Origin of the sequence: Burkholderia sp. HI2500, from assembly GCF_002223055.1 — a bacterium.
In the GTDB taxonomy this organism is placed as follows: domain Bacteria; phylum Pseudomonadota; class Gammaproteobacteria; order Burkholderiales; family Burkholderiaceae; genus Burkholderia.
The window spans coordinates 683,672-739,987 of record NZ_NKFL01000004.1 but is presented as its reverse complement, the minus strand read 5'-3'; the positions used below and the strand labels follow the sequence as shown (position 1 = coordinate 739,987).

50 protein-coding genes and 4 tRNA genes (1 of these 54 running past the window's edge) are annotated in these 56,316 nt (G+C 67.4%); 19 read left to right on the top strand and 35 right to left on the bottom strand.

Annotated features, from left to right (window positions below; all coding sequences use genetic code 11):
- The first annotated feature begins 213 nt into the window (after nucleotides 1-213).
- The gene (locus tag CFB45_RS06095; protein WP_089424895.1) at nucleotides 214-597 is read left to right on the top strand and encodes a VOC family protein; all 384 of its coding nucleotides are present in this window, start codon (nucleotides 214-216) and stop codon (nucleotides 595-597) included.
- Between the two features lie 79 nt (nucleotides 598-676).
- On the opposite strand, the gene CFB45_RS06090 is transcribed toward CFB45_RS06095, so the two are convergent.
- The gene (locus tag CFB45_RS06090; protein WP_089424894.1) at nucleotides 677-2,185 is read right to left on the bottom strand and encodes an NYN domain-containing protein; all 1,509 of its coding nucleotides are present in this window, start codon (nucleotides 2,183-2,185) and stop codon (nucleotides 677-679) included.
- A gap of 268 nt (nucleotides 2,186-2,453) precedes the next feature.
- Between CFB45_RS06090 and CFB45_RS06085 the strand changes: the two genes are divergently transcribed.
- Nucleotides 2,454-3,083, top strand: coding sequence for an NAD(P)H-binding protein (locus tag CFB45_RS06085; RefSeq protein ID WP_089424893.1), 630 nt, complete (start codon nucleotides 2,454-2,456; stop codon nucleotides 3,081-3,083).
- 86 nt (nucleotides 3,084-3,169) lie between these two features.
- On the opposite strand, the gene CFB45_RS06080 is transcribed toward CFB45_RS06085, so the two are convergent.
- Nucleotides 3,170-3,721, bottom strand: coding sequence for a peroxiredoxin (locus CFB45_RS06080; RefSeq protein ID WP_089424892.1), 552 nt, complete (start codon nucleotides 3,719-3,721; stop codon nucleotides 3,170-3,172).
- 279 nt (nucleotides 3,722-4,000) lie between these two features.
- On the opposite strand from CFB45_RS06080, the gene cdpA reads away from it, so the two are divergent.
- Nucleotides 4,001-5,743 carry a putative bifunctional diguanylate cyclase/phosphodiesterase gene (cdpA, locus tag CFB45_RS06075; RefSeq protein WP_206150870.1) on the top strand — a complete coding sequence of 581 codons (1,743 nt, stop codon included), beginning with the start codon at nucleotides 4,001-4,003 and terminating at the stop codon, nucleotides 5,741-5,743.
- A 27-nt stretch (nucleotides 5,744-5,770) separates the two neighbouring features.
- Entirely contained in the window at nucleotides 5,771-7,270 is a 1,500-nt protein-coding gene (locus CFB45_RS06070; protein WP_089424890.1) for an HDOD domain-containing protein, read from the top strand.
- Nucleotides 7,271-7,409: 139 nt separating this feature from the next.
- On the opposite strand, the gene CFB45_RS06065 is transcribed toward CFB45_RS06070, so the two are convergent.
- From CFB45_RS06065 to hpnI, 16 genes are all read right to left on the bottom strand, one after another.
- A complete protein-coding gene (locus tag CFB45_RS06065; RefSeq protein WP_043182082.1) occupies nucleotides 7,410-8,204 on the bottom strand; it encodes an ABC transporter substrate-binding protein in 795 nt (264 codons plus the stop codon).
- A gap of 355 nt (nucleotides 8,205-8,559) precedes the next feature.
- Entirely contained in the window at nucleotides 8,560-9,615 is a 1,056-nt protein-coding gene (gene astE / locus CFB45_RS06055; protein WP_089424889.1) for a succinylglutamate desuccinylase, read from the bottom strand.
- A complete protein-coding gene (gene astB / locus CFB45_RS06050) occupies nucleotides 9,599-10,939 on the bottom strand; it encodes an N-succinylarginine dihydrolase (protein ID WP_089424888.1) in 1,341 nt (446 codons plus the stop codon). The genes astE and astB overlap by 17 nt, the downstream gene beginning before the upstream one ends.
- Before the next feature lie 14 nt (nucleotides 10,940-10,953).
- Nucleotides 10,954-12,417, bottom strand: coding sequence for a succinylglutamate-semialdehyde dehydrogenase (astD, locus tag CFB45_RS06045; RefSeq protein WP_089424887.1), 1,464 nt, complete (start codon nucleotides 12,415-12,417; stop codon nucleotides 10,954-10,956).
- 7 nt (nucleotides 12,418-12,424) lie between these two features.
- On the bottom strand, nucleotides 12,425-13,456 hold the full coding sequence (gene astA, locus CFB45_RS06040) for an arginine N-succinyltransferase (RefSeq protein ID WP_089424886.1): 1,032 nt from the start codon (nucleotides 13,454-13,456) through the stop codon (nucleotides 12,425-12,427).
- The gene (aruF, locus tag CFB45_RS06035; RefSeq protein WP_089424885.1) at nucleotides 13,453-14,505 is read right to left on the bottom strand and encodes an arginine/ornithine succinyltransferase subunit alpha; all 1,053 of its coding nucleotides are present in this window, start codon (nucleotides 14,503-14,505) and stop codon (nucleotides 13,453-13,455) included. The genes astA and aruF overlap by 4 nt, the downstream gene beginning before the upstream one ends.
- Nucleotides 14,506-14,535: 30 nt before the next feature.
- On the bottom strand, nucleotides 14,536-15,768 hold the full coding sequence (locus CFB45_RS06030; protein ID WP_089424884.1) for an aspartate aminotransferase family protein: 1,233 nt from the start codon (nucleotides 15,766-15,768) through the stop codon (nucleotides 14,536-14,538).
- Nucleotides 15,769-16,799: 1,031 nt separating this feature from the next.
- Entirely contained in the window at nucleotides 16,800-17,843 is a 1,044-nt protein-coding gene (locus tag CFB45_RS06015; RefSeq protein WP_089424883.1) for a GlxA family transcriptional regulator, read from the bottom strand.
- Nucleotides 17,844-17,865: 22 nt separating this feature from the next.
- The gene (locus tag CFB45_RS06010) at nucleotides 17,866-18,666 is read right to left on the bottom strand and encodes an ABC transporter ATP-binding protein (RefSeq protein WP_039348269.1); all 801 of its coding nucleotides are present in this window, start codon (nucleotides 18,664-18,666) and stop codon (nucleotides 17,866-17,868) included.
- A gap of 20 nt (nucleotides 18,667-18,686) precedes the next feature.
- A complete protein-coding gene (locus CFB45_RS06005; RefSeq protein WP_011351456.1) occupies nucleotides 18,687-19,400 on the bottom strand; it encodes an ABC transporter permease in 714 nt (237 codons plus the stop codon).
- Entirely contained in the window at nucleotides 19,397-20,086 is a 690-nt protein-coding gene (locus CFB45_RS06000; RefSeq protein ID WP_011351455.1) for an ABC transporter permease, read from the bottom strand. The genes CFB45_RS06005 and CFB45_RS06000 overlap by 4 nt, the downstream gene beginning before the upstream one ends.
- Nucleotides 20,087-20,362: 276 nt before the next feature.
- Nucleotides 20,363-20,920, bottom strand: a complete 558-nt coding sequence (locus CFB45_RS05995; RefSeq protein WP_089424882.1) for a hypothetical protein — start codon at nucleotides 20,918-20,920, stop codon at nucleotides 20,363-20,365.
- An 87-nt stretch (nucleotides 20,921-21,007) separates the two neighbouring features.
- Entirely contained in the window at nucleotides 21,008-22,057 is a 1,050-nt protein-coding gene (locus CFB45_RS05990) for a lysylphosphatidylglycerol synthase domain-containing protein (RefSeq protein ID WP_089424881.1), read from the bottom strand.
- A complete protein-coding gene (hpnK, locus tag CFB45_RS05985) occupies nucleotides 22,054-22,938 on the bottom strand; it encodes a hopanoid biosynthesis-associated protein HpnK (RefSeq protein ID WP_089424880.1) in 885 nt (294 codons plus the stop codon). Before hpnK ends, CFB45_RS05990 begins: the two co-directional genes overlap by 4 nt.
- A 3-nt stretch (nucleotides 22,939-22,941) precedes the next feature.
- Nucleotides 22,942-24,384, bottom strand: a complete 1,443-nt coding sequence (hpnJ, locus tag CFB45_RS05980) for a hopanoid biosynthesis associated radical SAM protein HpnJ (protein WP_306426918.1) — start codon at nucleotides 24,382-24,384, stop codon at nucleotides 22,942-22,944.
- Nucleotides 24,385-24,520: 136 nt separating this feature from the next.
- Nucleotides 24,521-25,696, bottom strand: a complete 1,176-nt coding sequence (hpnI, locus tag CFB45_RS05975; protein WP_089424878.1) for a bacteriohopanetetrol glucosamine biosynthesis glycosyltransferase HpnI — start codon at nucleotides 25,694-25,696, stop codon at nucleotides 24,521-24,523.
- Nucleotides 25,697-26,336: 640 nt separating this feature from the next.
- On the opposite strand from hpnI, the gene CFB45_RS05970 reads away from it, so the two are divergent.
- Nucleotides 26,337-27,335, top strand: coding sequence for an LLM class flavin-dependent oxidoreductase (locus tag CFB45_RS05970; RefSeq protein WP_089425872.1), 999 nt, complete (start codon nucleotides 26,337-26,339; stop codon nucleotides 27,333-27,335).
- A 36-nt stretch (nucleotides 27,336-27,371) separates the two neighbouring features.
- On the opposite strand, the gene CFB45_RS05965 is transcribed toward CFB45_RS05970, so the two are convergent.
- Complete coding sequence (locus CFB45_RS05965) at nucleotides 27,372-28,433, bottom strand: alpha/beta fold hydrolase (RefSeq protein WP_089424877.1); 1,062 nt, start codon at nucleotides 28,431-28,433, stop codon at nucleotides 27,372-27,374.
- 173 nt (nucleotides 28,434-28,606) lie between these two features.
- Between CFB45_RS05965 and pdxY the strand changes: the two genes are divergently transcribed.
- The 3 genes from pdxY to CFB45_RS05950 all read left to right on the top strand — a co-directional run bounded on the left by pdxY (nucleotide 28,607) and on the right by CFB45_RS05950 (nucleotide 33,404).
- Nucleotides 28,607-29,467 (top strand): pyridoxal kinase PdxY, encoded by an 861-nt coding sequence (gene pdxY, locus CFB45_RS05960; protein ID WP_069249245.1) that lies wholly within the window; start codon nucleotides 28,607-28,609, stop codon nucleotides 29,465-29,467.
- 279 nt (nucleotides 29,468-29,746) lie between these two features.
- Nucleotides 29,747-31,891, top strand: a complete 2,145-nt coding sequence (locus CFB45_RS05955) for a phosphocholine-specific phospholipase C (protein ID WP_089424876.1) — start codon at nucleotides 29,747-29,749, stop codon at nucleotides 31,889-31,891.
- Between the two features lie 364 nt (nucleotides 31,892-32,255).
- Nucleotides 32,256-33,404, top strand: a complete 1,149-nt coding sequence (locus CFB45_RS05950) for a branched-chain amino acid ABC transporter substrate-binding protein (RefSeq protein ID WP_089424875.1) — start codon at nucleotides 32,256-32,258, stop codon at nucleotides 33,402-33,404.
- Nucleotides 33,405-33,540: 136 nt separating this feature from the next.
- Here CFB45_RS05950 and CFB45_RS05945 read toward each other — a convergent pair whose 3' ends face one another.
- Nucleotides 33,541-34,290 carry a FadR/GntR family transcriptional regulator gene (locus CFB45_RS05945; RefSeq protein WP_069247513.1) on the bottom strand — a complete coding sequence of 250 codons (750 nt, stop codon included), beginning with the start codon at nucleotides 34,288-34,290 and terminating at the stop codon, nucleotides 33,541-33,543.
- 358 nt (nucleotides 34,291-34,648) lie between these two features.
- On the opposite strand from CFB45_RS05945, the gene gudD reads away from it, so the two are divergent.
- Entirely contained in the window at nucleotides 34,649-36,001 is a 1,353-nt protein-coding gene (gene gudD, locus CFB45_RS05935; RefSeq protein ID WP_039348297.1) for a glucarate dehydratase, read from the top strand.
- Between the two features lie 78 nt (nucleotides 36,002-36,079).
- Here the strand turns inward: gudD and CFB45_RS05930 are convergent, their stop codons facing one another.
- From CFB45_RS05930 to CFB45_RS05920, 3 genes are all read right to left on the bottom strand, one after another.
- Nucleotides 36,080-36,544, bottom strand: coding sequence for a DUF2214 family protein (locus CFB45_RS05930; protein ID WP_089424873.1), 465 nt, complete (start codon nucleotides 36,542-36,544; stop codon nucleotides 36,080-36,082).
- Nucleotides 36,545-36,583: 39 nt separating this feature from the next.
- Entirely contained in the window at nucleotides 36,584-37,390 is an 807-nt protein-coding gene (locus tag CFB45_RS05925) for a hypothetical protein (RefSeq protein ID WP_089424872.1), read from the bottom strand.
- A 237-nt stretch (nucleotides 37,391-37,627) separates the two neighbouring features.
- Nucleotides 37,628-38,692: a glycosyltransferase family 4 protein gene (locus CFB45_RS05920; RefSeq protein WP_006476459.1), complete on the bottom strand. Its 1,065-nt coding sequence runs from the start codon at nucleotides 38,690-38,692 to the stop codon at nucleotides 37,628-37,630.
- A 563-nt stretch (nucleotides 38,693-39,255) separates the two neighbouring features.
- On the opposite strand from CFB45_RS05920, the gene CFB45_RS05915 reads away from it, so the two are divergent.
- On the top strand, nucleotides 39,256-41,088 hold the full coding sequence (locus CFB45_RS05915; protein ID WP_089424871.1) for an ABC transporter ATP-binding protein: 1,833 nt from the start codon (nucleotides 39,256-39,258) through the stop codon (nucleotides 41,086-41,088).
- Nucleotides 41,089-41,165: 77 nt separating this feature from the next.
- On the opposite strand, the gene otsA is transcribed toward CFB45_RS05915, so the two are convergent.
- Together otsA and otsB are read right to left on the bottom strand one after the other, a co-directional pair.
- Nucleotides 41,166-42,545, bottom strand: a complete 1,380-nt coding sequence (gene otsA / locus CFB45_RS05910) for an alpha,alpha-trehalose-phosphate synthase (UDP-forming) (protein WP_089424870.1) — start codon at nucleotides 42,543-42,545, stop codon at nucleotides 41,166-41,168.
- Nucleotides 42,542-43,294: a trehalose-phosphatase gene (gene otsB, locus CFB45_RS05905; protein ID WP_089424869.1), complete on the bottom strand. Its 753-nt coding sequence runs from the start codon at nucleotides 43,292-43,294 to the stop codon at nucleotides 42,542-42,544. Before otsB ends, otsA begins: the two co-directional genes overlap by 4 nt.
- Nucleotides 43,295-43,576: 282 nt before the next feature.
- Here otsB and CFB45_RS05900 point away from each other — a divergent pair, with 282 nt between their 5' ends.
- Genes CFB45_RS05900 through CFB45_RS05890 form a run of 3 tightly spaced genes read left to right on the top strand, consistent with a single transcriptional unit; the run spans nucleotide 43,577 to nucleotide 45,551 of the window.
- On the top strand, nucleotides 43,577-44,212 hold the full coding sequence (locus CFB45_RS05900; protein WP_089424868.1) for an SCO family protein: 636 nt from the start codon (nucleotides 43,577-43,579) through the stop codon (nucleotides 44,210-44,212).
- Between the two features lie 12 nt (nucleotides 44,213-44,224).
- Nucleotides 44,225-44,671: a copper chaperone PCu(A)C gene (locus CFB45_RS05895; protein WP_089425871.1), complete on the top strand. Its 447-nt coding sequence runs from the start codon at nucleotides 44,225-44,227 to the stop codon at nucleotides 44,669-44,671.
- Nucleotides 44,672-44,681: 10 nt separating this feature from the next.
- On the top strand, nucleotides 44,682-45,551 hold the full coding sequence (locus tag CFB45_RS05890; protein ID WP_089424867.1) for a cytochrome c oxidase assembly protein: 870 nt from the start codon (nucleotides 44,682-44,684) through the stop codon (nucleotides 45,549-45,551).
- Nucleotides 45,552-45,583: 32 nt separating this feature from the next.
- Here the strand turns inward: CFB45_RS05890 and CFB45_RS05885 are convergent, their stop codons facing one another.
- Nucleotides 45,584-46,069 carry a GNAT family N-acetyltransferase gene (locus tag CFB45_RS05885; RefSeq protein WP_089424866.1) on the bottom strand — a complete coding sequence of 162 codons (486 nt, stop codon included), beginning with the start codon at nucleotides 46,067-46,069 and terminating at the stop codon, nucleotides 45,584-45,586.
- Between the two features lie 126 nt (nucleotides 46,070-46,195).
- On the bottom strand, nucleotides 46,196-47,068 hold the full coding sequence (locus CFB45_RS05880) for a pirin family protein (protein ID WP_089425870.1): 873 nt from the start codon (nucleotides 47,066-47,068) through the stop codon (nucleotides 46,196-46,198).
- Nucleotides 47,069-47,177: 109 nt separating this feature from the next.
- Here CFB45_RS05880 and CFB45_RS05875 point away from each other — a divergent pair, with 109 nt between their 5' ends.
- Both CFB45_RS05875 and CFB45_RS05870 read left to right on the top strand, forming a co-directional pair.
- A complete protein-coding gene (locus CFB45_RS05875) occupies nucleotides 47,178-48,095 on the top strand; it encodes a LysR family transcriptional regulator (protein WP_089424865.1) in 918 nt (305 codons plus the stop codon).
- A gap of 102 nt (nucleotides 48,096-48,197) precedes the next feature.
- Nucleotides 48,198-48,701, top strand: a complete 504-nt coding sequence (locus tag CFB45_RS05870) for a GAF domain-containing protein (RefSeq protein WP_089424864.1) — start codon at nucleotides 48,198-48,200, stop codon at nucleotides 48,699-48,701.
- A gap of 158 nt (nucleotides 48,702-48,859) precedes the next feature.
- On the opposite strand, the gene map is transcribed toward CFB45_RS05870, so the two are convergent.
- Together map and CFB45_RS05860 are read right to left on the bottom strand one after the other, a co-directional pair.
- A complete protein-coding gene (gene map / locus CFB45_RS05865) occupies nucleotides 48,860-49,666 on the bottom strand; it encodes a type I methionyl aminopeptidase (RefSeq protein ID WP_089424863.1) in 807 nt (268 codons plus the stop codon).
- Nucleotides 49,666-49,902: a ParD-like family protein gene (locus CFB45_RS05860; protein ID WP_069247499.1), complete on the bottom strand. Its 237-nt coding sequence runs from the start codon at nucleotides 49,900-49,902 to the stop codon at nucleotides 49,666-49,668. Before CFB45_RS05860 ends, map begins: the two co-directional genes overlap by 1 nt.
- Nucleotides 49,903-50,043: 141 nt before the next feature.
- Here CFB45_RS05860 and CFB45_RS05855 point away from each other — a divergent pair, with 141 nt between their 5' ends.
- Both CFB45_RS05855 and CFB45_RS05850 read left to right on the top strand, forming a co-directional pair.
- Complete coding sequence (locus CFB45_RS05855) at nucleotides 50,044-50,667, top strand: helix-turn-helix domain-containing protein (protein WP_089424862.1); 624 nt, start codon at nucleotides 50,044-50,046, stop codon at nucleotides 50,665-50,667.
- A gap of 58 nt (nucleotides 50,668-50,725) precedes the next feature.
- Nucleotides 50,726-51,274 (top strand): GNAT family N-acetyltransferase, encoded by a 549-nt coding sequence (locus CFB45_RS05850; RefSeq protein ID WP_089424861.1) that lies wholly within the window; start codon nucleotides 50,726-50,728, stop codon nucleotides 51,272-51,274.
- A 96-nt stretch (nucleotides 51,275-51,370) separates the two neighbouring features.
- Here the strand turns inward: CFB45_RS05850 and CFB45_RS05845 are convergent.
- The 6 genes from CFB45_RS05845 to uvrC form a co-directional block, all read right to left on the bottom strand.
- Nucleotides 51,371-51,444 (bottom strand) — tRNA-Cys (locus tag CFB45_RS05845).
- A gap of 99 nt (nucleotides 51,445-51,543) precedes the next feature.
- Nucleotides 51,544-51,619 (bottom strand) — tRNA-Gly (locus CFB45_RS05840).
- A 51-nt stretch (nucleotides 51,620-51,670) separates the two neighbouring features.
- A tRNA-Gly gene (locus tag CFB45_RS05835) sits at nucleotides 51,671-51,746 on the bottom strand.
- 53 nt (nucleotides 51,747-51,799) lie between these two features.
- Nucleotides 51,800-51,875 (bottom strand) — tRNA-Gly (locus CFB45_RS05830).
- 135 nt (nucleotides 51,876-52,010) lie between these two features.
- Entirely contained in the window at nucleotides 52,011-52,598 is a 588-nt protein-coding gene (gene pgsA, locus CFB45_RS05825) for a CDP-diacylglycerol--glycerol-3-phosphate 3-phosphatidyltransferase (protein ID WP_011351424.1), read from the bottom strand.
- 90 nt (nucleotides 52,599-52,688) lie between these two features.
- Nucleotides 52,689-54,722 carry an excinuclease ABC subunit UvrC gene (gene uvrC, locus CFB45_RS05820; RefSeq protein ID WP_089424860.1) on the bottom strand — a complete coding sequence of 678 codons (2,034 nt, stop codon included), beginning with the start codon at nucleotides 54,720-54,722 and terminating at the stop codon, nucleotides 52,689-52,691.
- A 76-nt stretch (nucleotides 54,723-54,798) separates the two neighbouring features.
- Here uvrC and earP point away from each other — a divergent pair, with 76 nt between their 5' ends.
- Nucleotides 54,799-55,992, top strand: coding sequence for an elongation factor P maturation arginine rhamnosyltransferase EarP (gene earP / locus CFB45_RS05815; protein ID WP_089424859.1), 1,194 nt, complete (start codon nucleotides 54,799-54,801; stop codon nucleotides 55,990-55,992).
- 127 nt (nucleotides 55,993-56,119) lie between these two features.
- Nucleotides 56,120-56,316, top strand: partial view of an elongation factor P gene (gene efp, locus CFB45_RS05810; protein WP_011351421.1) — the 5' end (the start) only. The gene runs 361 nt beyond the window's last position; only the first 197 of its 558 coding nucleotides appear in the window; the start codon lies at nucleotides 56,120-56,122; its stop codon lies off the right edge, out of view.

The window sequence follows — 56,316 nt, the reverse complement described above, 5'->3', positions numbered from 1 at the left end:
GGCGGATGACGGCGATGGCCTGACAGGAATTCTTGGCGGCGCAAAAAGCGGCGCCAATGACCTTTGCTCCCGAAAAAGTAGCCGTTCGTCCAGATCGTTTCAGTCGACGAATGGCGCGTGCCGCCCGGCTCGCCGCAGCCCCGGCTTGCGGACGGGCCGCAATCGGCTATCGTGTGTCCATGCCCACCGCCGTCCCCTTCCCGGGAACCCGCCATGAACGTCCTGCTCAACCACACGATCGTCTGGTGCCGCGACAAGCGCGCGTCGAGCCGCTTCCTCACCGAGCTGCTGGAATTGCCGCCGCCGACGCCGTTCGGCGCGATGCTGGTCGTCCCGCTCGGCAACGGCGTGTCGCTCGATTTTTATGAACAGTCGGGAGAGATCGCGTCGCAGCATTACGCGTTCCTGCTCGACGAAGCAGGCTTCGATCGCGTGCTCGCGCGCATTCGCGAGCGCGGGCTGCCGCACTGGGCCGACCCGGCGAAGCGGCAACCCGATGACATCTACCGCCACAACGGCGGCCGAGGCGTGTACTTCGACGATCCGGACGGCCACTTCCTCGAAGTGATGACGCAGCCTTATGTGCTGAACGGCTAGTTCGACGGGCCGGCGTTGCACCGGCCGAACCCGTGGCGCGGCTGCCGCCCCGCTCGGGACGGCATCCGGCCGATCGGTGTTACTCGGCAGCGTCCGCCGCCGTCTTGCGCGGACGACGCGCGCGCGGTGCGGCCTTGCGGGCCGGCTTCTTCGGCTTGGCAGCGGCCGGCGCTTGCGCAACCGCGTCGGCATGGGCTTCAGCCGGCGCCGCGTCGTGCGATGGCTGCGCAGCGGCACGCTCGCCGCCGGCATCGCCTGCCGCCGGCCCGGCGTGCGTCATCGTGACATGCCGCTCGTCGCCCTGCGCCGCGTCGCGATGCGCGTCGTCGGCATGCTTGCCGTGCGCGTGCTGGTCGCCGCCGTGCATCGGCGCGCCATGCCCGGCAGCGTCCGGCTTCCCGGCTGCCTGACGGCCTGCGCTCTTCGCGGCGGCGCCCTTCTTCGCGCCGGCCTTCTTCGCCGCGGTCTTGCGCGCGCGCTTGCGGCCATCCTTCGCACCGCCATGCGCATCGGCCACTTCGGCCACTCCGGCCGTTTCCGCCGGCGACATCAGCGGTGCCGCCTCGGCCGCCTCGGCGACCTCGGCCACTTCCGTCTCGTCCGCGTCGACCTGCACGCTTTCGTGCATGACCGCTTCCGCCCGCTGCCCGCGACGTTGCGCATTGCGCCCGGCCCGCGCCGGCTCGGCCGCACGCGTGCCGTGGTGCGCGCCGCCGTGCCCGCCGCCTTCACCGCCCGCTGTGACATGCTCCACAGCCGCCGACTGGCGTGCCCGCGACACGAACGCGCCCGACTTGTCGTCACGCCCCACTTCGAGCAGGCCGCGCGCCTGCGCCTCGTCGAGCAGGTTGCCGAACGCGCGGAATCCGTAGTACGACTCGTTGAAATCCGGCTTGCGACGCTTGATCGCGCTCTTGAGCACCGACGCCCAGATCTTGCCGACGTCGTCCCGCTCCGACGCGAGCGCGTCGAACGTCTCGACCGCCAGCGCGATCGCCTCGGCCTTGCGCGCGTCCATGTCGTGCTTGCGCGACGACGGCTCGTCGGGCCGCTTCGCGCCGCCGTTGCCCGCACGCTGCTGCTGTTCGCGCTTCGCGAGCGCGCGCTGCTGCTCGCGCACCAGGTCGTCGTAGAAGATGAATTCGTCGCAGTTCGCGACCAGCAGGTCCGACGTCGATTTCTTCACGCCGACGCCGATCACCTTCTTCGCGTTCTCGCGCAGCTTCGACACCAGCGGCGAAAAATCCGAGTCGCCGCTGATGATCACGAACGTATCGACGTGCGACTTCGTGTAGCAGAGGTCGAGCGCGTCGACGACGAGCCGGATGTCGGCCGAGTTCTTGCCCGACTGGCGCACGTGCGGAATCTCGATCAGCTCGAAGCTCGCCTCGTGCATCGACGCCTTGAAGCCCTTGTAGCGATCCCAGTCGCAATAGGCCTTCTTCACGACGATGCTGCCCTTCAGCAGCAGGCGCTCCAGCACGGGCTTGATGTCGAACTTCTCGTACTTCGCGTCGCGCACGCCGAGCGCGACGTTCTCGAAGTCGCAGAACACGGCCATGCTGACGTTGTCCAGGGGTATTGCCATGTGTACTCCAACCAGTGGGCCGATGCGTTGTATGACGTAACGGCGAAAAATGCATCGCGCACATGATAGCCGGTCGGCGCGTCATTCCCGCATCCGTGTGAATGAATGGCGACCGGAATGTCGGTCTCGGTACGCCCGCAGCCGGTATGCCCGATGCCGGTATGCCCCTTAATACACACCCGCCGCATCGGCAAATCGACATTACACTTGAGTTATCGGTCGTCCGTCCCTATCTGGAAGGATGACGCATCGAGCAAGGAGCGGTTTCATGACGACGAAGGTACTGCTGATTGGCGCGACCGGTCGAACGGGCCAGGCCTGCGCGGATCTGCTGCTCAAGCAGCCGGAGTTCGAGGTCACGGCGCTCGTGCGCCGGCACGGCTATGCGCTGGCGGGCGCACGGGTGGTCGAAGCCGACCTGAAGAACGATTTCTCGCACGCATTCCAGGGCATCTCGCACGTGATCTACGCGGCCGGCTCGGCCGAATCGGAGGGCGCGGCCGAAGAGGAGCAGGTCGACCGCGACGCGGTCGCCCGCGCCGCCGAATACGCGCTGGCTTACAACGCGCAGAAGCTGGTGGTGATCAGCTCGCTGTCCGCGTACCGGCCCGAGCTCGGCCCGGACGCGCTGCGCCACTATTCGCAGATGAAGCGCGAAGGCGACGATCGCGTGATCGCGTCGGGCGTCGACTACGCGATCCTGCGCCCCGGCCCGCTCACGGACGATCCGGGTGTCGGCAAGATCGCGCTCACCGACGCATGGTTCGATGGCGCCCCACCCGTGTCGCGCCAGGATGTCGCCTGGGCCGCGATCGAGGCGATCAAGCTGGGCATCTCGCGCAAGATCGTCGGCTTCGTCGGCGGCAGCGTGCCGATCGAGCAGGCATTGCGCGCCTAGCGGCCTCTCGCGCCGCCGCCCGGGCGGCGCGTTGCTCCGTACCGGCGGCCCGCAGGACGGGCCGCTTTGCCGTGCGGGCCGCCCGATTACTGCTTCGGATGCGCGTCAGCCCACGCCTTCACGGCGGCGAGCGTGTTCTCGACGTGCTTGTCGGGCGACATGCTCGTGTATTCGTAGAGCACCTTCCCTTCCGGCGAAATCACGTAGGACACGCGGTTCGCCTTGTCGATCGCCGGCAGCTTCGCATCATATTCCCGGATGATCTTCGCATCCGGATCGGCCGCGACCGGGAACTTGCTCCGGCACTCGCTCACCGAGAACTTCGTCAGCGTGTCGATCTTGTCGGCCGAAACGCCGATCACCGTCGCGCCGTAAGCCTTGTAACGGTCGACCGCGTCCGCGAACGCGTGCGCCTCGATCGTGCAGCCCTTCGTGAACGCGGCCGGATAGAAATACAGCACGACCGGCCCCTGCTTCAGCGCGTCCGCGAGCGAGTACGTGTAAGTCTTGCCGCCCAGCGACGCCTGCGTCGTGAAATCGGGCGCCGCGGCACCCGGCTTCAATTCCGCCTGCGCCATCAGCGCATGGCCGGCCACCAGCGCCGCCAAGGCGGCGCCCAGCAACAGTTTTCGCTTCATCTGCGTCCTCATTTCTTATAAAGTCAGCCTCGATGTAGGCCCCGCCGGCGTTCGCCTGTCGAACACCCGCGTGGCCGATCCGGTCCAGCGGCAACGCCATCCGCGGCCGGTCCGTTAAAGATTCCGCACAGTCTGCCGTTATTCCTTCCGGACAACCGGTTCCAGCCCTTCACGTCAGCGAGAAACATGGAAGCCAACAGGAAACAGACGTCACGCAAGGGCTCCTGGCGCAGCGCCTTGCTTACGCTGCGCCGCTTCGCCTGGTCGGGCGGCGCGCTGATGCCCGCGCGCGCCGGTGCGCCGCGACGCGACGACTCCGTGCGCAACTGGCTGGAACAGACGGTCGGCACGGTGGATTTCCTCGCCCATGTCGACCGCGAACTGCGCTTTCTGTACGTGTCCGATGCGAGCCTGCGCTTCATCGGCTACCACCGCGACTACCTGCACACGCTGACGTTGCGCGACCTGATCGCCGAACAGGATACCGCGGCGCTCGAAGGCCTGCTTGCACGCGCCGCGCGTTCCGGCCAGGTCGAGAAGGCGACGATGTGCATCGTCAAGTCGCTCACCTACCCGCTGGACGTCGAGATCCGCGCGTTCAAGAGCCGTCACCACGGCGTCGACGGGTTCGCGATCGCGGCGTTCGACGTGTCGTCGTGGCGCGCGCTCGAGGCGCGCCTGACTTACGAGATGCACCACGACCCGATGACGGGGCTCGACAACCTGTCCGCGCTCGTGCCCGCGCTGATGCGCGCGCAGCAGGCCGCCGACGGGGACGGCTCCTGCGCGGCGCTGCTGCTGCTCGACCTCGACGACTACCAGCGGATCAACCGCGCGCTCGGCTACGACGCGGGCGACACGCTGCTGCGCGAGACCGCGCAGCGGCTGAAGGCGCTCGTCACGCCGAACGAGCAGCTCGCGCGCGTCGCGAGCGACAAGTTCGCGGTCGTGCTCGGCGCGCCGAACCGCACGCAGGCGAGCAATGCGGCGGACGCACTCGCACGCCGGCTGCAGGCCGCGGTGCGCGAGCCCTACGTGTACCAGGGGCAGACCGTGCACCTGTCCGCGAGCATCGGCATCGCGCTCTACCCTGACGAGCGCTCGGCGCCGCACCGCGCGCAGCACCACAGCCCGCTGCTGCGCCGCGCCGACCACGCGCTCGCGCAGGCGAAGGCGTCGGGCGGCAATGCGCTCGCGTTCCACGCCCCCGTCGACGATCCGGCCGACGCCGAACGGCTGAAGCTCGAGGCCGACCTGTACGACGGCGTGCGCAACGGCGAGTTTTCGCTCCATTTCCAGCCGATCACGCGCAGCCAGTCGGGCGCAGTGGTCGGGGTCGAGGCGCTGATCCGCTGGCGCCATCCGGTGCACGGCCTCGTGCCGCCGGCGACCTTCATTCCGCTCGCCGAATCGATCGGCCTGATCAACTATCTCGGCAACTGGGTGCTCAAGGCCGCGTGCATGCAGCTCGTCGCCTGGGACCGTCAGGGGCTCGCGCTGCAGTACGTGGCGGTCAACGTGTCGCCGCAGCAGTTCCGCGACCCGCGCTTCACGCAAAGCGTGCGCGAGGCGATCGCGCTGACGGGCATCGACCCGCGCCGCATCGTGCTCGAGATCACCGAAAGCCTGCTGATGCACGATCCCGCGCAGGCCAAGGGGCTGCTCGAGGAGCTGACCGATCTCGGCATCCGCTTCGCGATCGACGATTTCGGCACCGGCTATTCGAGCCTCGCGTACCTGCAGCGCTTCCCGCTCGCGAAGCTGAAGATCGACCGCAGTTTCGTCGAGAACCTGCTGACCTCGCGCAATGACCGCGCGATCGTGTCGGCGGTGGTCGGCCTCGCGCAGACGCTCGATCTCGAACTCGTCGCCGAAGGCGTCGAGACCGAGGCGCAGCGCGAATTGCTGACGGAGATGGGCTGCAACCATATCCAGGGCTGGCTCGTCTGCCAGGCGCTGCCGTCCGAGGAGCTCGCGCGGCGCTTCGAGGCGCAGCAGCTGCACCTGCACGCCGCCGCCTGACGCGCGCGGCGAACCGGACAGATCCGTATGTCAATCACCGAACACCTGCCCCGCACCGCATTGCTCGACAAGCTGTGGGCCCGGATGAACGAACGGGGCGATTTCCCGCTGCTGTCGGAATCGCTGCGCGCGACGATGGCCGCGATGAAGAACGACGACCTCGACTTCACCGCGCTCGTGCGCGTCGTGCTGTCGGACTTCGCGCTCACGCAGAAAGTGCTGCGGCTCGCGAACTCCGCGATGTACATGGCGTTCGGCGGCAACATCACGACCGTGACCCGCGCCCTGATGGTGCTCGGCATGGACGCCGTCGGCCACCTCGTCGTCGGGCTCAAGCTCGTCGACCATTTCCACCACAGTACGCCGCGGCGCATCGACGCGAAGCTCGAGCTGAACCGGGCGCTGCTGTCCGGCTGCGTCGCACGCAAGCTCACCGAGCGCGCCGAGCTGCGCGCGGGCGAGGAAGCCGTCGTCTGCACGCTGATGCGCCAGGTCGGCAAGCTGCTCGTGGTCTGCTATCTCGACAGCGAATGGGACCGGATCCGCCGTCGCGCGGCCGAGCTGAACGGCGACGAAGCGGCCGCCTGCATCGACGTGCTCGGCGTCGGCTTCGACGAGATCGGGCTCGAGGCCGCCGCGCGCTGGCGCTTGCCCGACGTGATCCGCGCGGGGATGGCCGATCGTGACCACGTGGTCCATGCCGACGCGTTCGGCAACGACGATGACGATCACGACGCGGGCCGTGCGACCGATGACGGCCCGGCCGACCGCGTCCGCTGGCTGCGCGCGATCAGCCGCTGCTCGACCGACGTCGCGGGCGCGCTGGTGATGCCCGCGAGCCCGCAGCGCGACGCGCGCATCGCGGCGCTCGCGCAGCACTACGGTGCGGAGCTCGACATGGAATCCGACGCGCTCGTCGAGATCGCCGAGCGGCTCGCGCGCGAGGAAGCGAGCGACACCGTGATGCGCGAGATCGTCGAGCTGCGCGCGAACGCCGATGCGATCGCGCGCGCCCAGGCCGCGCCCGAGGCGTGCCTCGAAGCCGGCCTCGCGGACCTGCGTGCGCTGCCGTCCGAGCACGTGCTGACGCCGGTGCTCGCGCTCGCGTCGGAAAGCCTGCTGGCCGGCCTCGCGTTCACGCGCACCGTGATGTTCGTGCGCCACGACGACGGCATGTTCGCCGCGCGCCTCGGCTTCGGCCCCGGCGTCGACACGACGCTCGACCGGCTGCGCTTCGACGAGCGCTTCGAGCCGGACGTGTTTCATCTCGCGATCTCGAACTCGGTCGGCATCTTCATCGAGCAGGCGCAGGAGCCGAAGATGCTCAAGCGCCTGCCCGCGTGGTATCTCGACGCATTCGACGACACGCGCGCGTTCGTGCTGCTGCCGGTGCGCGTCGGCACGACGACCGTCGCGCTGCTGTACGGCGACTGGGCCGGCGCGCAGCCCGCGCGCAAGATCACGCAGCAGGAGATGGCCGTGCTCAACGAGCTGGCGCGCGAACTGGGCCGGTTCTTTCCGGCCTGACGCCACCGCCGGCCGCTGCCGCGCGGGTTCCCGTCCGCGGTTTCCCGTCGTCCGCGGTTTTTCGTCATTTCCCGCCCCCAAAGACAAACCGGCCGCATCAGCGGCCGGTTTGCTTGCATCGTGCGATCGAGCGCAGCGCTTACTTGAGCGTCACGGGCACGCTGAAGTACTTCTTCGCGAGGTTGTCGATCGTGCCGTCGGCCTTCAGTTCCTTCAGCGCCTGATCGAGCGCGGTCTTCAGCGCCGCGTCGTTCTTGCGCAGGCCGAAGCCGACGCCCGAGCCGAGGATCTCGGCGTCGCTCACGGTACCGCCCGCGAACGCGAAGCCCTGGCCTTGCGGCTTCGTCAGGAAGCCCTTCGAGCCGGCTTCCGCGTCCTGGAACGTCGCGTCGAGACGGCCCGACTTCAGGTCGGCGTAGGCCAGGTCCTGCGTCTGGTACGGCACGACTTCGACGCCGGCCGGCGCCCACTTCTTCTTCGCGTACGCTTCCTGGATCGTGCCCTGCAGCACGCCCACGCGCTTGCCCTTCAGCGATTGCGGGGTCGGCAGCAGGCCGCTGCCCTGCTTCGCGATCAGCTGGTTCGGGATCGTGTAGATCGCATCGGTGAACGCGATCGCGTGCTTGCGCTGGTCGGTGATCGTCATGTCCGAGTTGATCGCGTCGAACTTGCGCGCCTGCAGCGCCGGGATCAGGCCGTCGAAGTCGTTCTCGACCCACACGCACTTCGTCTTCAGCTTCGCGCACACCGCGTTGCCGATATCGATGTCGAAGCCGGTCAGCTTGCCGTCGGGCGTCTTGTATTCGAACGGCGCGTACGAGGCTTCGACGCCGAAACGGATCTCTTTCAGATCCGCTGCCATCGCGCTGCCTGCCGCCACGGCCGATGCCGCCACCACCGCATGCGCGGCCACTTTACGCCAATCCAACTTCATCAGGTGTTCTCCTCGATACTCGAATGTTCCGGAACTACGGGCGCATGCATCATTGCAGGGTCGGATGACCACGGCAATGCTGCCGCCGCGCCGTGATGCGGCGCAACAGCCGCAAGGCCGCGATTGTACCAATCCGCGCGGCCCGATATGGCAAAGCAGCCGCCGGCACTTGATGCTGCGCTGCGGGCGCCGACGTCAGCCGGGCGGCCCGTCGAACTTGCAAGACGATGTCGCAAATACGCAAGCGCGACCCGCGGGCCTTCTGCGCGGCGGATGGGCATTATCTCGAAACAGGAATGGTGGCCGGGCGATGCGCGGGCCGCGGGTCACCGCGGCCACGCGCAGTCGGGCACCGTCAGAGGAGCGCGGCGACCGTCTCGCGGGTCGTATCGACGACGAGCAGGCCCGCGCGCAACCCCGGCTTCACCGACGGATTCGGAAACACGATGCGCTCTTCGTCGTGCGTCACCGTGTAGCGGTAATCGCCGTCCTGCGCGAGCACCGTGCCGCGTGCGAACGCGGTGAAATTCGCGACGTCGGCCGCGACGAACAGCTCGAGCGCGTCGCTCTGCTTCGTGATCTGGTCGATCACCGTGAAGACGCGCGGCAACGGCGCGTCGGCCTCGCAAGCGGCGCCCGACACGAGCTTGCGCACCGCGCGGTCGGCCGGCGCGAAGCGCGCCAGGTCGTTCTGGCCGAACGGGCGCACCTTGCCGAGTTCCAGCGTGCACGCGAGCGCACCGCAATGCTCGGCCGTAAAATGCGAATACGTGTTGCCCTTCGCGGTATGCAGCAGCACGGCCGCGATCCGCGCGTCGCCGAGCCATTCGAACATCGTGCGTGTCGGCGGCATGCCCGTGTGCGGCAGCAGCGCGAACTGCTCGAACACCGACGCGCGGATCGCCGTGTGCATGTCGATGTGCCAGCGCGCGGCGCCGGCCGGCGCGGCCGCGAAGAATGCAGCGGCGGCCGCTTCGAGCTGCGCGGCGCGCGGTGCTTCGCGGCTGTCGGGCACCTGCGCGTGACGGCCGCTGAACAGGCGGTTCAGGTCGTCGTCGAGATAGCGTTCGCCGGCGCGCATCGCCGGCACGTTGCCGAGCACGACGAGCAGCCGGCACGCGAGCGGCAGCGCGCCCGAGGCGAGATCGCGCACGAGCATCGACAGCAGCTCGATCGGCGCCGTCTCGTCACCGTGCACGCCGGCCGACACGAGCACGCTCGCGCGCGCCGCGCCGGCGGCCTCGGCCGCCACCGGTTCGAGCGCGAGCAGCCCGTCGCCGCGCCATTGCCAGCGCACGGCGCCGGCCGCGCAGGTGCCGTCCGTCGCGGACGGTGCGCCGCCGGTCAGCGTGAACGCGAGGAAGTCGTCGAGCAGCGCGCCGGCCATGCGGGAATCAGCGCTGGAAGTCATACAGCGAACCGACGCGCAGGATCTGCGTGAGCTCGTCGAGCGCGGTGCGCGATTCGTCGAGCAGCGCCGGATCGGCGAGGTCTTCCGGTGCGAGGCGGTCGCGATAGTGCCGGTCGATCCACGTGTCGAGCGACGCGAACAGCGTGTCGTTGATCCACACGTTCGACGTGACGGCCGCGCGCTCCGCTTCGTTCAGCACGACGCGCAGGCGCAGGCACGCTGGGCCGCCGCCGTTCTTCATGCTTTCGCGCAGGTCGAACACGAGCACGTCGTGAATCGGGCCGTTGCCGGCCGCGAGTTCGTCGAGATAGGCCGCGACGTTGCCGTTCTCGCGGCATTCCTGCGGCACGACGAGCACCTGCGAGCCGTCCGCGCGCGACAGCAGCTGGCTGTTGAACAGGTACGACGTCACCGCGTCGTTCACGCTCACGGCGGCCTCGGGCACCTCGATCACGTTCAGGCGCGCCCCGCGTGCGTCGAGCGCGGCGGTCAGCGTGTCGTAGATCGCCTGCTTGTTGACGAACGCGCGCTCGTGCGTGAACAGTGTGTCGCGGTTGCCGACCGAGATCACGTCGTTGTGGAACACGCCCGCGTCGATCACGTCCGGATCCTGCTGCGCATAGACCGTCGCTTCTTCGTCGAGGCCGTGGCGATGCGCGACCGCGCGGCTCGCCTCGAAGGTCTGGCGCGCCGGGAAGCGCTTCGGCTCGGGGCCGCGGCGGTACTCCGCGCGGCCGTACACGAAGAACTCGATGCCCGGCTTGCCGTATTCGGCGCAAAAGCGCGTGTGGTTCGCCGCGCCTTCGTCGCCGAGTGCCGGCGTGCCGGTCAGCGCTTCATGCACCGCGAAATGCGCGGGATCGGCGAACAGCGTCGACAGCGTGCGGCGCGTCGCTTCGTGCTCGATCGCGCGATGCAGCTTGCTGCACAGGTTCGCCGGCGTGAAGTGCACGCGGCCGTCGCTCGTATCGGCCGACGGGCTGACGGTGGCTGCGTTCGCGGTCCACATCGCCGATGCCGAGCTCGCCGCGGCGAGCAGTTCGGGCGCCTGCTTCGCGGCCTTCGCGATCACGTCCGCGTCCTTGCCGGAGAAGCCGAGCTCGCGCAGCAGGCGCAGCGACGGCCGCTCCTGCGGCGGCAGCACGCCTTGCGCGAAGCCGAGATCCGCGAGCTGCTTCATCTTGCGCAGCCCTTGCTTCGCAGCGGCTTTCGGATTCGCGGCCGACTTTTCGTTGTTGAGCGACGCCACGTTGCCGAACGACAGCCCGGCGTAGTTGTGGGTCGGGCCGACGAGCCCGTCGAAATTGGCTTCTTGTGCGTTCATCGTCGTTCCCTCGATCAGAAATGCAGGCCCGGCGACAGGCTCGCGGGCAAGGTCAGTTGCGTGCTTTCCACCGACGCCATCGGATACGCGCAATAGTCGGCCGCGTAGTACGCGCTCGGACGATGGTTGCCCGAGCGGCCGGTGCCGCCGAACGGCGCGGCGGACGACGCGCCGTTGGTCGGCCGGTTCCAGTTGACGATCCCGGCGCGAATGGTGCGGCGGAAGTGTTCCCATGCGTTCGCGTCGTCGGCCAGCAGGCCGGCGGACAGACCGAACGCCGTGTCGTTCGCGCGCTCGATCGCTTCGTCGAACGTCGCGTAGCGGACGATCTGCGCGAGCGGGCCGAAGTGCTCTTCGTCCGGCAGGTTCGCGACGCCCGTCACGTCGACGATCGCCGCGTTCACGAAGCCGAGGCGCGGATCGCGCTGCGTCATCGCGATGATCGGCTTCGCGCCCTGCTCGATCAGGCGCGACTGTGCGTCGACGAGCTTCGCCGCCGCGCGTGCCGAGATCACCGCGCCCATGAACGGCTGCGGATCGGCGTCGAACACGTCGGCCGTGATCTTCGACGTCACGTCGGCGAAACGCGCGAGGAAGCGGTCGCCGAACGCGCCCTGCGGCACGAAGATGCGGCGCGCGCACGTGCAGCGCTGGCCGGCCGACAGGAACGCCGACTGGATCGTGTGATGGACGGCCGCGTCGATATCTTCGACTTCGCCGATCACGAGCGGGTTGTTGCCGCCCATCTCGAGCGCGAGCACGATTTCCGGACGGCCGCCGAACTGCTTGTGCAGCAGCGTGCCGGTATCCGAGCTGCCGGTGAAGAACAGCCCGTCGATCTGCCGATGGTTCGCGAGCGCGATGCCGGTGTCCTTCTCGCCCTGCACGAGGTTCAGCACGCCGTCCGGCAAGCCGGCGTCCTTCCACACCTCGACCGTCGCACGCGCGACGCCCGGTGCGAGCTCCGACGGCTTGAACACGACCGCATTGCCGGCGATCAGCGCGGGCACGATATGGCCGTTCGGCAAGTGGCCGGGGAAGTTGTACGGGCCGAACACCGCGACGACACCGTGCGGGCGATGGCGCAGCACCGCGACGCCGTCAGCCATGTCCTGGCGCTTCTCGCCGGTGCGTTCCTGATAGGCCTGGATCGAGATGCCGACCTTCGCGGCCATCGACGCGACTTCCGTGCGTGCTTCCCACAGCGGCTTGCCCGTCTCGCGGCCGATCGCGGTCGCGATCGCTTCCTTGCGTTCGTTGAGCAGCGCGGCGAAACGCTTGACGATCGCGCAGCGCGATTCGAAGTCGAGCGCCGACCAGCCGGCGAAGGCGCGGCGCGCGCTTGCGACCGCACGATCGACGTCGGCTGCCGACGCGCTTTCACCTTGCCACGCGATCTCGTCGGTGCCGGGGTTGCGCGAAGCGAACACGGGGCCCGAGCCTGCGACCCAGGCGCCGTCGATGAAGAGTTCCGTCATGATTCGTTTATCCCTGTTTGACTTTGAGCGGCAGCACGCGCACCGGATCGCCGGCCTTCACGTCGAGCGCGACGGCATCGTCGGCCGACAGCACGAACGAGCCGTTCGCGACCACGCCCGGCGCGACGCCGACGCGGAAGTCGGTGAGCGACGTGTTCGACACGAGCGACTTCGGAGCGTCTTCCCGCGCATCCGGCACACCGATCGCGACCGGCACGACGACGCTCTCGCGCACCGTGCGCAGGTCGTTGACGTGGCATTCGAGCACGGGGCCCGCGTCGAAGATGTCGACGTGATTCTGGTAACGCAGCCCTTCCGCCTCGAGCATCTTGCGGGCCGGCAGCGTATCGCGGTGCGTGAGGCCGACCGCGTCCTGCGCGTCCTGCGGCAGCAGGTCGACGTACACCGGATAGCGCGGCATCAGTTCCGCGAGGAACGACTTGCGGCCGTGCGAGCTGAGATAGTCGGCCGCGTTGAAATCGATCTGGTAGAAGTGCGAACCGACTGCGCGCCAGAACGGCGACGTGCCGTCGTCGTCGAAGTGGCCGCGCAGTTCCGCGCAGATGCGTTCCGGAAAGCGCTCGCGGAACTGCGCGATGAACATGAAGCGCGAGCGCGACAGCAGCCCGCCCACGCCGCCCGTGCGATAGCGCGGGCTCAGGAACAGCGAGCACACTTCCGCGTAACCGGTCAGGTCGTGCGAGATGTTCAGCGCGGACATCCGCGTCCACACGCCGAGCTCCTGGCTCGCGTGCACGACCGTGCTCACGCGGTAGTTGTAAAATGGCTGTTCGAGGCCGACCTGCGTCTCGATCCCGCACACGCCCGCGATGTCGCCCGTCTTCGACTCTTCCATCACGAAGAAGTAGCCGGCCTCGCCGGCCGCCGCCTCGCCCGCGAGCGTGCGGCGCGTGCGCTCGATGCGCGCGGCGAGCGCGTCGCGATCGGGCTTGAACGTGGTCAGCCCCGGCCCGGTTTCCTTCGCGAGCGACACGAGCGCGTCGACGTCGCCCGTTTGTACGACCCGAACGACGATCATGCTGCGTCTCCCTTCAAATCTTCATCGTCGCGGCGGTGCAGCGGCACGCAGCGCACGACATCGCCATCCTTCACATCGAGCGCCGCGCGCACGTCGCCGGCCAGCGGCGCGTCATCCGTCTCGCCCGGCAGCTCGGCCAGCACGCAGCGGAACGATTCGCCGCTGCCCGTCGACACCATGTAGGCGACATCGCCCTGCTGGTGCGCGGCCTCGCGCACGGTGCGCTCGGCGCCGTGCTTCACGCACGCGGTGCGGTCGACTTGCGCGGTCAGCACCGGGCCCGCGTCGAAGATGTCGACGAAGCGGTCGGGCTCGAAGCCTTCCTCGAGATGGATGTCATAGGCGAGCAGCGCCGATTCGTTCGGCTCGCCGAGCACGCGCTGCGCGGCTTCCGGCAGCAGCGGCACGTAGAGCGGATACGCCGGCATCACTTCCGCGATGAAGGTACGGCTGCGGCCGCCCGACGCGATGTCGACGTCGGTGAAGTCGCGGCCGAAGAACTTGCGGCCCACCGCTTCCCAGAACGGCGATGCGCCGGTGCCGTCGCTCACGCCGAGCAGCAGCGTGAACACTTCCGGCGTGAAGCGGCGGCGGTTCGCGGCGATGTACATCATCCGCGCACGCGAGATCAGGTGCGCGGCCGCGTCGCCGCGCAGCGACGGATCGACGTAGAAGCCCGCCAGCCGGCTCTTGCCGGTCAGCTCGTGCGACATCGTGAGCGCGTGGATCTTGCGGTTCACGTGCAGCTCGCGCGACGCGTGGATCAATGCGTCGTTGCGGAACGCGTAGAACGGTTCCGAGTAGCCGGCCGCGGCCACGATGCTCGCCGTGCCGAGCAGCTTGCCGGTCGACGAATCCTCGAGCACGAAGAGGTAGAACTCCTCGCCGGCGAAGTCGACGTCCGCGCGAAACGAATCCTCGGAGAGCGCCACACGCGCTTCGAGCGCCGCGCGGTCGTGCGGCAGCGAGTGCAGGACCGGCTGCGCGGTGCGCGCCATGTGCGCGAGCGCATCGAGATCCGTGAGTTTGCCGGGGCGAACAAATAGCATCGTCGTTCCTGTCTGCGATGGGTGCGCCGATCAGCGCGCGGTGGCTTCCTGGGCGGCGAGCACTTGCTCGACTGCCTTCTCGAAGCGCTTCATGCCTTCGTCGAGCAGGTCGAACGGGATCACCAGCGACGGCACGAAGCGCAGCACGTTCGGGCCGGCGATCAGCATGATCAGGCCGTTTTCCGCGGCGGCGGTAACGAAGTCCTTCGCGCGGCCGTCGAATGCCGCGGTGAGTTCCGCGCCGACGAGCAGGCCCTTGCCGCGTACGTCCTTGAAGATGCCGAAGCGCGCGTTGATGCGCTCGAGCGCGCCTTTCAGGCGCACGCTGCGTTCGCGCACGCCTTCGAGCAGCGCCGGGTCGCCGATCAGTTCGACGACCTTGTCGGCGATTGCCGAGGCAAGCGGGTTGCCGCCGTACGTCGTGCCGTGCACGCCGACCTTGAAGTGCGCAGCGAGTTCGTTCGTCGTCAGCATCGCGCCGATCGGGAAGCCGTTGCCGAGCGCCTTGGCGGTCGTCAGGATGTCCGGCGTGACGCCGGTATCCATGTAAGCGTAGAACTGGCCCGTGCGGCCGACGCCCGTTTGCACTTCGTCGAAAATCAGCAGCGCGCCGTGCGCGTCGCACGCTTCGCGCAGTGCCTTCAGGAAGGCCGGATCGGCCGGGATCACGCCGCCTTCGCCTTGCACGGGTTCGACGATCACCGCGCAGGTTTGCGGGCCGATCGCGGCCTTGGCGGCTTCGATGTCGTTGTACGGCAGGTGCTTGATGCCTTCCGGCACGGGGCCGAAGCCTTCCGAGTACTTCGGCTGGCCGCCGACGCTGACCGTGAAGAACGTGCGGCCGTGGAACGACTGCACGAACGAGATGATTTCGGCTTTATCGGCGCCGTGGCGATCGAATGCGACGCGGCGGGCCAGTTTCAGGGCGGCTTCGTTCGCTTCCGCGCCCGAGTTCGCGAAGAACGCGCGGTCGGCGAAAGTCAGCGATTCGAGGCGCTTCGCGAGGCGCAGCACCGGCTCGTTCGTGTAGCCGTTGCCGATGTGCCAGAGCTTGCGGCCTTGTTCGTCCAGCACCTTCAGCAGTTCCGGGTGGCCGTGGCCCAGCGACGTCACCGCGATACCGCACGCGAAGTCGATGTACTCGCGGCCGGCCGTGTCCCACACGCGGGAGCCCTCTGCGCGATCCGGCACGAACGGCGCGGGGGAAAATACCGGCACCATCACTTCATCGAATGTCTGGCGGGTCACGGTCGAGGTCGTCATGGTCGTTCCTTTCGGTTTCGTAAGAGGGTTCAACAGGATCAAGTTTAGGTAAGGGTGACGCAAGCGTCTTGCGGAATTGCGACGGGTTCTATCGGAAGCGGATAGTGCGGTTTGTTTTTGCCCTTCCGGGCGGGGGCTTCGGTTTTGGTGGGCGTATTTTGAGGCTTTTTGGGCGGTTCGCTTGCGGTTGGCGTGAAGCACCTGTTGTCTTAGCGGTCTATTAGCGTCGCCCCTGCGCGGGGCGGCGGTTACTTTTCTTTGTCTTGCCAAAGAAAAGTAACCAAAAGAAAGGCGCTATGAGAACGCAAGACCTCCCGGTGCCGTGGCACTCGGAGTGGATCGCGCCTAAGTGTCCGCGCCAGTCTAGAACGCGGAGTGGTTCGAGCAATGGTTCTGACACCTCCCACCACCCTACAGAGCGGTATACCGCCCGCTAGCTCCGCCCTCGCTTCGCTCGGCCGACAGGGACACCCCCTCCAGTAACATCTGAGGCCAATCAGCTCCAGCAATCACATGCGAGCACCCCGGACTCAGCGAATCAAGGCTACCCTCATTCGTCAGGAAAAAGGGACGCAGCATGCACTCTACGTGCCCATACCGTTATCCAACACTCACCGATGGCAAGCAGTCCGATCGGTACGAATGGTGTGAGAAAAGAGGGTTGCGTGCTTTGCTGATGCTGCGCCGGCACAAGCAGGGAGCGCATGCAACGCGACGTAAAGTACCTTGCAGCCGAGCGTAGCGAGGATGGAGCTGGCGGGCGGTATACCGCTCTGTTGGGTAGTGGAGGATGTCAGAACCATTGCTCGAACCACTCCGTGTTCTGGACTGGCGCGGACACTTAGGCGCGGTCCACTCCGCGCACTACGGCACCGGGAGGTCTTGCGTTCTCACAGCGCCTTTCTTTTGGTTACTTTTCTTTGGCAAGACAAAGAAAAGTAACCGCCGCCCCGCGCAGGGGCGACGCTAATAGACCGACAAGACAGCAGGTGCTTCACGAAAACCGCAAGCGAACCACCAAAAGAACAAAATCACCCTTTATCACCGCGCTCGACGAGCGCCCCACCCCGAGGCTCGCCGCCGCCCCCGGTCTGCTTCTCGAGCCAGGCTCGCCGATCCTCCCGAGGCGTGACTCCAAACCTTTCGCGGTAAGCGTTAGAAAAGTGCGCAGCAGAAGAGAACCCACAGGCGAGAGAAACTTGAACAACCGACTTGCTAGTCCGCTGCAACTGAGTCCGAGCCTTGAGCAACCGAAGATTGAGGTAATACTTGGAGGGCATCGCCCCGAGATACTGTCGAAAGAGCCGTTCCAGTTGCCGGCGTGACACGCCAACGAGCTCGGCTATTTCATCGGTGGTCAACGGATCCTCGACATTGGCTTCCATCAAAAGCAAAGCGTCATTCAACCGAGGATGCCGCTCGCCCGGCGCAGTCACAAAAGGAATCCGCTGCCGCTCCTCGCCGCTCCGCAAAGTCCCGGCGCCGAGCGCATCGGCGATCCTCTCCGCGAGATCCGGCCCATGTTCCCGGCCAATCATGGCCAGCATGAAGTCAACGGTGGCTTGCCCACCCGCACAGGTAGCCCGATCGCGATCGATCTCGAAGATTTGCTGCGTGACGATCGACCGCTCGAACTGTTCGGCGAACTGCTGATACGTCTCCCAGTTCACGCTCACGCGATACCCGGAAAGCTGCCCGGCCATGGCCAGCCACCACACGCCATGATGAATGCCGGTCACGACAGGCGTGCGCTGCCCCACCCTCGCGAGACTCGCGAGAAACAACCGATAGTCGGCAAACTGCTGAAACCGCTCCGACACGACGATGACCCAGTCACACGCGATCGCATCGTTGAACGCCGCATCGGCATGCCACTGCGCGCCGCCGGCGAGCGGCACCGGCCGCCCGTCCCACGAACACACCTGCCACCGATACAGCAGCCGCCCGTCGATCTCGTTCGCGAGATTCAGCGCATCGACGATCGGACCCACGCCCGACATCGACACGGGCGGCAATGCAACGATCGCCACCTGCGTCGTGCGGGTGGCGCCTGCGGGACGAGACACCGGTACCACGGTCGAAACCTGCCCTGTCGCGTTACTTGAGACTGCCCGACAGGAACTGCTTCAGCCGCTCGCTCTGCGGGCGGACCAGCACTTCCTTCGGATCGCCCTCTTCCTCGGTCCGCCCCTGATGCAGGAACATCACGTGGTTCGACACGTTGCGCGCGAAACCCATCTCGTGCGTGACGACGATCATCGTGCGGCCTTCCTCGGCGAGCTTCTGCATCACCTTCAGCACTTCGCCCACCAGCTCCGGGTCGAGCGCCGACGTCGGCTCGTCGAACAGCATCACGTCCGGATGCATCGCCAGCGCCCGTGCAATCGCCACGCGCTGCTGCTGGCCGCCCGAAAGATGCGACGGATACTGCTTCTCGACGCGCGGCGGCAAGCCGACCTTCTCCAGGTACTCGCGCGCCCGCTCCTCGGCTTCCTTCTTCGAAATGCCGAGCACGTGCACCGGCGCTTCCATCACGTTCTCGAGCACGTTCATGTGCGCCCAGAGGTTGAAGTGCTGGAACACCATCGCGAGCTTCGTGCGGATGCGCTGCAGCTGCTTGTGATCGGCGACTTCGAGCGCGCCGGCGCGGTCGGTCTTCGTGCGCACGGCCTCGCCGTCGACGACGATCTGCCCCGCATTCGGCCGCTCGAGAAAGTTGATGCAGCGCAGGAACGTGCTCTTGCCCGAGCCGCTCGCGCCGATGATGCTGATGACGTCGCCGGCCTTCGCGTTCAGCGACACGCCCTTGAGCACTTCGTTGTCACCGTAGCGCTTGTGAATGTCGACCGCGGCAAGCTTGGTGGAAGCGGCAGCGCTCGTTTGAGTGATCTCGGCCAACTGGCTCTCCTCGAAGTGATTCAATGACGGGCGGCCGCGAGATACGCAAGCCAGTGGCGCTCCGCGCGGCGAAACGCCGCGACGAGTGCGAACGATACCGCAAGATAGATCAGCGCGGCGATCCCGAACGACTGGAACGCCATGTAGGTCGCGGAATTCGCGTCACGCGCGACCTTCAGGATGTCCGGCACGGTCGCGGTGAACGCGACAGTCGTCGCGTGCAGCATCAGGATCACCTCGTTGCTGTACAGCGGCAGCGCGCGGCGCAGCGCCGACGGCAGGATCACGCGGCGATACATCGTGAACGGCGACATCCCGTACGCCCGTGCAGCCTCCACTTCACCGTGCGGAATCGCGCGGATCGCACCCGCGAAGATCTCCGTGGTGTACGCGCAGGTATTCAGCGCGAACGCGAGAATCGCGCAGTTGAAGCCGCTGCGGAAGAACGCGTCGAGCAGCGAGTGCGATCGCACGAACTCGAGGCTGTACATGCCCGTGTACAGCAGCAGCAACTGCACGTAGAGCGGCGTGCCGCGGAACACGTACGTGTAGAACCGCACCGGCGTCGACACCCACTTGTTCTTCGACACGCGTGCAACCGCGAGCGGCACCGCGCACACGAAGCCGAGCGAAATCGATGCGACGAGCAGCCACAGCGTCACCGCGAGGCCGGAGAGGCGCTGGCCGTCCCAGTAAAGGAACGCCTGGCCGAATTCCTGGAGAATTTCGATCATAGATCTGCGTGCCGCACGCCCATGGAATAACGCTTCTCGAGCTGGATCAGCACGAGGTTGGAAACGGTCGTGATCGCGAGATAGATCAGCGCCGCGACGAGGATGAAGAAGAACATGTTGAACGTGCTCTTGCCGGCGTCCTGCGCGGCCTTCACGACGTCCGCGAGGCCGATGATCGACACCAGCGCGGTGGCCTTCACGAGCACCTGCCAGTTGTTGCCGATCCCCGGCAGCGCGAAGCGCATCATCTGCGGAAACATGATCCGCGCGAACACGCGCGCGCCGCTCATCCCGTACGCCGCGCCGGCTTCGAGCTGGCCGCGCGGCACCGACAGGAACGCACCGCGGAACGTCTCGGTGAAGTACGCGCCATAGATGAAGCCGAGCGTCAGCACGCCGGCCACGAACGGGTCGATGTCGATCTGGTCCCAGCCGACGAAGTCGGTGAACTGGTTCAGCCAGATCTGGATGCTGTAGAACAACAGCAGCATCAGGACGAGATCGGGCACCGAGCGGATCAGCGTCGTATAGCCGGTCGCGATCGCTCGCAGCACCCGGTTGTGCGACAGCTTCGCCACCGCGCCGATCAGCCCCAGCGCCACCGCAGTGGCGAGCGACAGCACCGACAGCTCGATGGTCTGCACGGTGCCGGCCCAGAGGACAGGACCAAAGCCGTAAAGGAACACGCGCGTCTCCAGAGTTGGAATGGATGCCGACGCGTCTGCCTGTCCCGCGCCGGGCTGACGCGGATAGTCGCAAGCGAAATTGATTGCCTCAAACCACCTTGCGCGTGATTGCTGCGTCGCAACAATCCGTCCCATCATTTGCAACCACGGCGTACGCCGCTGTTTCAAAAGGAAAAAAGCCGCTTCCTGACAACCGGATAACCGGCGGGGAAGCGGACTTTTTGCAATTTTCCGGTCGCTTTTTCGATATAGCGCCGAAGGAGGCTGCGGCTACGCCTATCGCCCCTTCAGGATGTCGGAGCGCGAAGTCGTATAGACAAGCCCGTCCGGGCCGAAATGGACGTTGAAGAATGCGTCGGTGTTGACGCCGTCCTCGAGCCAGCGCCAGCTCCAGACGATCTCGGGCTTGAGCGGATACTGCGCGATGTCGCCGGGCTTGCCGAGCAGGCGCCGCACCTCGTCCTCGTTCATCCCGGGGCGCACCTTCGCGAAATTCTCGGCGGTCAGCACCTGCGTCGCGCCCGTGTAGCGGCCGTTCGCATCGAGATCGACGAACCACGTCTGGTTGCCCATCGGGCCGCGCGGGTATTCGAGCCGCTTCGAACCGTCGGTGAAGTCGCGCTCGGTCTCGGGCTTGCCCATCGTGCCGCGCACGTCGGCCTCGGTCGATTCGCCGACCTTCAGCCCCTTCAGCAGCAGCGGCGCGGGCTTGATCGCGTTGAAGAAATCCCTGATACGTTGCACGCCGAGATTGCCTTGCTTGTCGTCGCAGCCGGTCAGCGCCAGCGCGGCGGCCAGCATCGTCACGGGAAGCAGCCGGAAACGGAAATTCATCGGAAGAAATGCGCGTCGAGAAAACACGCGGCAAGGATACCCGCGCAGCGCCAAAAGCGCGAGACGGGCGCGCGGCCCGTCTCGCGTTCAATGCATCGTTTCGGTTTCAGTCTCGGCCCGGGTCGTGCGGCTCGTCGCTTGCGGCGCCCGTGGCACGGCCGGCGGCACGTCGATACGGCGCCGCGTGCGCACGAGTTCGGCCAGTTGCCACGAACCGAGCGCCAGGCAGCCGAACAGCACCTCGCGGCCGCGCTTGACCAGCGCGAGCGACAGCGCCGTCTCGCGGTCGACGCCGAACATCTGCGCGAGCAGCACGACGGTCGCCTCCTGTACGCCGAGGCCGCCCGGCACCATGAATGCCGCATGGCGCACGGCCTGCGCCATCGCCTCGATCGCGATCGCGCCGCCGATCGACACCGGATGGCCGAGCAGCGCGAGCGCCCAGTAGATCTCGAGCGCGCCGAGCACGTAGCCGGCCAGCTGCCAGAAGAATGCGCTGAACAGCAGGCCCGTGCGCGACATCAGCCCATCGATGTCGGCGTCGAGCCGCTTGCCGTCGACGCCCTGCAGCAGCCGGTGCGAATCGCCGAGCAGGCGGCCCGCGAAACGCTCGATCGCATGGAAGATGCCGCCACGGCGCATCAGCACGACGCCGAGCACCGGCAGCGGCAGCGTGAGCAGCAACGCGAGACCGATCGTGCCGCCGCCCATGCTGTCCGTCGTCGCGAGCAGCAGCACGAGACCGAGCGCGGCGAACGCATACTGGACGACGATCGTCACGAGCAACTCGACGATCACCGATGCCGTCACGCGGCTCGCGTCGGGCACCTGCCAGCGCGCGAGGCGGATGCCGACGATCTCGCCGCCGATCCCGACCACCGGCAGCAGCCGGTTCACGGCCTCGCGCACGGTCGCGATCCACCACAGGAAGGGCAGCGACGAGCGCTTGTCGAGCAGCAGGTGCCACGCGTAGGCGTCGAGCAGCAGCGGCAGCGCATGAAACGGCACGAGCCACAGCAACGCATAACCGGCGCGCGCGAGCATCTGCGACACGTCGCCGATGCCTTCGTGCAGCCCCAGCGCGAGCAGGATGCCGATGCCGAGCGGCCAGCCGAGCCATTTGATCCACTTGGTCATGACGGCTGCGCTCCCGGTGCGCGCGACGCCGGCGCGGCGCGCCGTGCGGCGGGCTGGCCGAACACGTCGGCAAAGCCGCCGGTCGCGACGCCCGCCGCCTTCAATGCGGCCGCGACGCGCGGCGACAGCAGCGCATCGAGTTCGTCCGCCGGACGGTAGCCGGCCATCGTCGGCGTGATCGGGCCGTCGCCGGCCTCGGCCGGATGGCAGTAGATCTCGCCGACACCCGGCGGCAGCTTGGCGAGCGCATCGAGCAGCACGGCCTCGTCCATCGCGCCCGTATGCTCGATGCCGACCACGTAGTCGTTGTGCGCGAGCCCCGCGCGGTCGAGCCGCGCGCGCACGAGCGCGATCCACGGCTTGAGCAGCGCGGGCGCGCTCGTCTCGTACGGCAGCCGCACCGCGCGCAACCCGTAGTCGCGGCCGATCTCGATGATCAGCGACAGGACGGTCGGATGCAGGTGGAAATGCTTGTGCGCGTTCACGTGGTCGAGCGGCAAGCCGCTCGCCGCGAACGCGTCGAACTGCGCGCGAATCTCGCGGCGCAGCTGCGCCCGCACGTGCGGCAGGAAGAAGAAGCGGCAGCCGTCCTTCGCCATCGCATCGCCGAACCGCCCGTCGGGGCCGACGAGCGCGGGAATCTCACGTGCGGGCAGCGTGGCCGGCCCGTCCGCGAGGACGAGATGCAGGCCGACCGCGAGCGACGGCAGCCGCCGCGCGCGCTCGATCGCATCGTGCGCGGCGGGCGCGCCGACCATCAGGCTGGCGGCATTCAGCACGCCGTCGCGGTGCGCGCGCTCGACCGCCGCGTTGACACGCGGGTGCAGCCCGAAGTCGTCCGCGGTGAAGATCAGCGCCCGCGCCGCCGGCTGCGTCGCCATGAATCAGGCCTCGTGTGCGCGCAGGAAGCGGAAGAACTCGACACCTTCGCGCAGGCGGCGCTTCATCATGTCCCAGCTCGTCAGCATCTCGCGGACGATCTCCCAGATCTTCGACGGGCGGAAGTAGAACTGGCGATAGAACTGCTCGAGATGGTGATAGATCTCGTCGCGCGAGAGGTGCGCATAGCCGATCGCCGCGAGCTGCACGCCTTCCTTGCTCACCAGGTTGATGGTCTTGTTCTCTTCCATCCAGCCGTTTTCCACGGCCTGCTTGTAGAGCGTCGTGCCCGGATACGGTGCGGCGAGCGAGACCTGGATCGTGTGCGGATTGATTTCCTTCGCGTACTCGATCGTCTTCTTGATGGTCTCCTGCGTCTCGCCCGGCAGGCCGAGGATGAAGGTGCCGTGGATCTTGATGCCGAGCTTCTTGCAGTCCGCGCTGAAGCGGCGCGCGAAATCGGTGCGCACGCCCTTCTTGATGTTCACGAGGATCTGGTCGTCGCCGGATTCGAAGCCGACCAGCAGCAGGCGCAGGCCGTTTTCCTTCATGACCTTCAGCGTCTTGTACGGCACGTTCGCCTTCGCGTTGCACGACCACGTGATGCCGAGCTTGCCCAGGCCGATGGCGATGGCTTCAGCGCGCGGCAGGTCGTCGGTGAAGGTGTCGTCGTCGAACATCAGTTCCTTCACTTCCGGCATGTTGTCGCGGATCCACTTCGCTTCCGCGAGCACGTTCTCGACCGAGCGCGTGCGGTAGCGATGGCCGCTGACCGTCTGCGGCCACAGGCAGAAGGTGCAGCGCGACTTGCAGCCGCGGCCCGTGTAGATCGACACGTACGGATAGTTGAGGTAGCCGATGAAGTAGTTGTCGATCTTCAGGTCGCGCTTGTAGACGGGCGCGACGAACGGCAGTTCGTCCATGTTCTCGAGGATCGGACGCGCTTCGTTGTGCTCGATCGAGCCGTCCTTCGCGCGCCAGCTCAAGCCCTTGATCTCGGGGAACGGCTTGCCTTCGGCGATTTCCTTGCAGGTGTAGTCGAATTCCTCGCGGCACACGAAGTCGATTGCGTCACTCGCCGTGAGCGAGTTGTGCGGATCGACCATCACCTTCGCGCCGACCATGCCGACCAGCATCGACGGCTTCATCTTCTTCAGGTCCTGCGCGAACATCGCGTCGGTCGGGAACGACGGCGTGCTCGTGTGGATGATCACGAGGTCGTAGTCGTTGGCGATCTTCAGCGTTTCCTCGACCGACAGGCCGTCGGCCGGTGCGTCGACGACGCGGCTGCCCGGCACGAGCGCGGCCGGCTGCGCGAGCCACGTCGGATACCAGAAGGAACGGATTTCGCGCTTCGCCTGATAGCGCGACCCGGCTCCGCCGTCGAAGCCGTCATACGAAGGGGCCTGCAAGAACAGCGTTTTCATGAATGCTCCGGTAGCCTGCATAGTTCGATTCGTCACAACGATTCAGTCAAAAAACCGCGGGCCGCCCTGCCGGCGCCCGCCTCTCTGTCATGTCGCGCCGCGCGGCCTCGCCGCGCAGCGCGTCTCGGCCCTCGGGCCGGGTTCGGTCGGAACGGCCCTAGCGGCCGTCCACTGCTTCCACCGCCGCCGTCGCGCGTTCGCCGCCGACGACCGTCATCCTCGCGCCGCGCCACACCACGTGCGTGCCGAACACGGCCGCGAGCCACTCGAGCGCGAGCAGCGTGTCGCGCACCGCGACGAGCGGCAGGTCGCGCCAGAACGCGCGCCAGCCATCTTCACCGCGGGCGTGCAGCACGAGCCGCCCGAACGCGCCCACCACGGCCGCCCAGCCCGCCAGCGCGCCGGCGAAGGTGCCGTCGAGGCGCAGCGCGAGCGCCGCGCCGATCGCGAGCCACGGCACGGTAAACGTAATGAACAGGAACGCGAAGCCGGCCGGGTTCAGCGAACGGATCGTGCGCAGCCAGCGCGTCTCGCGGTGCCACAGCGGCCCGAACGACGGTTCGATCACGTCGGTCGCGACCTCGACCTCCGACAGCACGGTGCGTCGCCCGAGCCGGCGCGGCAGCTCGGCCAGCCAGAAATCGTCGGCCAGTTCGTCCTTCAGCGCGGGAAAGCCGCCGATCCGGTCGAGCGTGTCGCGCGTCAGCGCGAGCGTCGCGCCGAAGCCGAAGCGGCTCGAGCGGCCGAGGTGCGTGATCCGGACCGACGGGGCGAACCATGCGTCGACGAACTGCGCGCCGATCCGCGTCCAGAACCCGCCGACGCTGCGCGCATGATACAGGCACGTGACGACACCGACCGACACGTCGGCGAGCGGCGCCGTCACGCACTCCAGATAGTCGGGCTTCACCGCGATGTCGCTGTCCGCGATCACGATGCGGCCGTACTTCGCGCGCTCGGCGAGGTTGATCAGGTTGCTGACCTTCAGGTTCTTGCCGTGCACGCGCGCGTCGATCACGAGCGTGATGTCGCACTCCGGATAATCGGCGCGCAGCCGTTCGACCACGGCAATCGCCGGATCGGCCGCCGACGCGACGCCGAACAGCACTTCATACCGCGGATGGCGCTGCTCACAGAACGTCGCGAGGTTTTCGTACAGGTGCGGCTCCGCGCCGCACAGCGGCTTGAGCACGCTGACCGGCTCGAAGCCGTCGCGCACGGCCGTGCGCGGCGTACGCGGCCGCGGTGCGAACGCGGCGACGAGCGCATAGCCGGCCGCGGCCAGCGTGAAGACGATCAGGAGCCAGTCGAGCATCGTTGCGGTTGCCGTCATGCGCGACGCCTCCCGGCGACCTGAACGCCATGGAGAACGCTTGAGCATGATTGAGCGTGATTCGGTATTCCGACAACGACGAACGCGGGCACGACCCGACTCCTTGTTCCAGCAGCGCCTGTATATGAGGGAGGCTCGGCCCATCCTTCGGATACGGCCATGCCCGGCTTCGCGTGGTGCATCTCCGCGCGACGCCCGGACGGGATGCGGGAAGATTCGTATGGCTACCTTCGGCACAACATGGGTAGGCGCCGGATTTTAGCAGCCTGCGGCACCCCGCGCTCGGCGCTACGAGAAACGGACTGGTGCAATTCCGGCAAAGCTGCGCAGTCGGCGAACCATTTGGGCGCACCCGCGTTCACGTTAGCGTAAGCGGTTTGCAGGCGTATTGCAGTCTTGAAAAGACTACGTTTCGTGCAAATTTGTACGTCGATGCGGATTCACATCCAATCGCCGTAAAGAACGGTAATTAATCGGCGATTAGATTGATTTTTGCAACGACCGCCGAATTCGACCCTGCACCCCTGAACCGCGCATGGGTATCGGGCCGCCGCCAGCACGTTCCGGAACCCTTTGGCAAAATCCTTGGCATTTGTTGCGTCAGCGCATCACCGCGCGCGCCCCTTTCGAAGGCCATCCGATGACTCCGTTTTCCGTACTCGATCTCGCCCCCATTCCGGCCGGCGCCGACGCCTCCCAGGCATTCCGCAACACCGTCGATCTCGCGCAGCACGCGGAGCGCTGGGGTTACCAGCGCTACTGGCTCGCCGAGCATCACAACATGCCCGGCATCGCGAGCGCGGCAACGGCCGTCGTGATCGGCCATGTCGCGGGCGCCACGCGGACGATCCGGGTCGGGTCGGGCGGCATCATGCTGCCGAACCACGCGCCGCTGGTGATCGCCGAGCAGTTCGGCACGCTCGCGTCGCTGTATCCGGGGCGCATCGACCTCGGCCTCGGCCGCGCGCCCGGCACCGACCAGACCACGTCGCGCGCGCTGCGCCGCGACCTGATCGGCAGCGCCGACTCGTTTCCGGATGATGTCGCCGAGCTGCAGCGCTACTTCGCGGAGCCGGTGCCCGGCCAGCGCGTGCGCGCGGTGCCCGGCGCAGGGCTCGACGTGCCCGTGTGGCTGCTCGGCTCGAGCCTGTTCAGCGCCCAGCTCGCCGCGATGCTCGGGCTGCCGTTCGCGTTCGCGTCGCACTTCGCGCCCGATTACCTGATGCGCGCGCTCGAGATCTATCGTGCGCAGTACCGGCCGTCGGCCGCATGGCCGAAGCCGCATGCGATGGTCGGCGTCAACGTGTTCGTCGCCGATACCGACGACGAGGCGCGGCGCCTGTTCACGTCGCTGCAGCAGCAGTTCATCAATCTGCGGCGCGGCACGCCGGGCAAGCTGCCGCCGCCGGTCGACGTGCTCGAGGCAAACGAGCTCGAACTCGCGACCGTTGCGCATTCGCTGTCGTTCGCGGCGGTCGGCTCGCGCGACACGGTGCGCGACAAGCTGCGCGACCGCATCGCGCAGACGGGAGCCGACGAGCTGATCGTCACCGCGCAGATCTACGATCATGCGGCACGGCTGCGCTCGTTCGAATTGACCGCGCAGATCCGCGACGAGCTCGCGAGCGAAGCGCGCTGACGGCGCGCGCCCGGGCCGCCTGCGGCCGGCCCCGCATCACTGCGGGTGCACGGCCTCCAGCCCGTCGAGCAGCGCCTTGTGGAACGCGTCCGGATCCTGGATCTGCGGCGCGTGGCCGAGCGCCGGGAACTCGACGAGCTGCGCGCCGGGGATCGCCGCCTGCGTGCGCTTCGCGAGTTCCGGGTAGCGGCCGAGCTTCGCATGCACGTCGGGCGGCGAGACGTCCTTGCCGATCGCGGTCGTGTCCTTGTCGCCGATCATCAGCAGCGTCGGCACGCGGATCGCGCCGAGTTCATAGACCACCGGTTGCGTGAGGATCATGTCGTAGATCAGCGCGGAGTTCCATGCGACCGCGTCGCGACCGACGCCACGGTACATCCCGGCCAGCATCTGCACCCAGCGCTCGTACGACGGCGACCACTTGCCCGCGTAGTACGTGCCCTGCTCGTAGCGGCGAATGCCGTCGGCCGTGGTCTTCAGCTCGCGCGCATACCAGTAGTCGACCGGCAGCGGCGGCACGCCGAGCGCCTTCCAGTCCTCGAGGCCGATCGGGTTCACGAGCACGAGCTGGTCGGTCGCCTTCGGATACATCAGCGCGTAGCGCATCGCGAGCATCCCGCCCGTCGAGTGGCCGACGATCGTCGCCGACTTCACCCCCACCGATTCGAGCAGCGCATGCGTATTGCGTGCGAGCTGCTGGAAGCTGTACTGGTAACGATCGGGCTTCGACGACTTGCAGAAACCGATCTGGTCCGGCGCGATCACGCGATAGCCGGCGCGGCTCAGCACGCCGATCGTGTCCTCCCAGGTCGCCGCGCAGAAGTTCTTCCCGTGCAGCAGCACGACGGTGCGGCCGTTCGGGTGGGCCGGCTGCACATCGAGGTAGGCCATCTCGAGGGTTTCGCGCTGCGACACGAACGTGTAGAGATGCACGGGTGCCGGATAGGCGAACCCTTCCAGGCGCGGGCCATACACGGGCCCGTCGTTGCCGGCGGGCGATGCGGCGGCGGCCATGGCAGGCACGGCGCACGCGACGGCGACACCCGCGCCGAGCACGGCGGCGCGCGCGGCAAACAACATCTTGCGAATCGAAAGCATGGCGATCACGGTGATTGGAGACGCACGCGGGCGGCCGGGCCGTCTCGCGCCCCGCGATTCTACGCGGTCGCGCTGACGACGGCGCGCAACACTCCGGCGCCGCGCGACTTCCGCGCCCGCGACGAACTCGGGTATCGTGTGACGTGACCCTGAAACGCGTGCAGGCGCTTCCCATGAAAAACGTCCTCAGCATTCAGTCGCACGTCATCTACGGCCATGCCGGCAACAGTGCGGCCGTGTTCCCGATGCAGCGCCTCGGCGTCAACGTCTGGCCGCTCAATACCGTCCAGTTGTCGAATCACATGCAGTACGGTCACTGGGCCGGCAGCGCGATCGATGCCGCGAAGATGGAGCAGCTCGTCGACGGCATCGCGGCGATCGGCGCACTCAAGCGCTGCGACGCCGTGCTGTCCGGCTTCCTCGGTTCGCCGCCGCAGGCGCGTGCGGCTATCGAGATCGTCCGCTCGGTGAAGGCGATGAACCCCAACGCGTGGTACTTCTGCGATCCGGCGATGGGCCAGACGGGCGGCATCCGGCCCGAGCCCGGCGTCGAAGAATTCATGGTTCAGGAGGTGCCGGCGCTCGCGGACGGCATGTCGCCGAACCACACCGAACTGCAGAAGCTCGCCGGGCGGCGCATCGAAACCGTCGCCGAAGCCGTCGAAGCCTGCCGCTCGCTGATCCGTCGCGGCCCGCAGATCATCCTCGTCAAGCACCTGCACGACCGCAACAGCCCCGCCGATCGTTTCAACATGCTCGCGGTCACCGAAACCGAAGCGTGGATCGGCCAGCGCCCCCTGTACGCGTTTCCGCGCCATCCGGTCGGCGTCGGCGACCTGACCAGCGCGATTTTCGTCGCCTGCCGGCTGCGCGGCGACTCCGTGCGCGCGGCATTCGAGCACACGCTCGCGGCCGTGCACGCGGTCGTGAAGGCCACCTACGATGCGCGCCGCTACGAGCTCGAACTCGTCGCCGCGCAGGACGAAATCGCGCGCCCGAGCGAATGGTTCGGCGCGTGGGTCACGGACGCCTGACACGCCGGCATCGCCCTGCGCTTCAACGGCGCGCATCCCGCGCCGCATCGCTTTCCCGCCTCATCCCTGCCGCACCGCGACCGCTGGCGACATTCGCCCGACGCCGCTTCGATATCGCTTCGACGCGGATGCAAACGTTTCCGGACTTCACATGAATGACACCGATTTCTCGCTATGCTCGCGGCGGCACCACCCGGCGCAGCCGCATCCTGCGACCCGGGCGCGCCCTTCCAGCAGGTCCTGCCAATCGGCTCCCCCCTTTACCGCACGATAACGACCATGACCCGATCGAACCGTCGTGACTTCCTGCGCGTCGCTGCCGGCACCGCCGGCGCCGCCGCGCTGAACCTGTTCCCCCCCGTGATTCGCGATGCGCTTGCGATTCCCGCGAACCGCCGCACCGGCACCATCCGCGATATCGAACACATCGTGATCCTGATGCAGGAGAACCGCTCGTTCGACCACTACTTCGGCACGATGCGCGGTGTCCGCGGCTTCGGTGACCCGCGTCCGCTGCGCCTCGCGAACGGCAAGTCGGTGTTCCACCAGCCGGTCGGCCCGGCCGAGCTGCTGCCGTTCCACCCGGGCGCGGACAAGCTCGGCCTGCAGTTCCTGCAGGACCTGCCGCACGGCTGGCAGGACATGCACGCCGCCTGGAACAAGGGCCGCTACGACCAGTGGGTGCCGAACAAGGGCACCACGACGATGGCGTACCTGAAGCGCGACGACATCCCGTTCCACTACCAGCTCGCCGACGCGTTCACGATCTGCGACGCGTACCACTGCGCGATCCCGAGCTCGACCGACCCGAACCGCTACTACATGTGGACGGGCTACGTCGGCAACGACGGCACGGGCGGTGGCCCCGTGCTCGGCAACGAGGAAGCGGGCTACGGCTGGACGACCTATCCGGAAGTGCTCGAGAACGCCGGCGTGTCGTGGAAGATCTACCAGGACGTCGGCACCGGCCTGAACGCCGCCGGGTCGTGGGGCTGGACGCAGAACCCGTACATCGGCAACTACGGCGACAACTCGCTGCTCTACTTCAACCAGTACCGCACCGCGCTGCCCGGCACGCCGCTGTACGACAAGGCGCGCACCGGCACCAACATCAGCGCGGGCGGCACGCTGTTCGACATCCTGCAGCAGGACGTGAAGAACGGCACGCTGCCGCAGGTGTCGTGGATCTGCGCGCCGGAAGCGTATTCCGAGCACCCGAACTGGCCGGCGAACTACGGCGCGTGGTACATCGAGCAGGTGCTGAAGGCGCTCGTGTCGAACCCGGAGGTATGGAGCAAGACCGCGCTCTTCATCACGTACGACGAAAACGACGGCTTCTTCGACCACGTGCAGCCGCCGTTCGCGCCGCAGTCGCGCGACAACGGGCTGTCGACGGTCGCGACGACCAACGAGGTGTTCCCCGGCGACGCATCGCACATGGCCGGCCCGTACGGGCTCGGGCCGCGCGTGCCGATGCTCGTCGTGTCGCCGTGGACGAAGGGCGGCTGGGTCTGCTCGCAGACCTACGATCACACGTCGCTGCTGCAATTCATCGAGGCACGTTTCGGCGCGCAATACCCGGTCAAGGCCGGCAACATCTCGCCGTGGCGCCGCGCGGTGTGCGGCGACCTGACCGCCGCGTTCGATTTCGCCACGGCCGATGCCGGCTGGCCGACGTTGCCGGATACGAGCAGCTATGCGCCGCCCGACCGCCTGCGCCATCCCGACTACATCCCCGTGCCGCCGGTGCTGCAGAAGCTGCCGAAGCAGGAGGCCGGGCTGCGTCCGGCGCGCGCGCTGCCGTACGAGCTGTTCGTGCACGGCCGCGTCGAATCGGTGAACGGGCTGTTCCGGCTGACCTTCGCGAACACGGGCCGGGCAGGCGCCGCGTTCCAGGTACAGTCGCGCAATCGCCTCGACGGCCCGTGGGCGTACACGGTCGAAGCCGGCAAGCGGATCGCCGACACGTGGAGCGCCGCGGCGTCGCTCGGCCTGTACGACCTCGACGTGTACGGCCCGAACGGCTTCTACTGCCATTTCCGCGGCCCGTTCGCGACCGGCGTCGGCAGCGCGAACGTGAACCCCGAGGTGATCTACGGCTACGACGTCGCGAACGGCAACATCACGCTGCGCCTGATGAACCGCGGCCACAAGGCCGTGCGGCTCAAGGTCACGAACGCGTACGGCCACGGCCGCGCGCGCACGTTCGACCTCGCACCGGGCCAGCACGTCGACGACTACTGGGATCTGCGCGGCAGCCACGGCTGGTACGACCTGACCGTCAGCGACGGCCGTCTGCTCGGCTTCCTGCGCCGCTTCGCGGGGCACGTCGAAACCGGCCGCCCGAGCACCAGTGATCCCCTGATCCGCACGCACGCATCGCACGACGATGCCGAAGCCGCATCGGACGCCCTGTCCGACTGACGGCGTCGCGTGCGCGGCGCGGCCCCGGCGGGCCGCGCCGCCTTCCTGTCTCCCCCTCCTCTCCGCCCGCTCCGTTCGCGACGGGAAACTCCCGATACCGGCTGCCGCCGCACGCGCGGAAGCTATGCGCAAATCCGCACCGAATGCGCGGCGAATTGCCAAGACCCGGGCATATCGGCGACCTATATATCGAGGCGATCGGGGCGCTTCTTCGCAGAGCCTGACGGGAGATTCTTCCGAGGATAACGATGCCGACCTCCCCGCCCGATTCCGAGAAGCGGTCGAACCGCCCGCCCGTCGCACGCGTCCGGCCCGCCCGGGCGCATGCGGTACTCACTCGCAGGTGTCGAACAAGAGGAACAACATGAAATTCCGTCATTCCCTGCTGTCGGTGTCGATTGCATCCGCGCTTGCCCTCCTCTCGCAACAGGCCGCCCAGGCCGCCGATACGACCGACGTGAAGGTCGGCTTCGCCGCGCCGCTCACCGGCGTGAACGCCGGTTACGGCAAGGACCTGCAGAACGGCGTGCAGCTCGCGCTCGACGATGCCGCCGCGCAGAAAGTGCAGATCGCCGGCAAGCCTGTCCACTTCAACCTCGTCGTGCAGGACGACCAGGCCGACCCGCGCATCGGCGTGCAGGCCGCGCAGGCGCTCGTCGACCAGAACGTGTCGGTCGTGGTCGGCCACTTCAACTCGGGGACGACGATTCCGGCATCGGTCGTCTACGACAAGGCCGGCATCCCGGTGATCGATCCAGCGGCGACCAACCCGACGCTCACCGCGCGCGGGCTCGCGAACATGTTCATGGTGATCGCGACCGACGGCCAGAACGCGGGCAACGCGGGCAAGTACGCGGTCGACGTGACGAAGGCGAAGCGCATCGCGATCATCGACGACCGCACCGCGTTCGGCCAGGGCGAGGCCGACGAGTTCGAGAAGGCCGTGAAGGCGGCGGGCGGGAACCTCATCGGCCGCGAATTCACCAGCAACCAGGCGGTCGACTTCCGCGCGCAGATCACGAGCCTGAAGGCGAAGAATCCCGACCTGATCTTCTTCGGCGGCCTCGATTCGCTCGCCGCGAACTTCATCAAGCAGATGCGCCAGCTCGGGCTGAACGCGCAGTTCGTCGGCGGCGGCGGCGTGAAGGACAACGAGTTCATCAAGATCGCGGGCCCGGCCGCCGAAGGCGCGATGGCGTGGGAATACGGCCGGCCGCTCGACGAGTTGCCGCAAGGGAAGGATTTCGAGGCGCGTTTCAAGAAGCGCTTCGGCGTCGACGTGCTGTCGTACGCGCAGTTCGGCTACGACGCGGCGTGGGCGGCGATCAAGGCGATGCAGGCGGCCGGCTCGACCGACCCGAAGGTCTATCGCCCGGCGCTGAAGAAGATCGACTTCGAAGGCGTGACCGGCCGCATCTCGTTCGCGAACGACGGCTCGCTGAAGAGCGGGATGTCGACGCTGTACCAGGTGAAGAGCGGCGCGTGGAAGACGATCACGACGAAGGGAGGCTGATCGGCGGTGCCGGCGGCCGGCGGCGGCAACGCCGCCCGGCCCCGGCGATCGATGAAGGGAGATCGATCTTGTATGACGACTGATGTTGAGGCGATTCGACCGGCCGGCGGCGCCGTGGGCCGCGCCGCCCGGTGCGTCAGCCGGCCTCGGCTTCGGCCGCCTCGTGCGCGCGGCGCAGCCGTTCGCGGCTGTTGGTGAGGTGCGTGCGCATCGCCGCACGTGCCGCTTCCGGGTCGTGGCGCGCGATCGCCTCGTAGATATCCTCGTGCTCGTGGTTCAGCCGGCCGACGTAGCGCTCCAGATCGTCGCCGGCAAAGCGGGCCGAATTCACGCGCGTGCGCGGAATGATCGACGTGCCGAGCTGCGTCATGATGTCGACGAAATAGCGGTTGCCGGTGGACTGCGCGATCTGCAGGTGGAACTGGAAGTCGAGCTGCGCCGTGTCGCGGCCGCCGCCCGCCCCCGATGCGATCGCGTCGAGCGCGCGCCGCAGCGCGGCCAGGTCAGTATCGTTCGCGCGTTGCGCGGCCAGGCTCGCGCATTCGCTCTCGAGGCTGATGCGCAGCTCCAGCACCGCGAGCACGTCGCGCAGCGTCGTGATCGTCGCCGGGTCGATGCCGAGCGTCTGGCGGCGCGACGGCTCCAGCACGAAGCTGCCGATGCCGTGGCGCGTCTCGATGAGGCCGCTCGCCTGCATCCGCGAGATCGCCTCGCGCACGACCGTCCGGCTCACCCCCTGCGCCGCCATGACTTCGGTTTCGGTCGGCAGCTTGTCGCCGGGACGCAGCGTGCCGTTTTCGATCTGCGCGGTCAGCGCGTCGACGACATCTTGTGCGAGGCTGCGTGCGCGACGGCGCGGCGCTGCGGGAAGCGTAGGCACGGACATGAGGCCGGTTCCTTTTTGAATGATCGTAATGTGAGCCGAGGGTTTACGCGGGGTTTGAGCGAAAGCCGATGATTCATTATACTGCGTCACAAGTCATCCGACGACTGATGATCGAAACACGGATCTCCTGTCGACTCAAGCGAGCACTCCTGCGCCGCCTGGTCCCATGTCTTACGATCAGCCAGCGTTCGCGTTCTGCGCTCCGCTGGTCAGGTTGTCGCTCCCACCCCGTTTCGGGTTGCGTCGACCTGCGGGGCTTGCGCGCCGCGCATGTCGGTTGTCGAATGATCGCACCTCCCGTCGCGCGCGGCAAAGCTTTTGCCGCACGGCATTGCCCACCCTTTCGCCATCGCCGCCCATGAACGCCGTCACTGCCTCGCCCTCCCACGACACGCCGCGTATCGTCGACCTGCAAGCGATTCCGGTCGCCGGCCACGACAGCATGCTGCTCAACCTGAGCGGCGCACACGGCCCGTTCTTCACCCGCAACCTCGTGATCCTGAAGGACAGCGCGGGCCGCACCGGCGTCGGCGAAGTCCCGGGCGGCGAAAGTATCCGACGCACGCTCGACGATGCGCGCGCACTCGTCGTCGGCCAGCCGGTCGGCAATTACCACGCGGTGCTCAACGACGTGCGGCGCACCTTCGCCGACCGCGACGCGAGCGGCCGCGGGCTGCAGACCTTCGACCTGCGCACGACGATCCACGCGGTCACCGCGCTCGAAGCCGCGCTGCTCGACCTGCTCGGCCAGCATCTCGGCGTGCCGGTCGCCGCGCTGCTCGGCGAGGGCCAGCAACGCGAGCGCGTCGAAATGCTCGGCTACCTGTTCTACATCGGCGATCGCACGAAGACCGCACTCGCCTACCGCGACGGCAGCGGCGCGACCGACGACTGGACGCGCGTGCGCGACGAAGCCGCGCTGACGCCCGAGGCCGTCGTGCGGCTGGCCGAGGCCGCGCATGCGCGCTACGGCTTCAACGACTTCAAGCTGAAGGGCGGCGTATTCGAAGGCGCGAGCGAGATCGAGGCCGTGACGGCGCTCGCCGAGCGCTTCCCCGACGCGCGCGTGACGCTCGACCCGAACGGTGCGTGGTCGCTCGACGAGGCCGTGCGGCTGTGCCGCGACCAGCATCACGTGCTCGCGTACGCGGAAGATCCGTGCGGCGCGGAGAACGGCTACTCGGGCCGCGAGGTGATGGCCGAATTCCGCCGCGCGACGGGGCTACCGACCGCCACCAACATGATTGCGACCGACTGGCGGCAAATGGGTCACGCGGTGCAGTTGCAGGCCGTCGACATCCCGCTCGCCGACCCGCACTTCTGGACGATGCAGGGTTCGGTGCGCGTCGCGCAGATGTGCCGCGACTGGGGCCTCACGTGGGGCTCGCATTCGAACAACCATTTCGACGTGTCGCTCGCGATGTTCACGCACGTCGCGGCCGCCGCGCCGGGCCAGGTCACCGCGATCGACACGCACTGGATCTGGCAGGACGGCGAGCGGCTGACGCGCGAACCGCTGAAGATCGAGAACGGGCTGGTGGAAGTGCCGAAACGGCCGGGGCTCGGCATCGATATCGACATGGATGCCGTCGCGGTCGCGCACGAGCTGTACAAGCAGCACGGGCTCGGTGCCCGTGACGACGCGGCGGCGATGCAGTATTTGATTCCGGGCTGGACCTTCAACAACAAGCGCCCCTGCCTCGTGCGCTGAGCGCGGGTGCGGCCGGGCGGCAGGGTCGCCCGGTCGAGCTGGGGCCGGCCCTACCCGGCCGCACCTACCCGGCCAGGCCTAGCCGGCCGCCCCAATCCCCCGCGCCATCCCCGACGCGGCGAACACGATGACGATCACGAGCACCGCCTGCCAATGGCCGATCCGCACATAGGTGCGCGCACGGCCGAGATCAGGCATCTGCTGCTGCCGCGCGGCGATGCGCCACCGGATCAGCCCGAGCATCGGCACGACCTCGAGCAGCAGGATCAGCACGAGCGCGGTCATCTTCAGGTGAAAGAGCGGTTCGTGCAGGTAGTACGCGGCGCCTTTCTCGAAACCGCCGAACGCGCGCATCAGGCCCGTCGCGATCAGCACGAGCGCCGATAGCCCCCACGCGGCATCCGCCTTGAATACGCCGGGCAAGTCGGCCGCCTGCGCCGACGCGATGAGCCGGCGCAACGCGCGGTTACGCCCCGCAATCGCGGCAAACGCGACGCCGAACGCACTCAGGTGAACGGCAGCCAGCAACCAACGGACGATCATCTCGCCTCCTTGTCGCCCGCACGCCGTGCGCGGGCCTTGTCAGACGATCTGCTTGAGCGCGGCGTCGAGCGCGAGCACCGCGACGCGGTCGCCTTCGGTCGCGAGCGGCGCGCGCATGACGATCTGCCGGTTATGGCCGACGGCCGCCGGCGAATCCCACAGCAGTTCGACCTTCGGCCGATTGAACAGGCTGCCGCGGCGCGGCGGCACGACGGCCGGCTGCGCGTCCGCGGCACCGTCGCCTGCGGCAGGCGCCGCCCGGCCGGGCCAGCGCACCGACAGTTCGCGCGCGTCGTATTGGCCAACCTTGCGGCTTTCCATCCACACGATCGCGGTGCGCGTCAGCACGTCGAGCGAAATCGCATAACGGCCGACCGCGAAGCGGCGGGCGGCCACGTTGGTCCGCCACAGCGGCCGCGGGCGGCAGATCCAGACGATCGCCGCATAAAGCGCCGGTGCGGCGACAAGCCAGCCGTTGGTCGCCGTCACCGCCTGCAGCGCGAGGCGCCAGCCGTCCACCCAGACGAACATGCCGATCGACCAGACCGCGAACAGCAAACCGATCAGCGCGAACACGCGCAGCGCCTGGCGCAGCCATTGCGGCAGCGGATGGAACGGCCGTTCGGCGCGCGCGACGGCGCCCGGCAGCGCGAGCAGCAGGAAGATCAGGAGAAGGTAGATGAACGCCCAGGGTGACGACACCATCGCCGACAGCGACGAGCGATAGCCCATCTGGGACATCGAGAACAGCCAGCGCGCGAGCAGCACGAGACCGATCGCACGCAACGCGAAGATCACACCGGCGCCGGGGGCCGGCGCTGCGCGCGTGGATTTCGTTCTCGCCAAGACTGCTCTCCTCTGGTTATTCGTGCGGGGCCGGATTTCACGGCACGGCCATTATAGGGACATTACCGTCTGGACAGACGGACGGATGCCCTGCCGGGCCGCTTCGGGGGCCGTTCGCAGCGTCGGGCGCGGCGAGAATACAACAGATCCGCGCCGTGGATGTGACAACGCCCCGCCGGGAACCCGGACGGGGCGTCGATGGCAAGCCGCGCGCCGCAGCGCGGCGGCGGCCCGCAATCAGCTTGCGTTGACTTCGCGCAGCACCGTGCGACGCTTCTGGCGCAGCAGTTCCTCGTAGCCTTTCACGTAGTTCTGCGCCATCACCTTCGACGAGAAGCGGGCTTCGAACGCGGCGCGGACCTTCTCGCGCGGCAGCGTATCGAGGCGCTTGAGCGCGGCAACGGCCGACAGCTCGTCTTCGACGACGAAGCCCGACACGCCGTTGTCGATCACTTCCGGCACCGAGCCGCGCTTGAACGCGATCACCGGCGTGCCGCAGGCCATCGCCTCGATCATCACCAGGCCGAAGGGCTCCGGCCAGTCGATCGGGAACAGCAGCGCATGCGCGTTGCCGAGGAATTCGGTCTTTTCCGACTCGCTGATTTCGCCGATGTACTCGACGTGCGGCAGCGCGAACAGCGGCTTGATCTTCTCTTCGTAGTACGCGCGGTCAGCCTTGTCGAGCTTCGCGGCGATCTTGATCGGCAGGCCGGCCTGCTCGGCGATGCGGATCGCCGTGTCGACGCGCTTCTCCGGCGAGATGCGGCCCAGGAACGCGAGGTAGCTCGGCTTGACGTTCGGGATCGGCGTCAGCAGGTTTTCCGGCAGGCCGTGGTAGACGGTCGACAGCCAGTTCGCCTGCGGCAGCGGGATGCGCTGGTTGTCGGAGATCGACACGACCGGCACGTCGCTGAATGCGTTGAAGATCGGCTGCAGTTCCGGCAGGTCGAGACGGCCGTGCATCGTCGTCAGATGCGGGACCGGCTGGCGCGAGAACAGCGAGAACGGGTAGTAGTCGATGTGGCAGTGCAGGACATCGAACTCTTCCGCGCGGCGGCGCACCTGCTCGAGCAGCAGCATGTGCGGGGCCATCACGTCGCGGATCGTCGGGTCGAGGCGCAGCGCCTGCGGCCAGCAGGCTTCGAGCTTCGCGGAGGTTTGCGAATCGCCGCTCGCGAAGAGCGTGACGTCATGCCCCATCTCGACAAGTGCTTCGGTGAGGTAGGACACCACTCGCTCGGTGCCGCCGTACAGTTTCGGGGGCACCGCTTCGTGCAACGGAGCGATTTGGGCGATTCGCATGCGTAACTCCTAAAAAATCGGCTAAAAACCAGGTATGGGTCGGCAACCTGCCGGCGGTCCGGGCTGGATGCAGGTCGTCCGAAGATCGGACGAATCAGCCTGCCGGGGGCGTCGAACCCGCGCTGCTCAAGGAGCGTCGGCGACGCGACAGGCATAGAACGTTTGAAACGAAGACCCGTTGACAGGGGTTCGTAAAAAACCTGGAATCGAACCCGGAGCCGATTATCTAGGGTTAATCCCGATACGGCGCACAACATTTCAAACACTTTACTTTGTTACAAAGGTGCAACACTTTGCAACCCGCGGACTTGGGCGTCCGTTCTAGAGTGGAAGGCCCTTTTGGCATTCCTTGACCCCGTGACCGCCGGCAGCGTGATTCCGGCACATGAGGCAGGACGGGATGCCGGATTTTATCTCAAAATCGACCGCGAGCCCCTGGCCAAGGCAAGATTCGCGCAGCGCGACACGCGGGCTTGTTTACAATGCCGGATTATTCAGTCCGGGCGAACGCCGGCCTGCGATCCAGCCGCCACGCTCACTCACCGAATCACCGCACGCATATTTTGGAATCTCTCACCCCTGCCCAGCGCAACGCCCACAACGCGAAGCTGTCGAGCTACGCGCATCGACCGATCGCGTTCCTGTTCCGCTACATCCGCCTGCATCCCGTCGCCCACCTGATCGTGCTCGGCAGCGTGCTGGCCGCCGTCGGCTGCGCGCTCGGCTCGCAATACGCGATCAAGCACCTGATCGACGTGCTGGCGACCGGGCGGCATCACCCCGGCCCGCTGTGGAGCGCGTTCGCGCTGCTCGTCGGGCTGATCGCGGCCGACAACCTGCTGTGGCGCGTCGGCGGCTGGTTCGCCGCGCACACGTTCGTCGCGGTCACCGGCGACCTGCGGCGCGACCTGTTCCAGTACCTGATCGGCCATTCGCCCACCTACTACGCCGAAAAGCAGCCCGGCACGCTGGCGAGCCGCATCACGGCCACGTCGAACGCGGTCTACACGTCGGAGAACACGATGGCGTGGAACGTGCTGCCGCCGTGCATCGCGGTGATGGGCGCGATCCTGATGATCATCGTCGTCAATCCGATGATGGCGGCCGGCCTGCTCGGCTGTTCGGCCGTGCTGTCCGTCATCCTGTTCAAGCTCGCCGGGCGCGGCTCGGCCCGCCATCACGCGTTCGCGGCGAAGGCCGCGGCGGTCGACGGCGAGCTCGTCGACGTGATCGGCAACATGGGCCTCGTGCGTGCGTTCGGGATGACGCTGCGCGAGCAGAAGCGCTTCGGCGCGACGGTCAAGGCCGAGATGGATGCGCGCCAGCAGAGCCTGCTCTATCTCGAGAAGCTGCGCCTGCTGCACGCGGTGATCACCGCGATGCTGTCCGCCGGCCTGCTCGGCTGGGCGCTGTGGCTGTGGGATCAGGGCCGCGCGACGTCGGGCGACATCGTGCTCGTCAGCTCGCTCGGCTTCACGATCCTGCACGGCACACGCGATCTCGCGGTCGCGCTCGTCGACGTCACGCAGCACATCGCGCGCCTGTCCGAGGCGGTCAAGACGCTGCTCGAGCCGCACGGGATGCCGGACAGCTCCGACGCGCAGCCGCTGTCGGCCAAGGGCGGCCGCGTCGATTTCGAGCGCGTGACGTTCGCGTATCCGCACCGCCGCGCGATCCTCGACCACTTCGAACTCCATATCGAGCCGGGCCAGCGCGTCGGCCTGATCGGCAAGTCGGGCGCCGGCAAGTCGACCGTGCTTGCGCTGCTGCAGCGCTTCTACGACACGCAGGACGGCGCCGTGAAGGTCGACGGCCAGGACGTGAAGACGATTACGCAGGACAGCCTGCGCCACGCGATCGCGCTCGTGCCGCAAGACATCTCGCTGCTGCACCGGACGATCTACGACAACATCGCGTACGGCCGCCCCGACGCGACTCGCGAGGAAGTGCTCGCCGCCGCGCGCGACGCCCGCTGCGCGGAGTTCATCGAAGCGATGCCGGAAGGCTATGACACGATCGTCGGCGACCGCGGCGTCAAGCTGTCGGGCGGCCAGCGCCAGCGTATCGCGATCGCGCGCGCGATCCTGAAGGATGCGCCGATCCTGCTGCTCGACGAAGCGACGTCCGCGCTCGACAGCGCATCCGAGGAAGCGATCCAGAGCGCGCTCGACCGCCTGATGGTCGGCCGCACGGTGATCGCGATCGCCCACCGCCTGTCGACGCTGCGCAACTTCGACCGGATCATCGTGATGAACAACGGCAAGGTGATCGACGACGGCCCGCCCGACGTGCTGCGCAACCGTCCGGGCCTGTACCGCGACCTGCTCGCGAAACAGCACGGCCGCCACCACCCGGCCCCCGACGGCAGCACGCCGACCGGCGAACGCGTGGCCTGACACACCGGTCCGCAGCCGACAAAAAAGCCGCAGTGCGCGTCGCACTGCGGCTTTTTCATTGCTCGATGAACCGCCGGTTACGCGTGCTGCAGATCGCGCAGGAAGTTGTCGCGCCACACCGACACGTTGTTCTCGCGCAGCTGCGCGATCATGTCCGTATAACGCGCGCGCCGCTCGGCGAGCGGCATCGTCAGCGCCTGCGACAGCGCATCGGCCATCCCGTCGATATCGATCGGATTGACGATCAGCGCCCCGGTCAGCTCGCGTGCGGCACCGGCGAAGCGCGACAGCACGAGCACGCCCGGATCGTCCGGATTCTGCGCGGACACGTACTCCTTCGCGACGAGGTTCATCCCGTCGCGCAGCGGCGTCACGTAGCCGACCCGCGCGAGCCGGTACAGCGCGGCGAGCAGCTGGCGGTCGTACTGGCGATGGATATAGAGGATCGGCGCCCAGTCGAGCTCGGCGAAGCGTCCGTTGATGCGCCCCGACTCCCCTTCGAGCTGCAGGCGGATGTCCTGGTACGCGCGCAGTTCCGCGCGGGTCGACGGCGCGATCTGCAGGAACGACACGCGATTGCGATGCGACGGCTCGTGCTCGAGCAGCTTCTCGAACGCGCGAAAGCGCTCGACGAGCCCCTTCGAGTAATCGAGCCGGTCGACGCTCATGATCAGCTTGCGGCCGCGCAGCGAGGTCGCGAGCGTACGCACCGCCTTGCCGTGCTCGCCGGCCTGCGCGAGCGACGCGATCTCGTCCGGATGCACGCCGATCGGATAGGCGGCCGCGCGCAGCGTCCGGCCGAATGCGTGCACCGTCGCCAGGTGGCCGTCGCGCTCGATCGCGCCGTCCGCTTCCGACTCGACGTAGTCGCAGAACGCGCGCAGGTCGGGTTCGGTCTGGAAGCCGAGCAGGTCGAACGCGCACAGCGACTCGACGAGGTCGCGATGCGGCGGCACGCTGACGAGCACCTGCGCAGCCGGAAACGGGATGTGCAGGAAGAAGCCGATGCGGTTCTTCACGCCGGCCGCACGCAGCGCGCGCGCGAACGGGATCAGGTGATAGTCGTGCACCCAGATCACGTCGTCGTCCTGCAGCAGCGGCACGAGCTGCTGGGCGAGCCACACGTTCACGCGGCCATAGCCTTCGAACTCGTGACGGTCGTACTGGATCAGGTCGGTGCGGTAGTGAAACGCGGGCCACAGCGTCGCGTTCGAGAAGCCGCGGTAATACTGGTCGTAGTCGCGCCGCGACAGGCCGATGGTCGCGAACGTGACCGGCCCGTGCTCCTCGACGCGGATCTGCGGCGCACCGGACGCGACGACCTCGCCGCTCCAGCCGAACCACATGCCGCCCGTCTCCTTCAGCGCATCGTAGACGCCGATCGCGAGGCCGCCCGCTGCCGGTTCGCCTTCCGAAATCGGCGCGACGCGGTTTGAAACAATGATGAGGCGACTCATGCGTCCGGCTGCTCCGCACCGAGCCAGCGCGCGATCTGCTCATGCAGCGCGTCGACCGAATCGAGCCGCGTGCGGGCAGACGTCTCGCCCGCGCCGACCTTGATCGACAGGCCGCCGCGCGCGTTGACCACCGCGAAGCCCTTCTCGTCGGTCAGGTCGTCGCCCGCGAACACGGGCACGCGCCCCGCGAACGGCGGCTCGTCGAGGAACGCAGCGAGCGCGCGCCCCTTGTCGACGCCTTTCGGCTTGATCTCGAACACCATCTTGCCGGGCTGCAGCACATACGCATCGGCATAGTCGGCGACGAGGCGCTCGGTGGCCGCGCGTGCCGCCGCCTCGCGCTCGGGCGCGTTGCGGTAGTGCAGCGCGACGGCCGCGCCCTTGATTTCGAGCAGCATGCCCGGATGACGGTCGACGACGGCCGCCAGCTCGCGCTCGATGCGCAGCAGGCGTTCGTCGTTGAAGCCGATGCGCTGCGTGTCGCCGTTCGCATCGCGGCGCTCCGCGCCGTGCAGGCCGGCGATCGGCATGCCGGGCATCTTCAGGAACGTGTCGATGTTGTCGATGCCGCGCCCGGACACGATCGCGACCGCGCCGTGCGAGCGGCGCCGCAGCTCGTCGAGCAGCGTCAGCAGCGACGGCGGAACATGAATGCTGTCGGGCGTCGGCGCCAGTTCGACGAGCGTGCCGTCGAAGTCGAAGAAGAACGCGGTATCGGTCAGGGACAGGGAAGCCGGAACGGATTGCATCGATTCGATAGTGTGAGGGCCGGCCGGCAAACGCCGGGCGGCCGCTGCGCGAATGGAATTGTGCGCATCTTACCGCGCCTGCGCATCGAGATGGGCGAAACCGGTGCGGCGCCGGCATCGCGCCGCGGCTTGCGTCAACTGCGACATATTGCCCCGCTCGCCCGCGGCGTACGGGTTTCGAAAGGACGCGGGCGCGCGAATTGCGCTACAGTCGCAACCGCCTGCCGCGCGACGCATGGCGCCGCGCCGGCCGGCCAACCTTCCGTCCGATCGAGCCCCAGGATGTCGTCTGCCTGCACCACGCCGCACCGGCGCTTCTCCCGCCTCATCCGCACGGCCGCGGCCCTCGCCGCCGCCGTGGCGCTCGCCGCGTGCACGCACGACGAGCCGCGCTGGAACCTGACCAACGTTACCGGCCACCTGCCCGACCTGTCGTTCACGCTGACGGGCGGCGACGGCCATCCCGTCGACGCCGACGCGTTCCACGGCCAGGTCGCGCTCGTCTACTTCGGCTACACGCACTGCCCCGATGTCTGCCCCGAAACGATGGCGCGGCTGATGGAAGTGCTGGCGAAGCTTGGCCCGCAGGCCAACAACGTGCGCATCCTGTTCGTCTCGGTCGACCCTGCACGCGACACGCCGCAGGCAATGCAATCGTATGTCGCCGCGTTCGACGCCGCGCATGCGCGCGGCCTGACCGGCACCGACCGCCAGATCGAATCGCTCGCGAAGCGCTATCGCGTCGCGTACCAGATGGAAAAGCGCGATCCGTCCGGCGGCTACGAAGTCACGCACAGCTCGGCCGTCTACATCTTCGACGCGAGCGGCCGCGCCCGCCTGCTGGCGACCGACCGCGACTCGCCCGACGCCATCGCCGCCGATCTGCGCCGGATCATCGACACCGCCTCCACGACCTGAATGCATCCCGACATGAAAACGAAAACGACCCTCAAGACACTCGCCCTCCTCGCCGCGCTGTTCGCAGGCGCCCACGCGTATGCCGCCGGCGCGGTCACCGCGCAGAACGCCTGGGTGCGCTGGCTGCCGAACAAGGTGCCGGCCGGCGGCTACGTGACGCTCGTGAACACGAGCGACAAGCCGGTCGATCTCGTCGACGTCGACAGCCCCGACTACGGGATGGCGATGCTGCACCAGACCGTCTCGAACGGCTCGACGCAGAAAATGGAAATGGTCGACAAGCTGACGATCCCCGCGCGCGGCAAGGTCGATATCGCGCCGGGCGGCTACCACTTCATGCTCGAGGAGCCGAAGCACGCGATCAAGCCGGGCGACACCGTGCACCTGCGCCTGAAATTCTCCGACGGCGCAACGGTCGATGCGCCGTTCGCCGTGAAATCGCCGGCCCAGGCGAAGTGATGCGCGCGCGATGAACCTCCTGTACTGGCTCGATCCGTGGGAACCGTCGCCCACCGTGGTGATCGCGGTGCTGACCGCCGCCGTGCTGTTCGCACGCGGCGTGAAGAAGGCGAAGGTGTCGCCGCTGCGGCAGTTCTCGTTCTGGTTCGGGCTAACGGCGCTCTACATCGCGCTGCATACGCGGCTCGACTATTTCTTCGAGCACGAGTTCTTCCTGCACCGCGCGCAGCACCTCGTGCTGCACCACCTCGGGCCGTTCTTCATCGCGCTGTCCTATCCGGGCGCGGCGATGCGCGCGGGCATCCCGTTTCGCTGGCGGCAGCGTTTCGTGCGCCCCGCGCTCGCGTGGGCGCCCGTGCGCGCGACGCTCGACGTGGTGTTCCATCCCGTCGTCGCGGTCGTGCTGTTCGTCGGGCTGATCTATTTCTGGCTGCTGTCGCCGATCCATTTCATCGCGATGCTCGACTGGCGTCTCTATCGCGTGATGAACTGGAGCATGGTGATCGACGGGCTGCTGTTCTGGTGGCTCGTCGTCGATCCGCGTCCCGCGCCGCCCGCGCGGTTGTCGCCGGGCCGCCGGATCCTGATCGTCGTCGCGGCGATCCCGCCGCAGATCGCGCTCGGCGCGCTGATCTTCTTCACGCCGCACGAGCTGTATCCGATCTATTCGATTTGCGGCCGTGCGTTCACGTGGCTGAGCCCGCTGCGTGACCAGCAGATCGGCGGCCTGCTGCTGTGGATTCCCGGCTCGATGATGAGCGTGATCGGCGCGCTGATCGCGCTGCGCCACTGGCTGCGGCTGTCCGCGCGCGGCCGCCTGATCGATGAACGTGCCGCGCAGCGCGCGAACCGGCCGCCGGTGGCGCACGCCGCGCACTGACTGCTGCGCGGCGCGGCGCGGCGCATCGCGCATTACGCGCGTGCGCTGCTCATCCACACGTGCGGGATGCCGTCCTCGTCGTGCACGTCCGAACTCGGCGTGAAGCCGAATGCGCCGTAAAAACGCTGCAAGTGGGCCTGCGCATGCAGGCTCACCGGCGTCTCCGGCCACTGCGCGCGGATATGCTCGAGCGCGCGCGACAGCAGCCCGTTGCCGAGGCCCGCGCCGCGAAACGCGGCGGTCGTCAGCACGCGGCCGATGCGTACGTCGGTGTTCTGCGCATCGGGCAGCAGCACCCGCAGATAGCCGGCCAGGCGGCCTGCCGGATCGAAGGCGGCCAGGTGCCATGCAGCCTGGTCCGCATCGTCGATGTCGCGATACACGCAGTTCTGCTCGACGACGAACACCGCGCTGCGTGCTTCGAGGATCGAATAGACTTCACGCGCCGTCAGCGCGTCGAAGGATTTCCAGCGCCAGTCGAGATCGGCGGCGCTCGGGGATGCAGCGGATGCGTTCATGGTCGGTCCTGATTCGGGCGCGCCGGCCGGCGCGCGGCAATCGACGATTATGCCTCGAAGCGCACGCGCCGCGCGACCGACTGCCCGCGCATAAAAACAGACCCCGCATTGCGCGGGGCCTGTCCGTCATGCCGGCATCTGGCCGAAGCGGCCGCTGTTGAAGTCCTCGATCGCGGTACGAATCTCCGCTTGCGAGTTCATCACGAACGGCCCGTAACCGACGACGGGTTCGTCGATCGGTTCGCCGCTCAGGATCAGCAGCTTCGCGTCGCCGTTCGCTTCGATCTCGACGTCGCTGCCTTCGCGGCCGAGCTGCACGAACTGCGCTTCGCGGGCGACCGTTTCGCCGTTCACCTGCACGGTACCGCTCAGCACGACCACCGCGAGCGTGCGCCCTTCGGCGACCGGGAACCGCGCATGGCCGCCGGCCACGAGCCGCACGTCCCACACGTCGATCGGCGTATGCGTGCGGGCCGGCCCGCGCCGCCCGTCGAGTTCACCCGCGATGATCCGCGCGCGCCCCGCGCCGTCCGGCAGCTCCACCACGGGGATGTCGGCGTTCAGCAGCGTCTGGTAGCCGGGCGCCCCCATCTTGTCCGCGGCGGGCAGGTTCACCCACAGCTGCACCATCTCGAGCGGGCCACCCCGCTGCGTGAACCCTTCCGAGTGGAATTCCTCATGCAGGATCCCGCTCGCGGCCGTCATCCACTGCACGTCGCCCGGGCCGATCACGCCGCCCGCGCCGGTCGAGTCGCGGTGCGCGACCTCGCCGTCATAGACGATCGTCACCGTTTCGAACCCGCGGTGCGGATGCTGGCCGACACCGCGCGGTGCCGAGGCCGAGCCCGGCTCGAACGTGGTCGGGCCGGCGTAATCGAGCAGCAGGAACGGGCTCAGGTGCGCGCCGTGGGACTGGTAGCTGAACATCGAACGCACCGGGAAACCGTCGCCGACCCAATGGCCGCGCGGCGCACTGTACACACCCTGGATCTTCTTCATTGCCTTCTCCGAATTGCGGCGAAACACGTGTTTCGCATCCTGGGTAGAAATATAGTGGTGGAACGATCGATCCGGTAGACTGCCAAAATCGCACGCAGCGTTCCATTTCATGAACGATAAAGCGCGGGATCTGAACGATCTCTATTACTTTGTACAAGTCGTCGAACACGGCGGCTTCGCACCGGCCGGGCGGGCGCTGGACATGCCGAAATCGAAGCTGAGCCGCCGCATCGCGCTGCTCGAGGCGCGGCTCGGGATGCGGCTGATCCAGCGCTCGACGCGCCGCTTCACGGTCACCGACGTCGGACAGACCTATTACGCGCATTGCCGCGCGATGCTCGTCGAGGCCGATGCCGCCGACGAGGCGATCGCGCTGCTGCACGAGGAGCCGCGCGGCATCGTGCGCGTCAGTTGCCCGATCGTGCTGCTCGATTCGCTGGTCGGCACGATGATCGCCGCGTTCATGGTCGCGTGCCCGCGCGTCGAAATTCACCTTGAAGCGACCAACCGGCGCGTCGACGTGGTCGGTGAAGGAATCGACGTCGCGATCCGCGTGCGCCCGCCGCCGCTCGAAGACAGCGATCTCGCGCTGCGCGTGCTGGCCGAGCGCGGCCAGTGCCTCGTCGCAAGCCCGGCGCTGCTGCGCGAGCATGGCGCCCCGGCCGTTCCCGCCGATCTCGCGCGCCTGCCGAGCCTCGATCACGGCGCCCCGCAGTCCGCGCACGTGTGGCGGCTGCGCGGGCCCGACGGTGCTCACGCGGAAATTCATCACCAGCCGCGCTTCGTGACGGGCGGCATGCTCGCGCTGCGCGCGGCAGCCGTCGCGGGCGTCGGCATCGTGCAGTTGCCGACGATGATGGTGCGCGATGAGGTCGCGCGCGGCGAGCTGGTGACCCTGCTGCCCGACTGGGCGCCGCGTCGAGAAATCGTGCATGCGGTGTTCGCGTCGCGCCGGGGATTGCTGCCCGCGGTGCGCGCCCTGCTCGATTTTCTCGCGGAGCGGTTTGCTGAACTCGAACCTGATTGAGCGCGCCGCTTCACGCGTGACCGGGCGCTGCAAACCCTGCGCGCGTGCCGTAGACTGCGGTACGCGCATCGCGCATTCCACAACCCTGATCGCTTTCCCGCCATGTTCACGCTGTCCAACGACCCCAACGCCTCCAAGGCCGATCAATACGCGACGCTCGTCGAGCAGGCACGCGCGCTCGTCGAGTCCGAACGCGACCTGACCGCGAACGCGGCCAACTTCTCCGCGCTGGTCTACCACTCGCTCGACCGTCTCAACTGGGCCGGCTTCTACTTCTTCGACGGGACGGAACTCGTGGTCGGGCCGTTCCAGGGCAAGCCCGCCTGCGTGCGGATCGCGCTCGGCAAGGGCGTGTGCGGCACGGCCGCGCAGACGCGCGAAACGCAGGTCGTGCGCGACGTGCATGACTTCCCCGGCCATATCGCGTGCGACGCCGCCTCGGAATCGGAAATCGTCGTGCCGCTGGTGGCCGCCGACGGCACGCTGATCGGCGTGTGGGACGTCGACAGCCCGGTCGCCGCGCGCTTCGACGACGAAGACCGCAAGGGGATGGAAGCGCTGTGCCGCATGTTCGTTGAATCCGCATGGCAGAAGGCGCGCAGTTGAGCGGCGGCCGGGCCGCGCTCCGCCACCAAGCAACCGTTCGCCGCGTTCGCGCGTAAATCGCGCCGCGCTTCGCGACCTCGAACGAAAACGAAACGGGCCCCGCAAAGGGGCCCGTTCCACTGTGCCACCGCACCACCCTTCGTGGCGCACTGCATGCGTCAGGCGGCGTGCGTGCCCGACAGCGCCGGGAACGCCTGCGGCTTCGCGTCCTCGGTCAGCACCTCGAAGCCCGTTTCCGTCACGACGACCATGTGCTCCCATTGTGCCGACAGCGAATGGTCCTTCGTGACCACCGTCCAGCCGTCCGCCAGCATGCGCGTGTCTCGCTTGCCCGCGTTGAGCATCGGCTCGATCGTGAAGATCATCCCCGGCCGGAGCGGCACGCCGGTGCCCGGGCGGCCGTAGTGCAGCACCTGCGGCTCGTCGTGATAGACGTCGCCGATGCCGTGCCCGCAGTACTCGCGAACCACGCTGAATCCTTCACGATGCGCGACCTGCTGGATCGCGTAGCCGACGTCGCCGAGCGTCGCACCCGGACGCACCGCGCGAATGCCCGCGTGCATCGCCTCATAGGTCGTCGCGACGAGGCGCCGCGCGAGCTCGTTCGGTTCGCCGACGAAATACATGCGGCTCGTATCGCCGAACCAGCCGTCCTTGATCACCGCGATGTCGAGGTTCACGATGTCGCCGTCGCGCAGCGGCCGCGACGTCGGAATGCCGTGACACACGACGTGATTGACCGACGCGCACACGGTTTTCGGAAAGCCGTGATAGCCGATGTTCGCCGGTATCGCGCCGAGCACGTCGACGATGTAGTTGCGGCAGAGCGCGTCCAGCTCGTCGGTGGTGACACCCGGCTTCACATGCTCGGTAATCATCGTCAGCACCTGCGACGCGAGCTTCGCGGCTTCACGCGACTTGGCGATTTCCGCGGCGCCGCGGATCGGGATTTCTCGTTTCGCCATTACGCCACCTGCTCGATGCCGTGCTCGACCGGTTCCGCCGGCCCCGTCTCACCGCCCCGCGCTTCGGCCTCGATCAGCATCCGGCAGATATCGCCGTAGGACAGCGCCGGATTGAGTTCCGACAGCATCCCGACGCGCAGCCAGTGTTCGGCCTGCGCGTTGATCGAGCGGCTCAGCGCCGTGCTGGTCGAGCGCAGCCGCTCGTGCATGTGCTCGGAAATCTTGATGATGCCCATATATCCCCAATTAAACGAAACGTAGTCGATTCGTATATTACGCCGCGCACGACTGCCGAGCAAGCCGTTCGAGTTCCGTCGAGCCGCCTGAGGTCGACCCCGTTGACATCGAATTCCAGTTTGCTGGAAAATAAATCCATCATGAAAGAATCAGCAACCGCCGTTGCCGACGACACCGGCATCAACGAACGCATCGCCCGGCGCGTACGCGACCTGCGCACCGTGCGAGGCTACACGCTCGATGCGCTGGCCGCGCGCTCCGGCGTCAGTCGTTCGATGATCTCGCTCATCGAACGCGCTTCGGCCAGCCCGACGGCCGTCGTGCTCGACAAGCTCGCGGCCGGCCTCGGCGTATCGCTGGCCGGCCTGTTCGGCGGCGACCAGGACGACACGCCCGCGCAGCCGCTGGCCCGCCGCGCGCAGCAGGCCGAATGGCGAGATCCGGCGTCCGGCTATGTGCGCCGCAACCTCTCCCCGGCCGGCTGGCCGTCGCCGATCCAGCTCGTCGAGGTGGATTTCCCGCCCGGTGCACGCGTCGCGTACGACAGCGGCGGACGTGAAAGCGCGCTGCATCAGCAGGTGTGGGTCATCAGTGGCCGCGTCGACGTCACGTTCGGCGACGCACTTCACGAACTTCACGAAGGCGACTGCCTGGCCATGCGGCTCGACCAGCCGCTGATTTTCAGCAATCCGTCGTCGCATGCCGCGCGCTATGTCGTCGCGATCTGCGATGCGTCTGCCGCCGCCGGCGTGCGGAACCCCTGATGAGCGCGTCGTCGCAGCAGCGATGCGCGCGCCCTATTTATTGCCTACAGGAGCCGGTATGAATTCCCCGAAACAGCGCGACGACGTCCGCCTGATCGATTGCAGCGAGGCCGAGCATGCGCCGGCCATCCTCGAGATCCTGAACGACGCGATCGCGAACTCGACCGCGCTGTACGACTACAAGCCGCGTCCGCCGGAAGCGATGGTCGCGTGGTTCGCGGCGAAGCGCGCGGGCGGCTTCCCGGTCATCGGCGCGGTCGACGCGTCGGGCACGCTGCTGGGCTTTGCGAGCTGGGGCACGTTCCGCGCGTTTCCCGCCTTCAAGTACACGGTCGAACACAGTGTGTACGTGCATCGCGACCAGCGCGGCCGCGGGCTGGGCGAGGTGCTGCTGCGCGAGGTAGTCCGGCGCGCGCGCGAAGCGCAGGTGCACGTGGTGGTCGGCTGTATCGATGCGACCAATGCGGGAAGCATCGCACTGCATACGAAGCTCGGATTCGCGCACTCGGGCACGATCACGCAGGCGGGATTCAAGTTCGGCCGGTGGCTCGACGCGGCGTTCTATCAGCTGACGCTCGACACGCCGGCGCAGCCGGTGGATGGTTGATCGCCCGCAGGCCGTCGCATGCACCATGCACGACGGCCGCAAGCGATGCAGAAAAAAGAAAAGCCCCGCCGAAGCGGGGCTTTTTCTCTTTCTACCTGGAGGCGCGAGCCGGAGTCGAACCGGCCTAAACGGCTTTGCAGGCCGCTGCATAACCGCTTTGCTATCGCGCCAAAAGCGGACTGTGCGAATGCCGTGAGGCAAGCGACAGATTTTTATTCGAGGACTGAAAGTCCATCAAATAAAAAGGGAAGCGTGGCTTCCCCATTACTTGGAGCGGGAGACGAGTCTCGAACTCGCGACCTCAACCTTGGCAAGGTTGCGCTCTACCAACTGAGCTACTCCCGCATTGTCCTGCATCTGCAGCGCTTCGCCGTACAACACGCTGCCAGAAAAATCTGGAGCGGGAGACGAGTCTCGAACTCGCGACCTCAACCTTGGCAAGGTTGCGCTCTACCAACTGAGCTACTCCCGCATGTGTCCTGCATCTGCAGCGCTTTGCCGTACAACACGCTGCCAGAAAAAATCTGGAGCGGGAGACGAGTCTCGAACTCGCGACCTCAACCTTGGCAAGGTTGCGCTCTACCAACTGAGCTACTCCCGCGTATTGCTGCGCTACTGCTTCCCCGTCACACACTTACTTCGTCGTGCAGCGGAGAAGCGAGATTATGTCGAAGGCACATTCGTGTGTCAAGGGCTTTTCCAGCCCTTTTTACAAAAACCTGCTCGACCGGACGCATCACGCGCCGCCGCGCTCGCGAATCTGCGGCCATGCAAGCTTCATGTAGTACAGCATCGACCAGATCGTCAGCACCGCCGCGAGATACATCAGCCATTCGCCCCACACGCGCGTGTCGATCGTCGCGACGCCGAGCGGCAGCGGCCCGTAGAACAGCAGCATCGGAATCGCGACCATCTGGCATGCGGTCTTGAACTTGCCGAGCTGGTTCACCGCGACGCTCTTCGACGCGCCGATCTGCGCCATCCACTCGCGCAGCGCCGAAATCGCGATCTCGCGCCCGACGATTACGAGTGCGATTGCCGCGTCGACCCGCGAAATCTGTACGAGGATCAGCAGCGCGGCCGTCACCATCAGCTTGTCCGCCACCGGATCGAGAAATGCGCCGAACGACGATGTCTGGTTCCACTTTCGTGCCAGGTAGCCGTCGAACCAGTCCGTCAGCGCCGCAAGAATGAAGATCGCCGCCGCCGCGAGATTGCGGTGCGCGCCGCCCATCACCGTGTCCGGCAGATAGAACACGCCGACGACGAGCGGAATCAGCACGATCCGTACCCACGTCAGGAAAATCGGGAAATTGAACGGCATGGCATGCGGGACAGTAAAGGATTCGCAATTGTGCCGTGTCGACCGGCCTGCCACAAGAACGCTGGCAACGCGGCCGGCCGCACGGCCGCGTCAGTGAAGCTGCTTGTAGATCTGCTCGGCGAGCGCGTGCGAGATGCCCTCCACGCTCGCGAGTTCCTCGACGCTCGCGGCAACCACGCCGCGCAACCCGCCGAACCGCGCGAGCAGCCGCTGCCGGCGCTTCGCGCCGACGCCCTCGAGTTCCTCGAGCCGCGATGTCTGGCGAGCCTTCGCCCGCTTGGCACGCATACCGGTGATCGCGAAGCGGTGCGCCTCGTCGCGGATCTGCGCGACGAGCATCAGCGCGGCGCTTTCCTTGCCGAGTTCGAGCGGCGTGCGGCCGTCCGCGAACACGAGCGTCTCGAGGCCGACCTTGCGCCCCTCGCCTTTCGCGACGCCGACCAGCATCGACGTGTCGAGGCCGAGCTCGGTGAACACCTGGCGCGCGATTTCGACCTGACCCTTGCCGCCGTCGATCAGCACGATGTTCGGTAGCAGGCTCGACGCCTCGGCCTGGCGCGTCGACTCGCCGTCGATGCCGGCCGCATCGTCGGCGGCAGCCGCTTGCGCGGCCTGCTCGACCATCTTCTCGTAGCGGCGCGTGAGCACCTGCCGCATCGCCGCGTAGTCGTCGCCCGGCGTGATCCCGGTGATGTTGTAGCGGCGGTATTCGCCCGACTGCATCTTGTGATGGTGGTAGACCACGCACGACGCCTGCGTCGCCTCGCCCATCGTATGGCTGATGTCGAAGCATTCGATCCGCAGCGTCGCGAGATCGTCGCATTCGTAGCTGAGCGTCTCCGCGAGCGCACGCGTGCGCGCCTGCTGCGAGCCCTGCTCGGACAGCAGCCGCATGAGCGCGATCTGCGCATTCTGCTCGGCCATCGACAGCCACGCGCGCCGCTGCCCCTGCGGCTGCCGCACCAGCGACACCTTGTGGCCGGCCTGCTCGGACAGCAACTCGAGGAGGTCGCGGCTCGCGGGCGCATGGCTCACGACCAGCACCGGCGGCACGCGGTTGCCGAGATAGTGCTGCGCGATGAACGCGTCGAGCACTTCGGCCTCGACCGACGCCACCGCGTCACCGCGCGTGCGGCCGGGTTCTTCCGCGGGCAGGTCGGGCAATACATCGGCGGACGCATCGGCCGCCTCCGCCAGCTCGGACTCGTCGCCGATCCCGCCCTCGGCGAGCGTCAGCGCGCTTTCGACGTGCGTCGGGAAATACGCCTTGTCGCCGAGATGCCGGCCGCCGCGCACCATCGCGAGGTTCACGCACACGCGCCCGCCTTGCGCGACGACGGCCAGGATGTCGACGTCGCTGTCGCTGCCGACCTCGATCGCCTGCTGGTGCAGCACCGTCGCGAGCGAGCTCATCTGGTTGCGCACGGCCGCCGCCTGCTCGAATTTCAGTTCGGCCGCGAACGCGTGCATCTTCTGCTCGAGCTCCTTCATCACTTCGGACTGCCGGCCGAGCAGGAAACGCGCGGCATTCGATACGTCGATCGCGTAATCCTCGTCGGAGATCGCGCCGACGCACGGCGCCGTGCAGCGCCCGATCTGGTGCAGCAGGCACGGTCGCGTGCGGTTGTTGAAGACCGAATCCTCGCAGGTGCGCAGCTGGAACACGCGCTGCAGGATCTGGATGCTCTCGCGCACGGCCCAGGCACTCGGGAACGGCCCGAAATACTGGTTCTGCTTGTCGACCGAGCCGCGGTAGTAGGCCATCCGCGGAAAACGGTGCGCGGTGAGCTTCAGGTACGGATACGACTTGTCGTCGCGAAACAGGATGTTGTAGCGCGGCGCGAGCGCCTTGATCAGGTTGTTCTCGAGCAGCAGCGCCTCGGCCTCCGAGCGCGTGACGGTCGTCTCGATGCGTGCGATGCGCGTGACCATCATCGCGATGCGCGGCGACAGCTGCGTCTTCGTGAAATAGCTCGATACGCGCTTCTTCAGGTCGCGCGCCTTGCCGACATAGAGCACGGCGCCCGCCGTGTCGTAATAGCGATAGACGCCCGGCATGTGCGGCAATTGCGCAAGGATCTTCTTCGGTTCGAACGGGGTATCGGAAGCTTCAGGGGATGTCATGCGTGATCCGGGCGCCTTGTAACGCGGAACGGGTCTATTAGAATCGCCAGTTTAGAGCATTCACCGGCCCGCTTCGATGCCCCGCACCACCGCTGCCCCCCTGCCCGCCACGCCGCTCGCGCCGGGCGAACCGATTGCCTGCGACCTCTTCTGTACGGTGATCGACAATTTCGGCGACATCGGCGTCTGCTGGCGCGTCGCGCGCCAGCTCGCGCACGAGCACGGCTGGCAGGTTCGCCTGTTCGTCGACGACCTGCGCACATTCGCGCGCCTGCTGCCCGGGGTCGATCCCGACGCGGGGCGGCAGACGGTCGACGCGATCGTGATCGAGCACTGGCATGCGCAAGCCGGCGACGCGCTGGAGATCGCCGATGTCGTGATCGAAGCGTTCGCGTGCGAGCTGCCCGGCGCGTATCTCGCGGCGATGGCGCGACGCGAACGGCGCCCGGTGTGGATCAACCTCGAATACCTGAGCGCCGAAGACTGGGTCGCCGATTTCCATCTGCGGCCGTCGCCGCATCCGCGCTATCCGCTGCTGAAGACGTTTTTCTTCCCCGGCCTGTCGGCCGGCACCGGCGGCGTCCTGAAGGAGCATGACCTCGATGCGCGCCGCACCGCCTTCGAAGCCGACGCGGCGGCGCGCGATGCCTGGTGGCAGCGCGCGACCGGCGGCGCGCCGCCGGCCCCTGGTACGACGGTCGTCAGCCTGTTCGCGTACGAGAATCCGGCCGTCGACGCGCTGCTCGCGCAGTGGCGCGACGGCCCGACACCGGTCGTCGCGCTCGTGCCGGCCGGCCGCGTGTCGCCTGCCGTTGCGCGTTTTTTCGGGGTCGAGTCGTTCGGCGCGGGCACGGATGCGCGCAGCGGCAACCTGACTGCTCACGGGCTCGCGTTCGTCCCTCAGGCCGACTACGATCCGTTGCTGTGGGTGGCCGACGTCAATTTCGTGCGCGGCGAGGATTCGTTCGTCCGGGCGCAGTGGGCCCGCAAACCGTTCGTGTGGCACATCTACCCGCAGGCCGACGACGTGCATCTGCCGAAGCTCGACGCGGCGCTCGCGCACCTGTCGGCCGGCCTCGCCGACGCGCCGCGCGCGGCGCTCGAGCGGTTCTGGCATGCATGGAACGGCGTCGGCACGCCCGACTGGGCCGATTTCTGGCAGCACCGCGCCGCACTGGACGCCAACGCGGCCCGCTGGGCCGATGCGCTCGCGGCCGTCGGCGATCTCGCCGGAAAGCTGGCGGAATACGCAAAATCTCAGTTAAAATAAGCGGTTATCCGACGGCTGACCAGGCAAGCGCTCGCTTTTGGCGTCCACCGGAATGCACCGCTTGGCGCCTCACCCGTTGCGCAACGCTCAGGCACCTATTTATTTGATTTGATCAGGACAGTTTTTTATGAAAACCGCACAGGAACTCCGCGTAGGCAACGTCGTGCAGATCGGCAGCGACGCATGGGTCATCGCCAAGGCTGAATACAACAAGTCGGGCCGTAACTCCGCCGTCGTCAAGATGAAGATGAAGAACCTGCTGACGAACGCAGGCCAGGAAGCGGTCTACAAGGCTGACGACAAGTTCGACGTCGTCGTGCTCGA

Excerpts from the sequence above, each read along its gene's own strand:
- CFB45_RS06095 (WP_089424895.1), top strand. The coding sequence starts at position 214 with ATGAACGTCCTGCTCAACCACACGATCGTCTGGTGCCGCGACAAGCGC.
- CFB45_RS06090 (WP_089424894.1), bottom strand. The coding sequence starts at position 2,185 with ATGGCAATACCCCTGGACAACGTCAGCATGGCCGTGTTCTGCGACTTC.
- CFB45_RS06085 (WP_089424893.1), top strand. The coding sequence starts at position 2,454 with ATGACGACGAAGGTACTGCTGATTGGCGCGACCGGTCGAACGGGCCAG.
- CFB45_RS06080 (WP_089424892.1), bottom strand. The coding sequence starts at position 3,721 with ATGAAGCGAAAACTGTTGCTGGGCGCCGCCTTGGCGGCGCTGGTGGCC.
- cdpA (WP_206150870.1), top strand. The coding sequence starts at position 4,001 with ATGCCCGCGCGCGCCGGTGCGCCGCGACGCGACGACTCCGTGCGCAAC.
- CFB45_RS06070 (WP_089424890.1), top strand. The coding sequence starts at position 5,771 with ATGTCAATCACCGAACACCTGCCCCGCACCGCATTGCTCGACAAGCTG.
- CFB45_RS06065 (WP_043182082.1), bottom strand. The coding sequence starts at position 8,204 with ATGAAGTTGGATTGGCGTAAAGTGGCCGCGCATGCGGTGGTGGCGGCA.
- astE (WP_089424889.1), bottom strand. The coding sequence starts at position 9,615 with ATGACTTCCAGCGCTGATTCCCGCATGGCCGGCGCGCTGCTCGACGAC.
- astB (WP_089424888.1), bottom strand. The coding sequence starts at position 10,939 with ATGAACGCACAAGAAGCCAATTTCGACGGGCTCGTCGGCCCGACCCAC.
- astD (WP_089424887.1), bottom strand. The coding sequence starts at position 12,417 with ATGACGGAACTCTTCATCGACGGCGCCTGGGTCGCAGGCTCGGGCCCC.
- astA (WP_089424886.1), bottom strand. The coding sequence starts at position 13,456 with ATGATCGTCGTTCGGGTCGTACAAACGGGCGACGTCGACGCGCTCGTG.
- aruF (WP_089424885.1), bottom strand. The coding sequence starts at position 14,505 with ATGCTATTTGTTCGCCCCGGCAAACTCACGGATCTCGATGCGCTCGCG.
- CFB45_RS06030 (WP_089424884.1), bottom strand. The coding sequence starts at position 15,768 with ATGACGACCTCGACCGTGACCCGCCAGACATTCGATGAAGTGATGGTG.
- CFB45_RS06005 (WP_011351456.1), bottom strand. The coding sequence starts at position 19,400 with ATGATCGAAATTCTCCAGGAATTCGGCCAGGCGTTCCTTTACTGGGAC.
- CFB45_RS05995 (WP_089424882.1), bottom strand. The coding sequence starts at position 20,920 with ATGAATTTCCGTTTCCGGCTGCTTCCCGTGACGATGCTGGCCGCCGCG.
- CFB45_RS05990 (WP_089424881.1), bottom strand. The coding sequence starts at position 22,057 with ATGACCAAGTGGATCAAATGGCTCGGCTGGCCGCTCGGCATCGGCATC.
- hpnK (WP_089424880.1), bottom strand. The coding sequence starts at position 22,938 with ATGGCGACGCAGCCGGCGGCGCGGGCGCTGATCTTCACCGCGGACGAC.
- hpnJ (WP_306426918.1), bottom strand. The coding sequence starts at position 24,384 with ATGCAGGCTACCGGAGCATTCATGAAAACGCTGTTCTTGCAGGCCCCT.
- hpnI (WP_089424878.1), bottom strand. The coding sequence starts at position 25,696 with ATGACGGCAACCGCAACGATGCTCGACTGGCTCCTGATCGTCTTCACG.
- CFB45_RS05970 (WP_089425872.1), top strand. The coding sequence starts at position 26,337 with ATGACTCCGTTTTCCGTACTCGATCTCGCCCCCATTCCGGCCGGCGCC.
- CFB45_RS05965 (WP_089424877.1), bottom strand. The coding sequence starts at position 28,433 with ATGCTTTCGATTCGCAAGATGTTGTTTGCCGCGCGCGCCGCCGTGCTC.
- pdxY (WP_069249245.1), top strand. The coding sequence starts at position 28,607 with ATGAAAAACGTCCTCAGCATTCAGTCGCACGTCATCTACGGCCATGCC.
- CFB45_RS05955 (WP_089424876.1), top strand. The coding sequence starts at position 29,747 with ATGACCCGATCGAACCGTCGTGACTTCCTGCGCGTCGCTGCCGGCACC.
- CFB45_RS05950 (WP_089424875.1), top strand. The coding sequence starts at position 32,256 with ATGAAATTCCGTCATTCCCTGCTGTCGGTGTCGATTGCATCCGCGCTT.
- CFB45_RS05945 (WP_069247513.1), bottom strand. The coding sequence starts at position 34,290 with ATGTCCGTGCCTACGCTTCCCGCAGCGCCGCGCCGTCGCGCACGCAGC.
- gudD (WP_039348297.1), top strand. The coding sequence starts at position 34,649 with ATGAACGCCGTCACTGCCTCGCCCTCCCACGACACGCCGCGTATCGTC.
- CFB45_RS05930 (WP_089424873.1), bottom strand. The coding sequence starts at position 36,544 with ATGATCGTCCGTTGGTTGCTGGCTGCCGTTCACCTGAGTGCGTTCGGC.
- CFB45_RS05920 (WP_006476459.1), bottom strand. The coding sequence starts at position 38,692 with ATGCGAATCGCCCAAATCGCTCCGTTGCACGAAGCGGTGCCCCCGAAA.
- otsA (WP_089424870.1), bottom strand. The coding sequence starts at position 42,545 with ATGAGTCGCCTCATCATTGTTTCAAACCGCGTCGCGCCGATTTCGGAA.
- otsB (WP_089424869.1), bottom strand. The coding sequence starts at position 43,294 with ATGCAATCCGTTCCGGCTTCCCTGTCCCTGACCGATACCGCGTTCTTC.
- CFB45_RS05900 (WP_089424868.1), top strand. The coding sequence starts at position 43,577 with ATGTCGTCTGCCTGCACCACGCCGCACCGGCGCTTCTCCCGCCTCATC.
- CFB45_RS05895 (WP_089425871.1), top strand. The coding sequence starts at position 44,225 with ATGAAAACGAAAACGACCCTCAAGACACTCGCCCTCCTCGCCGCGCTG.
- CFB45_RS05890 (WP_089424867.1), top strand. The coding sequence starts at position 44,682 with ATGAACCTCCTGTACTGGCTCGATCCGTGGGAACCGTCGCCCACCGTG.
- CFB45_RS05885 (WP_089424866.1), bottom strand. The coding sequence starts at position 46,069 with ATGAACGCATCCGCTGCATCCCCGAGCGCCGCCGATCTCGACTGGCGC.
- CFB45_RS05880 (WP_089425870.1), bottom strand. The coding sequence starts at position 47,068 with ATGAAGAAGATCCAGGGTGTGTACAGTGCGCCGCGCGGCCATTGGGTC.
- CFB45_RS05875 (WP_089424865.1), top strand. The coding sequence starts at position 47,178 with ATGAACGATAAAGCGCGGGATCTGAACGATCTCTATTACTTTGTACAA.
- CFB45_RS05870 (WP_089424864.1), top strand. The coding sequence starts at position 48,198 with ATGTTCACGCTGTCCAACGACCCCAACGCCTCCAAGGCCGATCAATAC.
- map (WP_089424863.1), bottom strand. The coding sequence starts at position 49,666 with ATGGCGAAACGAGAAATCCCGATCCGCGGCGCCGCGGAAATCGCCAAG.
- CFB45_RS05860 (WP_069247499.1), bottom strand. The coding sequence starts at position 49,902 with ATGGGCATCATCAAGATTTCCGAGCACATGCACGAGCGGCTGCGCTCG.
- CFB45_RS05855 (WP_089424862.1), top strand. The coding sequence starts at position 50,044 with ATGAAAGAATCAGCAACCGCCGTTGCCGACGACACCGGCATCAACGAA.
- CFB45_RS05850 (WP_089424861.1), top strand. The coding sequence starts at position 50,726 with ATGAATTCCCCGAAACAGCGCGACGACGTCCGCCTGATCGATTGCAGC.
- pgsA (WP_011351424.1), bottom strand. The coding sequence starts at position 52,598 with ATGCCGTTCAATTTCCCGATTTTCCTGACGTGGGTACGGATCGTGCTG.
- uvrC (WP_089424860.1), bottom strand. The coding sequence starts at position 54,722 with ATGACATCCCCTGAAGCTTCCGATACCCCGTTCGAACCGAAGAAGATC.
- earP (WP_089424859.1), top strand. The coding sequence starts at position 54,799 with ATGCCCCGCACCACCGCTGCCCCCCTGCCCGCCACGCCGCTCGCGCCG.